Source organism: Neisseria perflava (assembly GCF_024170405.1).
Taxonomy (GTDB): Bacteria; Pseudomonadota; Gammaproteobacteria; order Burkholderiales; family Neisseriaceae; genus Neisseria; species Neisseria perflava_B.
Genome location: NZ_JALJYC010000016.1, coordinates 1 through 56,962, shown reverse-complemented (window position 1 = coordinate 56,962; position 56,962 = coordinate 1). Strand labels below are relative to the sequence as shown.

Annotated in this window: 58 protein-coding genes and 1 tRNA gene (1 of these 59 cut by a window edge); 26 read left to right on the top strand and 33 right to left on the bottom strand. The window is 54.5% G+C overall.

Annotated features, from left to right (window positions below; genetic code table 11):
- The 4 genes from J2T37_RS07240 to J2T37_RS07225 all read right to left on the bottom strand — a co-directional run.
- Nucleotides 1–251: the 5' portion of an MlaC/ttg2D family ABC transporter substrate-binding protein gene (locus tag J2T37_RS07240; RefSeq protein ID WP_253354935.1), read on the bottom strand. The gene continues 343 nt to the left of window position 1, outside the view; the window shows 251 of its 594 coding nt (coding positions 1–251); the start codon lies at nt 249–251; the stop codon falls past the left edge of the window.
- A 56-nt stretch (nt 252–307) separates the two neighbouring features.
- Entirely contained in the window at nt 308–808 is a 501-nt protein-coding gene (gene mlaD / locus J2T37_RS07235) for an outer membrane lipid asymmetry maintenance protein MlaD (RefSeq protein WP_253354934.1), read from the bottom strand.
- 113 nt (nt 809–921) lie between these two features.
- Complete coding sequence (mlaE, locus tag J2T37_RS07230) at nt 922–1,698, bottom strand: lipid asymmetry maintenance ABC transporter permease subunit MlaE (RefSeq protein WP_253354933.1); 777 nt, start codon at nt 1,696–1,698, stop codon at nt 922–924.
- Nucleotides 1,699–1,848: 150 nt separating this feature from the next.
- The gene (locus J2T37_RS07225) at nt 1,849–2,649 is read right to left on the bottom strand and encodes an ABC transporter ATP-binding protein (protein WP_253354932.1); all 801 of its coding nucleotides are present in this window, start codon (nt 2,647–2,649) and stop codon (nt 1,849–1,851) included.
- A gap of 421 nt (nt 2,650–3,070) precedes the next feature.
- Between J2T37_RS07225 and rpmE the strand changes: the two genes are divergently transcribed.
- The 5 genes from rpmE (at nt 3,071) to J2T37_RS11520 (ending at nt 8,168) form a co-directional block, all read left to right on the top strand.
- Nucleotides 3,071–3,286, top strand: a complete 216-nt coding sequence (gene rpmE, locus J2T37_RS07220) for a 50S ribosomal protein L31 (protein WP_253354931.1) — start codon at nt 3,071–3,073, stop codon at nt 3,284–3,286.
- A 140-nt stretch (nt 3,287–3,426) separates the two neighbouring features.
- Nucleotides 3,427–5,079, top strand: coding sequence for a glycosyltransferase family 39 protein (locus J2T37_RS07215; RefSeq protein ID WP_253354930.1), 1,653 nt, complete (start codon nt 3,427–3,429; stop codon nt 5,077–5,079).
- A 183-nt stretch (nt 5,080–5,262) separates the two neighbouring features.
- Nucleotides 5,263–7,149, top strand: a complete 1,887-nt coding sequence (mnmG, locus tag J2T37_RS07210) for a tRNA uridine-5-carboxymethylaminomethyl(34) synthesis enzyme MnmG (RefSeq protein ID WP_253354929.1) — start codon at nt 5,263–5,265, stop codon at nt 7,147–7,149.
- An 82-nt stretch (nt 7,150–7,231) separates the two neighbouring features.
- The gene (locus J2T37_RS07205; protein ID WP_253354928.1) at nt 7,232–7,999 is read left to right on the top strand and encodes a DpnI domain-containing protein; all 768 of its coding nucleotides are present in this window, start codon (nt 7,232–7,234) and stop codon (nt 7,997–7,999) included.
- A gap of 37 nt (nt 8,000–8,036) precedes the next feature.
- Nucleotides 8,037–8,168, top strand: coding sequence for a hypothetical protein (locus J2T37_RS11520; RefSeq protein ID WP_301286365.1), 132 nt, complete (start codon nt 8,037–8,039; stop codon nt 8,166–8,168).
- A gap of 94 nt (nt 8,169–8,262) precedes the next feature.
- Here the strand turns inward: J2T37_RS11520 and J2T37_RS07200 are convergent, their stop codons facing one another.
- On the bottom strand, nt 8,263–9,651 hold the full coding sequence (locus J2T37_RS07200) for an MDR family MFS transporter (protein ID WP_253354927.1): 1,389 nt from the start codon (nt 9,649–9,651) through the stop codon (nt 8,263–8,265).
- A 395-nt stretch (nt 9,652–10,046) separates the two neighbouring features.
- On the opposite strand from J2T37_RS07200, the gene J2T37_RS07195 reads away from it, so the two are divergent.
- From J2T37_RS07195 to J2T37_RS07175, 5 genes are all read left to right on the top strand, one after another.
- Nucleotides 10,047–10,586: a hypothetical protein gene (locus J2T37_RS07195; protein ID WP_253354926.1), complete on the top strand. Its 540-nt coding sequence runs from the start codon at nt 10,047–10,049 to the stop codon at nt 10,584–10,586.
- Between the two features lie 121 nt (nt 10,587–10,707).
- Complete coding sequence (gene rsmG / locus J2T37_RS07190; RefSeq protein WP_253354925.1) at nt 10,708–11,331, top strand: 16S rRNA (guanine(527)-N(7))-methyltransferase RsmG; 624 nt, start codon at nt 10,708–10,710, stop codon at nt 11,329–11,331.
- 167 nt (nt 11,332–11,498) lie between these two features.
- Entirely contained in the window at nt 11,499–12,272 is a 774-nt protein-coding gene (locus J2T37_RS07185) for a ParA family protein (protein WP_253354923.1), read from the top strand.
- Between the two features lie 137 nt (nt 12,273–12,409).
- Nucleotides 12,410–13,270, top strand: a complete 861-nt coding sequence (gene hchA / locus J2T37_RS07180; protein WP_253354921.1) for a glyoxalase III HchA — start codon at nt 12,410–12,412, stop codon at nt 13,268–13,270.
- Between the two features lie 248 nt (nt 13,271–13,518).
- Entirely contained in the window at nt 13,519–13,821 is a 303-nt protein-coding gene (locus J2T37_RS07175; RefSeq protein ID WP_253354908.1) for a DUF1330 domain-containing protein, read from the top strand.
- Between the two features lie 84 nt (nt 13,822–13,905).
- On the opposite strand, the gene J2T37_RS07170 is transcribed toward J2T37_RS07175, so the two are convergent.
- The 21 genes from J2T37_RS07170 to J2T37_RS07070 all read right to left on the bottom strand — a co-directional run bounded on the left by J2T37_RS07170 (nt 13,906) and on the right by J2T37_RS07070 (nt 34,940).
- Nucleotides 13,906–15,006: an ABC transporter substrate-binding protein gene (locus tag J2T37_RS07170; protein ID WP_253354906.1), complete on the bottom strand. Its 1,101-nt coding sequence runs from the start codon at nt 15,004–15,006 to the stop codon at nt 13,906–13,908.
- A gap of 200 nt (nt 15,007–15,206) precedes the next feature.
- Nucleotides 15,207–15,797: a ribonuclease HII gene (gene rnhB / locus J2T37_RS07165; RefSeq protein ID WP_253354904.1), complete on the bottom strand. Its 591-nt coding sequence runs from the start codon at nt 15,795–15,797 to the stop codon at nt 15,207–15,209.
- Between the two features lie 311 nt (nt 15,798–16,108).
- Nucleotides 16,109–17,263 (bottom strand): lipid-A-disaccharide synthase, encoded by a 1,155-nt coding sequence (gene lpxB / locus J2T37_RS07160; protein WP_253354902.1) that lies wholly within the window; start codon nt 17,261–17,263, stop codon nt 16,109–16,111.
- A gap of 133 nt (nt 17,264–17,396) precedes the next feature.
- Nucleotides 17,397–18,173, bottom strand: coding sequence for an acyl-ACP--UDP-N-acetylglucosamine O-acyltransferase (gene lpxA, locus J2T37_RS07155; RefSeq protein WP_253354900.1), 777 nt, complete (start codon nt 18,171–18,173; stop codon nt 17,397–17,399).
- A gap of 129 nt (nt 18,174–18,302) precedes the next feature.
- Complete coding sequence (fabZ, locus tag J2T37_RS07150; RefSeq protein ID WP_253354898.1) at nt 18,303–18,761, bottom strand: 3-hydroxyacyl-ACP dehydratase FabZ; 459 nt, start codon at nt 18,759–18,761, stop codon at nt 18,303–18,305.
- A gap of 123 nt (nt 18,762–18,884) precedes the next feature.
- Nucleotides 18,885–19,928, bottom strand: a complete 1,044-nt coding sequence (gene lpxD, locus J2T37_RS07145; RefSeq protein ID WP_253354896.1) for a UDP-3-O-(3-hydroxymyristoyl)glucosamine N-acyltransferase — start codon at nt 19,926–19,928, stop codon at nt 18,885–18,887.
- Nucleotides 19,929–20,029: 101 nt separating this feature from the next.
- Nucleotides 20,030–20,536, bottom strand: coding sequence for an OmpH family outer membrane protein (locus tag J2T37_RS07140; protein WP_253354947.1), 507 nt, complete (start codon nt 20,534–20,536; stop codon nt 20,030–20,032).
- Between the two features lie 105 nt (nt 20,537–20,641).
- Entirely contained in the window at nt 20,642–23,035 is a 2,394-nt protein-coding gene (gene bamA, locus J2T37_RS07135; protein ID WP_253354894.1) for an outer membrane protein assembly factor BamA, read from the bottom strand.
- Between the two features lie 3 nt (nt 23,036–23,038).
- Nucleotides 23,039–24,379, bottom strand: coding sequence for an RIP metalloprotease RseP (gene rseP, locus J2T37_RS07130; RefSeq protein WP_253354892.1), 1,341 nt, complete (start codon nt 24,377–24,379; stop codon nt 23,039–23,041).
- Between the two features lie 79 nt (nt 24,380–24,458).
- Entirely contained in the window at nt 24,459–25,694 is a 1,236-nt protein-coding gene (locus tag J2T37_RS07125; RefSeq protein ID WP_253354890.1) for a tetratricopeptide repeat protein, read from the bottom strand.
- A gap of 68 nt (nt 25,695–25,762) precedes the next feature.
- Nucleotides 25,763–26,950 (bottom strand): hypothetical protein, encoded by a 1,188-nt coding sequence (locus tag J2T37_RS07120; RefSeq protein ID WP_253354888.1) that lies wholly within the window; start codon nt 26,948–26,950, stop codon nt 25,763–25,765.
- Nucleotides 26,951–26,989: 39 nt separating this feature from the next.
- Entirely contained in the window at nt 26,990–28,174 is a 1,185-nt protein-coding gene (gene ispC / locus J2T37_RS07115; protein WP_253354886.1) for a 1-deoxy-D-xylulose-5-phosphate reductoisomerase, read from the bottom strand.
- A gap of 158 nt (nt 28,175–28,332) precedes the next feature.
- Nucleotides 28,333–29,130 carry a phosphatidate cytidylyltransferase gene (locus tag J2T37_RS07110; RefSeq protein WP_253354884.1) on the bottom strand — a complete coding sequence of 266 codons (798 nt, stop codon included), beginning with the start codon at nt 29,128–29,130 and terminating at the stop codon, nt 28,333–28,335.
- Nucleotides 29,131–29,133: 3 nt separating this feature from the next.
- Nucleotides 29,134–29,880, bottom strand: coding sequence for a polyprenyl diphosphate synthase (uppS, locus tag J2T37_RS07105; protein WP_253354883.1), 747 nt, complete (start codon nt 29,878–29,880; stop codon nt 29,134–29,136).
- 121 nt (nt 29,881–30,001) lie between these two features.
- Nucleotides 30,002–30,559 carry a ribosome recycling factor gene (frr, locus tag J2T37_RS07100; RefSeq protein ID WP_253354881.1) on the bottom strand — a complete coding sequence of 186 codons (558 nt, stop codon included), beginning with the start codon at nt 30,557–30,559 and terminating at the stop codon, nt 30,002–30,004.
- A 228-nt stretch (nt 30,560–30,787) separates the two neighbouring features.
- Nucleotides 30,788–31,084, bottom strand: coding sequence for a nucleotidyltransferase family protein (locus J2T37_RS07095; protein ID WP_253354879.1), 297 nt, complete (start codon nt 31,082–31,084; stop codon nt 30,788–30,790).
- Nucleotides 31,084–31,515 carry an HI0074 family nucleotidyltransferase substrate-binding subunit gene (locus J2T37_RS07090; RefSeq protein WP_253354877.1) on the bottom strand — a complete coding sequence of 144 codons (432 nt, stop codon included), beginning with the start codon at nt 31,513–31,515 and terminating at the stop codon, nt 31,084–31,086. Before J2T37_RS07090 ends, J2T37_RS07095 begins: the two co-directional genes overlap by 1 nt.
- A 94-nt stretch (nt 31,516–31,609) precedes the next feature.
- A complete protein-coding gene (gene pyrH, locus J2T37_RS07085; RefSeq protein ID WP_253354875.1) occupies nt 31,610–32,329 on the bottom strand; it encodes a UMP kinase in 720 nt (239 codons plus the stop codon).
- Nucleotides 32,330–32,612: 283 nt separating this feature from the next.
- Nucleotides 32,613–33,467 carry a translation elongation factor Ts gene (tsf, locus tag J2T37_RS07080; RefSeq protein WP_253354874.1) on the bottom strand — a complete coding sequence of 285 codons (855 nt, stop codon included), beginning with the start codon at nt 33,465–33,467 and terminating at the stop codon, nt 32,613–32,615.
- Between the two features lie 292 nt (nt 33,468–33,759).
- A complete protein-coding gene (rpsB, locus tag J2T37_RS07075) occupies nt 33,760–34,488 on the bottom strand; it encodes a 30S ribosomal protein S2 (RefSeq protein WP_253354873.1) in 729 nt (242 codons plus the stop codon).
- 245 nt (nt 34,489–34,733) lie between these two features.
- Nucleotides 34,734–34,940 carry a hypothetical protein gene (locus J2T37_RS07070; RefSeq protein WP_253354872.1) on the bottom strand — a complete coding sequence of 69 codons (207 nt, stop codon included), beginning with the start codon at nt 34,938–34,940 and terminating at the stop codon, nt 34,734–34,736.
- Between the two features lie 64 nt (nt 34,941–35,004).
- Here J2T37_RS07070 and J2T37_RS07065 point away from each other — a divergent pair, with 64 nt between their 5' ends.
- The 5 genes from J2T37_RS07065 (at nt 35,005) to J2T37_RS07045 (ending at nt 39,173) form a co-directional block, all read left to right on the top strand.
- Nucleotides 35,005–35,601: a 5-formyltetrahydrofolate cyclo-ligase gene (locus tag J2T37_RS07065; RefSeq protein ID WP_253354871.1), complete on the top strand. Its 597-nt coding sequence runs from the start codon at nt 35,005–35,007 to the stop codon at nt 35,599–35,601.
- 69 nt (nt 35,602–35,670) lie between these two features.
- Nucleotides 35,671–36,090, top strand: a complete 420-nt coding sequence (locus tag J2T37_RS07060; RefSeq protein ID WP_253354870.1) for a methylated-DNA--[protein]-cysteine S-methyltransferase — start codon at nt 35,671–35,673, stop codon at nt 36,088–36,090.
- Between the two features lie 134 nt (nt 36,091–36,224).
- A complete protein-coding gene (locus J2T37_RS07055) occupies nt 36,225–36,461 on the top strand; it encodes a TM2 domain-containing protein (protein ID WP_253354869.1) in 237 nt (78 codons plus the stop codon).
- 392 nt (nt 36,462–36,853) lie between these two features.
- Nucleotides 36,854–38,356, top strand: coding sequence for a malate:quinone oxidoreductase (locus J2T37_RS07050; RefSeq protein WP_301286364.1), 1,503 nt, complete (start codon nt 36,854–36,856; stop codon nt 38,354–38,356).
- Nucleotides 38,357–38,588: 232 nt separating this feature from the next.
- A complete protein-coding gene (locus tag J2T37_RS07045; RefSeq protein WP_253354865.1) occupies nt 38,589–39,173 on the top strand; it encodes a Spy/CpxP family protein refolding chaperone in 585 nt (194 codons plus the stop codon).
- Between the two features lie 341 nt (nt 39,174–39,514).
- Here J2T37_RS07045 and J2T37_RS07040 read toward each other — a convergent pair whose 3' ends face one another.
- On the bottom strand, nt 39,515–40,369 hold the full coding sequence (locus J2T37_RS07040; protein ID WP_253354863.1) for a Rossmann-like and DUF2520 domain-containing protein: 855 nt from the start codon (nt 40,367–40,369) through the stop codon (nt 39,515–39,517).
- Between the two features lie 83 nt (nt 40,370–40,452).
- On the opposite strand from J2T37_RS07040, the gene minC reads away from it, so the two are divergent.
- From minC to J2T37_RS07010, 6 genes are all read left to right on the top strand, one after another.
- The gene (gene minC, locus J2T37_RS07035; protein ID WP_253354862.1) at nt 40,453–41,163 is read left to right on the top strand and encodes a septum site-determining protein MinC; all 711 of its coding nucleotides are present in this window, start codon (nt 40,453–40,455) and stop codon (nt 41,161–41,163) included.
- A gap of 34 nt (nt 41,164–41,197) precedes the next feature.
- Entirely contained in the window at nt 41,198–42,013 is an 816-nt protein-coding gene (minD, locus tag J2T37_RS07030) for a septum site-determining protein MinD (protein ID WP_253354860.1), read from the top strand.
- A gap of 3 nt (nt 42,014–42,016) precedes the next feature.
- Nucleotides 42,017–42,286 (top strand): cell division topological specificity factor MinE, encoded by a 270-nt coding sequence (gene minE, locus J2T37_RS07025; RefSeq protein WP_253354859.1) that lies wholly within the window; start codon nt 42,017–42,019, stop codon nt 42,284–42,286.
- A gap of 4 nt (nt 42,287–42,290) precedes the next feature.
- Nucleotides 42,291–43,229: a hydrogen peroxide-inducible genes activator gene (locus tag J2T37_RS07020; RefSeq protein WP_253354857.1), complete on the top strand. Its 939-nt coding sequence runs from the start codon at nt 42,291–42,293 to the stop codon at nt 43,227–43,229.
- 118 nt (nt 43,230–43,347) lie between these two features.
- The gene (locus tag J2T37_RS07015; RefSeq protein ID WP_253354855.1) at nt 43,348–43,812 is read left to right on the top strand and encodes a DUF2127 domain-containing protein; all 465 of its coding nucleotides are present in this window, start codon (nt 43,348–43,350) and stop codon (nt 43,810–43,812) included.
- Nucleotides 43,813–44,108: 296 nt separating this feature from the next.
- Nucleotides 44,109–45,428 (top strand): Tat pathway signal protein, encoded by a 1,320-nt coding sequence (locus J2T37_RS07010; RefSeq protein ID WP_253354854.1) that lies wholly within the window; start codon nt 44,109–44,111, stop codon nt 45,426–45,428.
- Nucleotides 45,429–45,534: 106 nt separating this feature from the next.
- Here J2T37_RS07010 and J2T37_RS07005 read toward each other — a convergent pair whose 3' ends face one another.
- The gene (locus tag J2T37_RS07005) at nt 45,535–46,950 is read right to left on the bottom strand and encodes an alanine/glycine:cation symporter family protein (RefSeq protein WP_253354853.1); all 1,416 of its coding nucleotides are present in this window, start codon (nt 46,948–46,950) and stop codon (nt 45,535–45,537) included.
- Nucleotides 46,951–47,281: 331 nt separating this feature from the next.
- On the opposite strand from J2T37_RS07005, the gene J2T37_RS07000 reads away from it, so the two are divergent.
- From J2T37_RS07000 to J2T37_RS06990, 3 genes are all read left to right on the top strand, one after another.
- Nucleotides 47,282–48,241: a glycosyltransferase family 2 protein gene (locus J2T37_RS07000; RefSeq protein ID WP_253354851.1), complete on the top strand. Its 960-nt coding sequence runs from the start codon at nt 47,282–47,284 to the stop codon at nt 48,239–48,241.
- 102 nt (nt 48,242–48,343) lie between these two features.
- The gene (gene glf / locus J2T37_RS06995; RefSeq protein ID WP_253354849.1) at nt 48,344–49,498 is read left to right on the top strand and encodes a UDP-galactopyranose mutase; all 1,155 of its coding nucleotides are present in this window, start codon (nt 48,344–48,346) and stop codon (nt 49,496–49,498) included.
- 16 nt (nt 49,499–49,514) lie between these two features.
- The gene (locus J2T37_RS06990; RefSeq protein ID WP_253354847.1) at nt 49,515–50,276 is read left to right on the top strand and encodes a DUF4422 domain-containing protein; all 762 of its coding nucleotides are present in this window, start codon (nt 49,515–49,517) and stop codon (nt 50,274–50,276) included.
- 96 nt (nt 50,277–50,372) lie between these two features.
- On the opposite strand, the gene lysS is transcribed toward J2T37_RS06990, so the two are convergent.
- A complete protein-coding gene (gene lysS, locus J2T37_RS06985) occupies nt 50,373–51,884 on the bottom strand; it encodes a lysine--tRNA ligase (RefSeq protein ID WP_253354846.1) in 1,512 nt (503 codons plus the stop codon).
- A 173-nt stretch (nt 51,885–52,057) separates the two neighbouring features.
- Nucleotides 52,058–52,133 (bottom strand) — tRNA-Lys (locus J2T37_RS06980).
- 165 nt (nt 52,134–52,298) lie between these two features.
- Between J2T37_RS06980 and J2T37_RS06975 the strand changes: the two genes are divergently transcribed.
- Nucleotides 52,299–52,565, top strand: coding sequence for a hypothetical protein (locus J2T37_RS06975; RefSeq protein ID WP_253354845.1), 267 nt, complete (start codon nt 52,299–52,301; stop codon nt 52,563–52,565).
- Between the two features lie 78 nt (nt 52,566–52,643).
- Here J2T37_RS06975 and J2T37_RS06970 read toward each other — a convergent pair whose 3' ends face one another.
- Both J2T37_RS06970 and J2T37_RS06965 read right to left on the bottom strand, forming a co-directional pair.
- Nucleotides 52,644–53,636, bottom strand: coding sequence for a TerC family protein (locus J2T37_RS06970; protein ID WP_253354844.1), 993 nt, complete (start codon nt 53,634–53,636; stop codon nt 52,644–52,646).
- A 127-nt stretch (nt 53,637–53,763) separates the two neighbouring features.
- Complete coding sequence (locus J2T37_RS06965; RefSeq protein ID WP_253354843.1) at nt 53,764–54,213, bottom strand: CopD family copper resistance protein; 450 nt, start codon at nt 54,211–54,213, stop codon at nt 53,764–53,766.
- A 181-nt stretch (nt 54,214–54,394) separates the two neighbouring features.
- Between J2T37_RS06965 and J2T37_RS06960 the strand changes: the two genes are divergently transcribed.
- A complete protein-coding gene (locus J2T37_RS06960) occupies nt 54,395–54,601 on the top strand; it encodes a glycine zipper 2TM domain-containing protein (RefSeq protein ID WP_253354842.1) in 207 nt (68 codons plus the stop codon).
- Nucleotides 54,602–54,789: 188 nt separating this feature from the next.
- Here the strand turns inward: J2T37_RS06960 and J2T37_RS06955 are convergent, their stop codons facing one another.
- Nucleotides 54,790–56,082: an FAD-binding domain-containing protein gene (locus J2T37_RS06955; RefSeq protein ID WP_253354841.1), complete on the bottom strand. Its 1,293-nt coding sequence runs from the start codon at nt 56,080–56,082 to the stop codon at nt 54,790–54,792.
- Nucleotides 56,083–56,962: the final 880 nt, after the last annotated feature.

The following is a 56,962-nucleotide window of genomic DNA, read 5'->3' as shown; positions in this document are numbered from 1 at the left end:
TTCTGCGCGGCATTGGCGTTGCGCCACGGGCTGCCCACGGCCAGCGCGGTCATGCGTTCAAAATCAAAATACGGCAGGGCGTAAGCTTCTGCTTTGCGGCGGGCGCTATCTTCACTGCCCTGTTTCAGAATAGACAAGACTTGGGTGGCGTTTTGACGGATTTGGTTCACTGCGTCGGCGGGCGCAGCCACTGCCAGACTGATGCTCAACAAGCCGATACTCAGGGCGCTGAAGAAGGCGGATTTTTTCATATTCGGTTTTCCTTATTTATGTGGTAGGTAAGTGGTGTGTTTGAGATTATCGGAATTTATTCGGCGGTTTCAGCCTTGCTGCCGCCATCGCCTGAGGCGTTTTTCTCGGCAAAGCTGGTCATAAATTTACCGATTAAGTTTTCCAATACCATCGCCGAGCTGGTGATGGAAATCGTGTCGCCATTGGCCAGATTATCCGTATCACCGCCTTGCTGCAGGCCGATGTATTGTTCGCCCAGCAAGCCGGAAGTCAGGATTTGCGCGGAAACATCGCTGCTGAACTGGTATTGTTTATCCAAATTCAGGCTGACTTTGGCCTGATAGCTTTTCGGATCGAGCGTAATCGAACCGACTCGGCCGACCAACACCCCCGCCGATTTTACCGGCGCACCGGCTTTCAGACCGCCGATGTCGCTGAAATCAGCATAAACGGTGTAGGTATTGCCGTTACTGCCGACAGCCGAACCACCCGCCACACGGAAGGCGAGAAAACCAATCGCCACCGCGCCCAGCAACACAAACAAACCTACCCAAAATTCTAAAACATTTTTTTTCATCGGATTTTCCAGAGAGTGAGCCGCCGCGTTTGGAATAAATAAAAAGAAACGCGGCAGCGTAAAGTATCGGGGATTGCCCCAAGTATTTCTTATGAGCGGATTTTTCAGACGGCCTAACCGGTAAACATCCAAGCCGTCAGCACAAAGTCAATCGCCAAAATCGTCAGCGCGGAGGACACCACCGTGCGCGTGCTAGCGCGTAAAATGCCTTCCGAAGTCGGCACGCAGTGGAAACCCTGATGTACCGCAATCAGCGTTACCGCCACGCCGAAAGCGGCGGATTTAATCAAACCGTTGGCCACATCGTAGCTCCAAGTAATATTGCTCTGCATCTGCGTCCAGTAGGTGCCGTTGTCCAGCCCCAGCCACTGCACGCCGACCAGATAGCCGCCGAACACACCCGCCACGTTGAAAATCGAAGCCAGCAGCGGCATGGAAAACACGCCCGCCCAAAAGCGCGGCGCGACCACGCGGGCGACGGGATCAACCGCCATCACGTTCATCGCCTCGAGCTGCTCGGTGGTTTTCATCAGGCCGATTTCGCTGGTCATCGCGCCGCCCGCGCTGGAAGCGAACAAAATCGCCGCCAGCACCGGGCCGAGTTCCCGCAACAGAGAAGCCGCCACCATAAAGCCGAGTGCGGATTCCGCTTTAAACTTAACCAGTTGCGTATAGCCCTGCAAACCCAGCACCATGCCGACAAACAGGCCGGATACGGCGATAATCAACACCGACATCACGCCGGAAAAATACACCTGACGGATACTCAGGCGCGGGCGGGTAAACGCGGTCGCGGATTTTGCCAAAATTTGCAGCAAAAACAGCGTCACGCTGCCGAGCGAGCGGATAAAAGCGAGCGTTTTCGCGCCCGTAGCTTGGATAAAATTCATATCGTATTTTTCAGACGGCCTCATATGCCGCATAGGGCGGGTTGCAAACCCGCCAAGTTTCTATTCAAGTTCATTATATTGATGATGACGGGTTAATACCCGCCCTACAACTTTTTCAGACGGCCTGTATGCCGTCTGAAAACCGTTTGCCTAGCCCAACAAATCCTGTTGCAGCGTGGTTTGCGCCGGATAGCGGAAAGCCACCGGCCCGTCGGCTTCGCCGCCGACAAACTGTTTCACCCACGGCGAATCCAGTTCGCGCATTTCTGCCGGACTGCCGGAAAACAGAATTTCGCCGTGCGCCAAAAAAATCACCTGATCGACGATTTGCAGCGATTTTTCAATATCGTGCGTGATCATCAGGCTGGTGGAACGCAGGGCTTTGTTGACGCGCTTAATCAAAGTGGCAATCACGCCCAGCGAAATCGGGTCGAGACCGGTAAACGGCTCGTCGTACAACATCAATTCAGGGTCAAGCGCGATGGTACGCGCCAGCGCCACGCGCCGCGCCATGCCGCCGGACAATTCGGCCGGCATCAAATGCTCCACGCCGCGCAACCCGACGGCATTGAGTTTCAACAGCACCAAATCGCGAATCACCGCTTCGGGCAAGGCCGTCAGCTCGCGCATGGGAAAGGCGATGTTGTCGTACACCGACAAATCGGTAAACAGCGCCCCCTGCTGGAACAATACCCCCATGCGGCGGCGGTGTTCGTAAAGCTCAGCATTAGAAAACGCCGCCAAATCGCGCCCTTCCACCAATACCTGCCCGCTTTGCGGCTTGATTTGGCCGGTAATCAGGCGCATGAGCGTGGTTTTGCCGCTGCCCGAACCGCCCATGATGGCCGCAAAATCCCCTTGCTTCACGCAAAAATTGATGTTTTTCAGAATGACGCGCTCGCCGTAAGCAAACTGCACGTCTTTCATTTCGATAAAAGGGGTCGGGTTCATGGGAAACAAATTACGTTCAATGATGTATTTTAATTTCAGCATTTTAACGGCTTGCCTGATTTTGGGCAATTTTCAGACGGCATAGGCGGGCAATATTGTGTTAAAACGCGTGAATCGCAAATGCTGCCTATCTATCCCAAGGTGTACCAAACGGACAACAACCTACATCATCCGCCCCGCCAAGGCCGTCTGAAATCTGCAAACAGAATCCAGCCGCATAGCCATGCGGCGTGTCATTTTGCAACATCCCTCAGCCGCCCATCCGCCCACATCCAAGCAAAACCGTAACGCAAACACTATTGTAAAACTACCCTCCACACCCAATATCCGCTTGACGAAACGGGAAAAAATCGCAATAATTCCCCGCTTGTCTTGAAGTATAGGCAAAACCCCTATACCCGCTTAATCGAAAGGAAATCACATGAAACAAGGTATCCACCCTAACTACCACGACATTACCGTTACCTGCTCTTGCGGCAACAAATTCGTGACCAAATCTGCGATGGAAAAAGACAGCTTCAGCATCGAGGTTTGCTCTCAATGCCACCCGTTCTACACCGGTACCCAAAAAATCGTAGATACCACCGGCCGTGTGGACAAATTTACCCAAAAATTCGGCAACCTGTTCAAACGCTAATCCCGTTTGGCAGCAGCCAAGAAAAGACCGCTTCGGCGGTCTTTTTTGCGTTTTCAGACGGCCTTTTCCGGCCAGCCGATTCCTGCCGTGTTGAGAATTTGTTACACTAACGGCTGACTTTCATTTTTCAAGCGCCGTCCATGCTGACCTATACCCCGCCCGAATCCCGCCCGATTGCCAAAACCCACGAACAGCCGTGGCTGCTTCTGCTGATGGCGTTTGCCTGGCTGTGGCCGGGCGTGTTTTCCCATGACTTGTGGAACCCGGCCGAGCCCGCGCTGTTTGCCGCCGTGGATGCCCTGAGAAACGGCGCTTCGCCGTGGGTGGCCAATGTATTGGGACAGCCTGATTTTCATATCTCACCGGTCTATCTGTGGGTAGCGGCGGCCTTGCAAAACCTGCTGTCGCCGTGGATTACCGACGCTTATTCCGCCACCCGCTGCGCCAGCGTCTTGTTTACCGTTATCGGTTTGACCAACTGCGGCTTTGCCGGTTTCAACTTTTTAGGCCGGCACCACGGCCGCAGCGTGGTCTTAATCCTTATCGGTTGTATCGGCCTGCTGCCGATGACGCATTTTTTAAACACGCTGTCGGTAGATTTCGCCGCACTCGGCCTGCTGCTGAACGGTTTTTCCCTGATACACCGCCGCGTGATTTTTGCTTCCCTGCTGCTGGGCTTGGGCTGGGCGCTGCTGTCGCTGTCGTCCGGCTTCGCTCTGCCGCTGGTTTTGATGGCGCTGGCGCTGCTCTTGCCGCTGCACCCGCAATGGCGTTTCAAACGCTATTACATCGGTCTCTTGGCGGCCTTTATCTTGGCCGTGCCGCTGATGTCGGTGTATCCGCTGGCCTTGTATCATCTGCAACCGGCAGATTTTTCCCTGTGGCTGAACCGCTACGCGCTGGGCGCATTCGGCGGCCTCTATCATTTTCAGACGGCCTTCCATCTGCCCTATTACCTGAAAAACCTGCTCTGGTTCGCCCTCCCCGCCTGGCCGCTGGCTGTTTGGACGCTTACCCGGACGCCGCTTCATTCGCAACGCTGGAGCGTGTTGGCGGTGGCATGGATTGTCGTGGTACTGGCGCTGCTGGCCGTTACCCCACGCACCTTCCAAGACTATCTGGTGTGGCTGCTGCCGCCGATGGCCTTGCTCGGTGCGGCGCAGCTTGACGGTTTGCGCCGTGGTGCGGCTGCATTTATCAACTGGTTCGGCATCATGACTTTCGGCCTGTGCGCCGCGTTTTTGTGGGTCGGTTTTTACGCCATGAACTACGGCTGGCCGGCTAAATTGGCCGAACGCGCCCACTATTTCAGCCCGTATTACGTTCCCGAAACCGACATCATGCCGATGATTGTCGCCATTTTGTTCACCCCGCTGTGGCTGTGGGCGATTACGCGCAAAAACATCAAAGGCCGCCAAGCCGTGACCAACTGGGCGGCGGGGGTAACGCTGGTTTGGGCGCTCATGATGACGCTGTTTTTACCGTGGCTGGACGCCGCCAAAAGCTACGCCCCCGTGGTGCGCCAAATGGAAGCCGCGCTGCCGCCCGAATTGGCGCAACAGCTGACCGACGGCACGGCCTGTATCAGTATCGCTTCCGCCGACCGCCGCGCAATGTTGGCATGGACGGAATACAGCCGTCTGAAACTGCATACCGACGACACCGCCTGCCGCTACCGCCTGACCGAACAATCCAAAACCAGCGCCGCGCCGCCGGGCTGGATTACCCTCTGGCAAGGCGCGCGCCCGCGTAATAAAGTGGAAGGCTTTGCGCTGTTGCAACAAGCAGACTGATACGGCAAAGGCCGTCTGAAAATATCTTTTTTCAGACGGCCTTCTCTCTATCTCAGACTGCGGTTTTACCGCTGTGCCAAAACAGCGTACAATCCCACCCCAATTTTCAAATAATTGTTTTCAGACAGCCTTTCATGCAGCAAAGGCCGTCTGAAAACCGCTCAAAAAAAAGCTGAAACACACATGATCTACCCCAAAACCTATGATGTTATCGTTGTCGGCGGCGGCCACGCCGGTACGGAAGCGGCGCTGGCGGCGGCGCGTATGGGCGCGCAGACGCTGCTGCTCACCCACAATATCGAAACCCTAGGCCAAATGTCGTGCAACCCCTCCATCGGCGGCATCGGCAAAGGCCATCTCGTACGCGAAGTGGATGCGCTCGGCGGCGCAATGGCGCTGGCGACCGATATGTCGGGCATCCAGTTCCGCCGCTTAAACGCCAGCAAAGGCGCGGCGGTAAGGGCGACGCGGGCGCAGGCCGATCGTTTGCTGTATAAGGCCGCCATCCGCGAAATGCTGGAAAATCAGGAAAATTTGGAACTCTTCCAGCAGGCGGTGGAAGACGTGACCCTTGAGGGCGAGCGCATCAGCGGCGTGATGACCGCGATGGGCGTGGAGTTTAAAGCGCGTTCGGTGGTGCTCACCGCCGGTACGTTTCTGGCGGGTAAAATCCACATCGGTTTGGAAAACTACGAAGGCGGACGCGCGGGCGACCCAGCCGCCAAAGGCTTGTCAGGCCGTCTGAAAGAATTGAACCTGCCCGTATCGCGCCTGAAAACCGGCACGCCGCCGCGTATCGACGGGCGCAGCATTGATTTTTCCGTATTGGAAGAGCAGCCCGGCGACACGCCCGTGCCCGTGATGTCGGTGCGCGGCCATGCGGATATGCACCCGCGCCAAGTATCCTGCTGGATTACCCACACCAATCTGCACACCCACGACATCATCCGCAGCGGTTTCGACCGCAGCCCGATGTTTACCGGCAAAATCGAAGGCGTCGGCCCGCGTTACTGCCCGTCGATTGAAGACAAAATCAACCGCTTCGCCGACAAAGACAGCCACCAGATTTTCCTCGAGCCCGAAGGCCTGACCACCCACGAATACTACCCCAACGGCATCTCCACCAGCCTGCCGTTCGACATCCAAATCGCCCTCGTGCGCTCGATGAAAGGCTTGGAAAACGCCCACATTCTGCGCCCCGGCTACGCCATCGAATACGACTATTTCGATCCGCGCAACCTCAAAGCCAGTTTGGAAACCAAAACCATTCAGGGCTTGTTTTTCGCGGGGCAGATTAACGGCACCACCGGCTACGAAGAAGCCGCCGCGCAAGGCTTACTGGCAGGCGCGAACGCCGTGCAGTACGTGCGCGGACAAGACCCGCTGCTGCTGCGCCGCGAGCAGGCTTATTTGGGCGTACTCGTTGACGATTTGATTACCAAAGGCGTGAACGAGCCCTACCGCATGTTCACCAGCCGCGCCGAATACCGTTTGCAACTCAGAGAAGACAACGCCGACATGCGCCTGACCGAAGACGGCTACAAAATCGGCCTGGTTTCAGACGGCCAATGGCGCGCATTCAACGAAAAACGCGAAAACATCGAGCGCGAAATCCAACGTCTGAAAAGCACTTGGTACACACCGACCAAACTCGCCGAAAGCGAACAAATGCGCGTATTCGGCCAAAGACTCAGCCGCGAAGCCAACCTGCACGACTTACTGCGCCGCCCCAACATTGACTACGCCGCGCTGATGACCCTGCCCGAGGCGCAGCCTGAAACAGCCTTGAATGCCGATGTGACCGAGCAAGTGGAAATCCAAGTCAAATACCAAGGCTACATCGACCGCCAGCAGGACGAAATCAACAACCGCCGCGACATCGAAACGCTAAACCTGCCCGCCGATATTGATTACAGCAAAGTCAAAGGCCTGTCGGCCGAAGTGCAGCAGAAACTCAACCAACACCGCCCCGAAACCGTCGGCCAAGCCAGCCGCATTTCCGGCGTCACCCCCGCCGCCATCGCCCTGCTGATGGTGCACTTGAAACGCGGGTTTAAAGACGCCAGATAAAGTTTTTCAGACGGCCTTGAGAAAGAGGCCGTCTGAAAATGCGTGGATACCCACGATACCGATACGGATATGTTAGACAACCATGATGTTAAATTTTGATTCGACGTCAGTAAGCCGTTACCACAACGCTCGGCAAACCATTCGCGAATTAACCGAAAACTGGTTGGGTGCAAACGGCTACTGTCCGAATTGCGGCTGTGCGCCCATAACCAAATTTGAAAACAACCGGCCGGTTGCCGATTTTTTCTGTCATGCATGCGGCGAACAATTTGAATTAAAAAGCAAAGCAGGTTTGTCCAACGGCAAAAAAGTACCCGATGGCGCTTACCACACTATGATTACCCGCATACAGGCCGATGACAGCCCCAATTTCTTCTTTTTAGCCTATAAAAAAGCCGATTATTCAGTTCAGCAGCTGATTCTCGTGCCTAAGCACTTTATCACCACGGGCATGATTATTCCGCGCAAGCAGGCATTACAAGGCCGTCCCAATTATCTGATGTGCGATATGGACATCAGCAGCCTGCCGCAAAGTGGACGGATTTATCTGATTCATCAGGCGCAAATCGTTGACCCTGAAACCGTTTGCCGCCAATGGCAGGCCAACCTCTTTTTACGCCAGCAAAACGTAGAAAAGAAGGGATGGCTGCTGGCGATTATGCGCTGTATCGACACTTTACCCGATTCATTTCATCTGGCTCAGCTCTATGAATTTGAAGCACAGTTAAAACGGAAATTCCCGGAAAACAACCATATCAAAGACAAAATCCGGCAGCAGTTGCAAATTTTACGCGACCAAAACATCATTGAGTTTACCGCCTGCGGACAATACCGGAAAATCACAGGCTGACTGCGGCATACACATTTTTAAACGAAAGGAAACTTCCATGACCGAACAAGACTTCGATTTAGACAACCTCGATACCCTGTTAGACGATTTTGACGGCGTGACCGTCGAAGGCGGCGTGGACGCCGAACAGCAAGATGACAACTGCGTCGGCGGCGCGTGTAAGATTTAATCTGTCCAAGCGCTGATATAGATTCAGATATTCAGACGGCCTGTTATCCCAGTGATAACAGGCCGTCTGAATGTTTCGGCATGGCAAGCCGGCGTTAGGTTTTTTTCTGCCCCAGTGCCGTCCACACGCTCAATGCGCCGATAACGGCCAATACCGCCAGCAACCAAAAAGCATGGCTGCTGCCGGTCATGGTGGCGGCGGCCAAATCGTCGGGGCGGGCGTTTTGCGCGGCGGCAACGATACCGGCGCATACGGAAGTGCCGACGGCGCCGCTCAACTGCTGCAAGGTATTGACGACGGCGTTACCGTCGGCGGATTGTTCTTTGGGCAGCTGCGACAGGCCGTAGGTCATGCTGTTGCCGACGCCGAAACCCTGCCCTAACGTAAACACCACATAAAAGCCCATAAACAGCGCGGTGGTCAGCTGGTGGGAATAGCTGCCGAATAAGAATGTTGAAATAATCAGCAATACTGCGCCGGTCAGAATCGGTTTTTTTGCGCCCAAGCGGTCGAACATCTGTCCGCTGACGGGCGCAATCGCCGCGCCGACCAAACAGCCGGGTAAAAGCAGCATACCGGCAATGGTGGTGCTGCTGTGCGACACCAGCTGCGCGTAGCTCGGAATCAGGTAGCCCAGCGACAACACGTTAAACTGGGTAATCAGGATAAACACCAGCGCGCAGACAAAGGCTTTGTTGCGGAACACCTGCAAATTGACCAGCGGCGTAGCCGAACGCAGCGATTTGACGGCAAAAGCGGCCAGGGCAACGGCGGCAACGGCAAACAGCCCCAATACATTCACGCTCAACCAGCCGTAAGACGAGCTTTGCTCGGTGGCGAAAATGAAGGCGGTAAAGCCGACAGCCACCAAAAGATAGGCGGGCGAGTCAAACGGCTCGTTTTCTTTCTCGCCAATCGGCGTAATGGCAGTCGCGCCCAAGCCCAAGGCAATCAGCAGCAGCGGCAGCAACACGATAAAAATCATACGCCAACCGTAGGCTTCGACCACAAAGCCGCCCAGCACCGGGCCGACCGCCGGCGCCATGGCGCAAATCAGCGAGGCAATGCCCATCATCAGGCCGATTTTACTGCGCGGCGCCTGTGCCAAAATAATGTTGAACATCAGCGGCAGAGCAATCCCCGTACCCGCGCCCTGCAACAGGCGGCCGAGCAGCAACATGCCGAAACCGGGCGCAAACACGCACACCAGCGTGCCGCCGATAAACAGCGCGGCGGCGGTGAGAAACAAAGGCTTGGCCGCAACGCGCTTTTTCAAAAACGACGACAGCGGAATCACCAGCGACAAGATCAAAAGATAACCCGTGGTCAGCCATTGCACGGTAGAAGTGCCCACGCCCAATTCTTTCATCAGCGTGGGGAAAGTCACGTTCATCGCGGTTTCGCTGACCACGCCGGAAAACGACATCAGTGCGGCGGCCGCCACCGCGCACAGCAGGCGGGTGCTGATTGTTTCTTCGTTCATCACATCATTCCTGTAAAGCATTGAGCCCTTATTCTAACCCAAAGGCCGTCTGAACCGTTTGCGCAACATCGGGTTACAGCGTTTTTCAGACGGCCTCCGACAAAACCATACAAAACCATTATGCCGACGCGTATATAATTTGTATCCGCCGCGCAACACCGCGCCTCCGATTCGTCCAAACGCCACGCCCATACCGTTCAGCAGCCACCAATCGGCAAAACGCCTTGACAGACAGGCTATTTCTGCCAAATTCATGCCCTTTCCCGCCATGACCGATGACTTTTTTTAAGAAAGCGCCGATAAAATTTGCATAACGCTGCAAAAAGCTAACCCGGAAAGCAGGTACATTATTGCCCGTAGCAACACCACCTGCTTATCTTATAAGGACGATAAAAATGTTTACCACTTCAATCAAATCCGCCATCGGTTTAGGTCTGGCCGGTATTACTGCTGCCACCAGCCTGAGCGGTTGCATGATTTCAGACAACCCCGCCGTTAACACCATCGCCACCGTTGCCGCCGTCGGCACCGTGGCCAGCCTGATTTACAGCGTCAGCGACGGCTACTACTACAACTATTCAGACGGCCACTACAACCGCATGCCGCGCGGCTACCGTCCGGACAGCGGCGTCGATATTATGCGCGTCAACGACATCGGCAGCTACCGCCAACAATATCCGCACGGCCCGGGTCGCATGAACCAAGGCGGTATGCAGCAAGGCCAACGCCCGCAACAGCCGGGTCAACAAGGCCAGCAGCGCCCGCAAATGCAACAAGGCCAAATGAACGGCCAACGCCCGCAAATGCAGCCGGGTCAACAACGTCCGCAGCAAATGCAGCAACAGCAACGCCCCAACAACCAACAGCGTCCGCAACAACAGCAACGCCGCATGCCGGACAACAACGGCAACAACCCGTTTGAGCGCAACAATTAATTGCGTTAATCAAAGCCTATGCCGTCTGAAACCCGTTTTCAGACGGCATTTTGTTATCCGCAGTTTTCAGACGGCCTGATTTTCCGTTACCATAACGCCATTCAATCCTTTGGTAAGCCCCATGAACCACGCGCAACAACTGCAAAACGGCATTGCCGCCATGAATTTGGCCGTCAGCCCCGAACAACAGGCCAAACTCTTAGCCTATGTCGAACTCCTGAAAAAATGGAACAAAACCTACAACCTCACCGCCCTGCGCGATGAAATCCTGATGATCAGCCACCACCTGCTCGACAGCCTTACCCTGCTGCCCTATATCGGCAGCGCGCAAACCATGCTGGATGTCGGCTCCGGCGGCGGACAGCCCGGCATACCCGCCGCCATCTGCCGCCCCGACGTAGAAATTACCCTTTTGGATGCCAACACCAAAAAAACCTCGTTTCTGCAACAGGCCGTTATCGAATTGGAATTGAAAAACGTGCGCGTCGTCAGCGGCCGCGTGGAAGCGGTCAAAGATTTTCAAGCCGACCTGATTACCAGCCGCGCCTTTGCCGAACTCGCTGATTTTGTAAACTGGACGGCGCATTTGCTGCAAGACAACGGCCGCTGGGCAGCGATGAAAGGCGTGTATCCGCACGACGAAATCGCCCGCCTGCCCGATTTTGTGCAGGTGGATAAGGTGGAAGAGCTGCATGCGCCGCAGTTGGAAGGCGAGCGGCATATGGTGCTGATGAGTAAGAAATAATGCCGACGGTTGAATGCCTGCCATTGTTGGGTTTGCAATCCAACCTACGTCTGCTGCAAAATAACCGCCGCCTGGTTTTCAGACGGCCTCCCGCCCTCTTCCTACCCATCTCAAACAAATAACGGTACAATCCAAGCCATACTGACTATTTTCCTACCGGCAAAACCATGAGCGCACATATCCTCGCCGTCGCCAACCAGAAAGGCGGCGTCGGCAAAACCACCACCACCGTCAACCTCGCCGCCTCCCTCGCCGCGCGCGGCCAGCGGGTTTTGGTCATCGACCTCGACCCGCAGGGCAACGCCACCACCGGCAGCGGTATCGACAAGGCCAGTTTGGAAGACGGCGTGTATCAGGTGGTATTGGGCGACGTGGACATCCAATCCGCCGTTATCCGCAGCGACAGCGGCGGTTATGACGTGCTCGGCGCCAACCGTGCGCTGGCGGGCGCAGAAATTGAATTGGTGCAGGAAATCGCCCGCGAAATCCGTTTGAAAAACGCCTTGCTGGTAGTGGCCGACGATTACGATTTCGTACTCATCGACTGCCCGCCCTCGCTGACCCTGCTCACGCTCAACGGCCTCGTAGCCGCCAACGGCGTGATTGTGCCGATGTTGTGCGAATATTACGCGCTGGAAGGCATTTCCGATTTGATTGCCACTGTGCGCAAAATCCGTCAGGCCATCAATCCGCAGCTCGATATTACCGGCATTGTGCGCACCATGTACGACAGCCGCAGCCGCTTGGTGGTGGAAGTGAGCGACCAGCTCTACCAACACTTCGGCAAGCTGATGTTTGAAACCGTGATTCCGCGCAACGTGCGCCTCGCCGAAGCCCCCAGCCACGGCCTGCCCGCGCTGGCCTACGACCCGTCGGCCAAGGGCACGCAGGCTTATCTGGATTTGGCCGACGAATTGCTGGCGAGGTTGGGTAAAGCCTGATTCTTCCCCCCATTTTTACGGCAAAACACACAGGCCGTCTGAAAAAACCGCGTATCCTTACACGGCTTTTCAGACGGTCTTTTGCCGTTGCGCTATAATTCCCTATATATTTTATCAACAATAACGAAAGCACCGTCATGAGCGAATTAAGCAAACAACCCGTCCCCGACCGCGCCGAATACAACGCGTTTTTCCCGTCCGAATATTCATTGAGCGTGTACACCGCGCCGAAAACCGATTTTGACGGCGTGAAATTCAGCCAGCCCTACACCGGCGGCAAATACAAAATCCTGATGATTGCCACCGACGAGCGCTATCTGCAAATGCAAAACGGCAAGCTCTTTTCCACCGGCAACCACCCCGTAGAAACCCTGCTGCCCATGCTGCATATCCACGAAGCCGGTTTTGCCATCGACGTCGCCACCCTTTCGGGCAATCCGGCCAAGCTGGAAATATGGGCAATGCCGTCTGAAGACGAAGCCGTGCAAAATATTTTCCAAACCTACCTGCCGCAGCTGCAAAAACCGCTGAAGCTGGCCGATGTCTTGCCGCAGGTTTTGGCGGAAGATTCGCCGTATTTGGGCGTGTTTATCCCCGGCGGACACGGCGCGTTCAACGCCATTCCCGAAAGCCGCGAAGTGGCGCAAATCCTGCGCTGGGCGGTAAGCAACGACCGCTTTATCATCACCCTCTGCCACGGCCCGGCGGCGCTGGCGGCCTGTGCGCAAGACGGCGAGTTTCCGTTTAAAGGGTACGAATTATGCGTGTTCCCCGATTCCTTAGACGAAGGCGCCAACATCGCCATCGGCTACATGCCCGGCCGCCTGCCGTGGCTGGCTGCCGAGCGTTTGCAGGAATTGGGCATGACTGTGCTCAACCAAGACATCACCGGTAAAGTGCACCGCGACCGCCAACTCTTGACCGGCGACAGCCCGCTGGCCGCCAACGCATTGGGCATTTTGGCGGCGGATACGCTGCTGGCTGCGGCTAAAGCGTAAGTGCCCGAGGGTTCAGGCCGTCTGAAACCCGGATTTTCAGACGGCCTTGCCGTTTGCCCCGAAAAAACTAACGCACGCCGACGGTTTAATCCCCTAGGGTGGGCACCTGTTGCCCACGCAGTTACAATGTTCAATCAATAATCAACCATATCGCGATATGACATCGCGTGGGCAACAAGTGCCCACCCTGAGCGATACATATTTTTCAGACGGCCTCGCCGTTTTTTCAATTCAACAAGGAGTTCCCTATGGCTGCTTATGCCGTTTTTATCCGTGACAAAATGCTCGACCAAGCCGAATACGACCGCTACATCCGCGAAGCCTCGCCTTCCGTGGCGCAATATCACGGCGAAATCATCGTCTTCAACGGCTTGGCCGAAACCATCGAAGGCGGACACACCGACGGCTCGGTCATCATCAAATTCCCCGACATGGCCGCCGCCCGCGCTTGGTACAACAGCCCTGAATATTCCGCCTACAAATCCATCCGCATCAACGCCACCGAAGGCCGCGCCGTGTTGCTGGACGGATTTGAAATGCCCAAGGCTTAATAAAACGCAACCCGCGTAAAGAAGCAAAAAAGGCCGTCTGAAAGCAGAAATCTGTTTTCAGACGGCCTTTTTTCTCACTGCCGATCAGCGCAAGGCTTTGACCGGGGTAAAGCCCAATACGCCAGCAGAGGATTCGCCCTGCACATCGCCGACATACAAACCCACTTCGGCGCGGAAGCGTTCAACGGCGGCGCAGTCGGCCATAAAGCGTTCAAACGCTTTCAGATTGGCATTCGGGTATTGCCAGATGTGTTTGTAACCGGCAGGCGGCGCGACATCGGTACGCACCGACCACATATACCACACGTTTTCCTGCGTGTCTTTATCCAGCAGCCAGCTCAGATACAGCTTGGCGGCGGCAGGGTGTTTGGCGTCTTTTAAAATCGCCGCACGCTGCGCCCAAGCGACAAAGCCGTCTTTTTCAGGCAACACAAAGCGCGATTTGGCCGAAGCGTCAGGTTTTAGCATACCGTCGGTGCTGAAAGTGGCGGCATATTTGCCTGACTCCACTTCATCGGCCGGGGCTTGTGTGCCGCGCACAAAATGCGGCTGCTGTTGCATAAATTTGCCCAACCACTGCCAGCCATGGCGGTCGATGGTCTGCTTGTACCAGAACAATACCGCGTCATCGTCGTTCGGATAGGTGGAAATAATTTTGCCCTTCAAAGCCGGATTAAGATAATCATCGGCCTCACGCGGCGCTTTTATGCCGCCCAAGGAGCTTTGGTTGGATACATTGCTGAATGCGTCCACAAACACGCCTGTCCACGCGCCGTCTTTGTCTTTGAAATCTCGATAGACCTTATCCCAACCCAGCGGTTTGTAGTTCAGCAGTGCGCCTTCGGCTTTCCAGCGCGGGAAGTCTTGCAAGGTTTGCAGTTGTACCACGTCTGCCGTCACATTTTTATTCGCCAACTGCCAATCAATACGCGCATCATGCACCTTGCTGTAGTCCACCACTGCATCCAGCGTGATACCGGGAAAACGCTTCTCAAACGCAGCCTTAATGCCGTTTTGCTGCTCCGGCGTATCGCCGCCGGCATACACCACCAGCTTACCGCCTTCCTGCAATGCGGCCTGATAAAGCTGCTCCATGCTCTGTTTTTCCAAACCGACCGCCTGCACCTGCGCCGTTGCGGTTAACGCAGCCAGTCCGACCGCCATCAGTACATTTTTCGCTTTCATTGTTTATCCTCTTGGAAGCAGACAGTCGGGATAACTGCCTTGATGAAGCGTATTTTACTGATTACACAAAAAAGAACAATTCTTATTTTTAAAACAAACCATCAACAAAGAAGAAACAATCAAATCAATTTTCAACGCAAAAAGGCCGTCTGAAAAACATAAACACTCTGCTTTTCAGACGGCCTTTTGCATGTCTCCGCTTATTCAAACAAGCGCCCCTGCGCCAACAAATTTTTCACCGGCGCAAAGTCTTTGCGGTGTTCCGGCAACACGCCGTATTGCTGCAAGGCGGCGAGGTGTTGCGGCGTGCCGTAGCCTTTGTGTTTGTCGAAACCGTATTGCGGATAACGCGCCGCCAGCGCATACATTTCGGCGTCGCGGGCGGTTTTCGCCAATACGGACGCGGCGGAAATGGCCATGATTTTGCTGTCGCCTTTGACCACTGCTTCGGCCTCCACGCCCAAATCCGGCGGCACGCGGTTGCCGTCTATCCACACTTTGTGCGGCGTAACCGCCAAGCCTTTGACCGCCCGCGCCATCGCCCGCATGGTGGCGTGCAGGATATTGTATTCTTGGATTTCGGCGGGGTCGGCACTGGCCACGCTCCACGCCACGGCCTGCGCTTTAATCATCGCCGCCAGCGTATCACGCTTTTTTTCGCTGAGTTTTTTCGAGTCGGTCAGGCCGGGCAAATCGTAATCGGCGGGCAGAATCACGGCGGCGGCAAACACGCTGCCAACCAGCGGCCCGCGTCCGGCTTCATCGACACCGGCAGAAAGGAATACAGTCATGGTAAAGCAATCGGTAGGTTGGGTTGCAAACCCAACGCAATGTTTAATCTAAGGAAAACGTTGGGGCTTCCTACCCAACCGGCTTGTTTTGGCCGTCTGAAAAACATCCCGCATGAGGGAAAACGCGTGCGTGCGTTCCGCACATACTCTACACACTGAAATATGCAGGTTAGGATGAAAGCCCGACAACTATCCGCTACGGCACATGCCGTCTGAATCCCAGCGCTGTCGGGTTACGCCGCAAAAAGCGCGGCTAACCCAACCTACGCATTGCCCACGTTTTAGCTTCGCAGAAACTCACAAGCTCGTTTTCAGACGGCCTCTGCCTCGGCCAACACTGCCTGCGCCGCCAGTCCCGACGTGTCTTTTTTCAACATCAAATGCAGGGCGCGGAAATCCTGTTTCAGCGCGGCAACTTTATCGGGGTGGTCGTACCAGTCGGCAACGGTGGCGGCGAGCAGCTCGGGCGTGGCTTCTTCTTGCAGTAGCTCGGGCACGGCGGATTTGTCCAGCAGGATATTGGGCAGGCCGACGTGTTGTACCTTCACTTTGCGTTTCAGATACCAATAGGTCAGCGCGGAAACCTTATAGCTGATGACCATCGGCCGTTTGCACAGCGCCACTTCCAGCGTGGCCGTGCCGCTCGTGACCAACACCACATCGGCGGCGGTGCAGACGGTATCGGCCTGTTTGCGCACCACGGTCAGCGGCAGCGTGGCAAATTCGGGTTGCGCCAAAATCTCGCGGATACGCGCGGCGGTGGCTTCGGTGGCGGCAGGCAATAAAAATTGCGCCTGCGGGTAGCGTTTCAGCAGCAGCAAGGCCGTCTGAAAAAACACCGGCGCCATGCTCTCGACTTCGCGGATTTGGCTGCCGGGCAAAATGGCAAATACGGCGGAAGGCGGGTTTATCCCGAGCTTGGCGCGGGCGGCGGCTTGGTCGTCTTCCAGCGGCATGGTCTGCGCCATCGGGTGTCCGACAAACTCGGCCTTGCCGCCTGCGTCGATGTAAAGCTGCGGCTCCATCGGAAACAGGCACAATACGCGGTTGACTTGGTGCACAATGGTATTCACGCGCTCCAAGCGCCACGCCCATACCGACGGGCTGACGTAATGGATGGTGGGCATCCCGGCTTTTTTCAGTTTCTCCGCCACACCGAGGTTGAAATCGGGCGCGTCTATGCCGACAAACACATCGGGGCGTATTCGGATTAAATCGCGGATAATGCCTTTGCGGATTTTCAAAATTTCGGGCAGGCGGCGCACGACTTCGACAAAACCGCGCACGGCCAGTTTTTCCTGGTCGTACAGGCTCTCGAAACCTTCGGCTTTCATGCGCTCGCCGCCGATACCGATAAATCTCGCGTCGGGGCGGTGCGCTTTGATGGCGCGGATTAAATGTGCGCCAAGCAAATCGCCGGAGGCTTCGCCGACGCTGATGGCGATGGTAAGGGGTTTGTTATGCATAAACGAGTATCGACGTAGGGTGGGTTTTAACCCACCGTTTATCAATGATGAACATGGTGGGCTAAAACCCACCCTACATAGTTCAATGCCGTCTGAAACAAGGTTTTTTCAGACGGCATTATTACAACAATCATCAGCGGATAATGCCGCGTGTCGAGCGTTGGAAAAATTCGCCGAACAAGCCGACGGCGCTGTTTTCGTTTGCCAAATCAGCGATTTGCTGCTTGGCTTCTTCCAACGACAGGCCTTTGCGGTAGAGCAGCTTGTAGGCTTCCAATACGGCGCGTTGGGCGGCTTTGTCGAAACCGCGCCGCTTCATGCCCTCGAGGTTGATACCGACCGGGCCGGCGTGGTTGCCCTGCGCCATCACATACGGCGGCACGTCTTGCGCCACGGCGGAGCAGCCGCCGAGCATAGCGTGTGCGCCGACGACGACGAATTGGTGGATGGCCGACATGCCGCCGACAATCACGAAATCGTCCAATTCGACGTGTCCGGCCAGGGTCGCATTGTTGGCCAGAATGCAGCGGTTTTTGATTTGGCAGTCGTGGGCAACGTGGGCGTTAATCATCAGCAGGTTTTCATTGCCGACGCGAGTGACGCCGCCGCCCTGTACCGTGCCCCTATGGATGGTGACGTGTTCGCGGATTAAATTGCCGTTGCCGATAATGGTTTGCGTTGGCTCGCCTTTGTATTTCAGGTCTTGGTTGACCTCGCCGATACTGGCGAATTGGAAAATGCGGTTGGCTTGCCCGATTTCGGTGTGGCCGTTAATCACGACGTGCGGGCCGACTTCGGTGTCTGCGCCGATTTTGACATCGGGGCCGATAATGCTGTACGAGCCGACTTTGACGCCGGAATCCAGTTCGGCTTTGGGGTCGATGATGGCGGTCGGGTGGATATGGGTCATAAAACCTCCTTCTGCGGGGCAGGCCGTCTGAAAATAAAGGTGTGGTGTGGGTGTGTTCGCCGCATGACGGGCAAAATATCTGCCGCTATGGAGGCCGCCTGCTTTTCAGACGGCCTTGAGGTGGCTTGTTTATTCGGGCGCGACAATGCGTTTGGCGCACATAATCACGGCTTCGGCGGCAATTTGGCCTTCGACTTTGGCCACGGCGTGGAATTTGCCGATACCGCGTTTGAAGGTCAGCAGCTCGACTTCGTAGGTCAGCTGGTCGCCCGGAATCACTTGGCGTTTGAAGCGGGCATCGTCAATACCGGCGAAGAAGAAAAATTCGTTTTCTTCGCGGCCGCCGTTGCTCAAAATCGCCAGCGTGCCGCAAGCCTGCGCCATGCCTTCGATAATCAATACGCCCGGCATGGTCGGCAGACCGGGAAAGTGGCCTTGGAACTGCGGCTCGTTCATGCTGACGTTTTTAATCGCGGTCAGGGTTTTCATGGATTCAAACGCAACAATGCGGTCAATCAGCATAAACGGATAGCGGTGGGGAATGAGGTTGTGAATGTCTTTCGCTTCAATCGGTAATTTGAATTCCATGAGGTTTTTCCTTATCTTTCAATCTATTCTAATTTGGCATTAAACATTCAGACGGCCTTGATTCCTATATAGGTATAGGCCGTCTGAAAATGGTGGGGTGGACAGTAAAACCGGTTGGCCGGTTTATTCGCCGTCGCTGCCGCTTTTTACATCCAGCAGTTTTTCCAACTGCTTGATGCGTTTGTTCATTTCGCTCAAATGGCGCACGTGTACGGCATTGCGCGCCCATTCTTTGTGCGTCTGCATCGGATACAGGCTGGCGATGTGCTGGCCGCTTTCTTTAATGCTGTGGGTCACGCAGGTACCGCCGCCGATATTGGTTTTATCGGCGATTTCGATGTGGCCGACCGTGCCGACACCACCGCCCAAAATACAGTAGTTGCCGACGTTCACGCTGCCGGAAATGCCGGTCTGCGCGGCAATCACGGTGTGCGCACCGATTTGGCAGTTGTGGCCGATTTGTACCTGGTTGTCGATTTTGCTGCCGACACCGACCACGGTATCGCTCATCGCGCCGCGATCGACGTTGCTGTTGGAACCGATTTCCACATCGTCATGCAGGGTCACGCCGCCGGTTTGCGGAATTTTAAACCATGACGCACCGGCAAAGGCCAAGCCGAAACCGTCGGCGCCAATCACCGCGCCGCTGTGGATTTCCACGCGGTTGCCCAGCGTACAGCCGTAATAAACCGTTACATTGGGGTGCAGCACCACCTCGTCGCCCAATTTGCAGTCGTGTTCCACCACCGAATTGGCGAGAATGCGGCAGCCCTCGCCCAGCACGGTATTCGCGCCGATGTAGGCATTGGCGCCGATTTCGCAGCTGGCGGGGACAACCGCCGTCGCCTCAACCACTGCCGTCGGGTGTACGCCGCCTTGCGCTTTGACCACAGGGCTGAACAGGCGCGCGACTTTGGCGAAATACAGATACGGGTCTTTGGTCACAATCAGATTGCGGCCGGCAAATTCGTCGGCCACTTTGTCGGACACAATAATAGCGCCCGCGCCGCTGTCGTGTACTTCGGCCTTGTATTTGGGATTGGCTAAAAAACTGATGTGCTGCGCACCGGCTTTGGCCAGCGGCTGCACGGCGGTCACGGCGGTGTCTTCGCCGCGCCATTCGCCGCCGAGTTGGGCGGTAATTTGGGAAAGGGTATAAGAGGTCATGTGTACTTTCAGGCCGTCTGAAAACGAGCCTTGCGAGGTTCTGCGAAGTTCGCGTGGGGTGGGCAATGGTGGGTGAAACCCACCCTACATCGGTCATGCCTTTATTTAATGGCGTTCAAGGCTTTAATCACGCTGTCGGTAATGTCGTATTTGCTGTTGACGTAAATCACGTCCTGCAAAATCACATCGTAACCTTCGCGCTTGGCCAGCTCGATAATCACGCGGTTGGCGTTTTGCTGCAAGGCGGCAAATTCTTCGTTGCGGCGCAGGTTGTAATCTTCGGCCAACGATGCCTGATTGCGGCGGAAACGCTGCACCAGCTCGGCATATTGTTTGGCGGCGGCTTCACGCTCCGCGCCCTGCAATTTGCGGTCGGCCAGCTTTTTCTCCAAATCCGCGCCCTGCTGCTGCAATTTCTGCAATGCTTTTTGGCGGCTGCCGAATTCTTTTTCCAATGTGGCCTGAATGCCTTGCGCCTGTTTGGATTCGAGATACACGCGCTCGGTGTTGATAAAGCCGAGTTTCTGTACGGCTTCGGCAGCGGCGGCCTGCGCGGTCAGGCCGAAGCCGACCAGCAGCAGGGCGAGGCTGCGGACGATGGTTGTCATGTGTTTCATATGCATTCCTTTATGCGTACCCTTTAGGACAATGCCGTCTGAAAACACGCCGGATATTGGCAGCGTATGCTTCAGACGGCCTCAGCCGCAGGCAGATTAGAATGTCGTACCCAACTGGAATTGGAAGCGCTGGATTTCATCGCCTTCTTTTTTGTTAATCGGGTAGGCATAACTGAATTTCATCGGGCCCAACGGCGACAGCCAAGACACCGCCAAACCTGCCGAGTAACGCAGCTCTTCTTTAAAGGTCGATTTGTGGGTCGAACCTAAACCATAGACGTTTTGGGTCGCACCGGTGGAGTAATAGGTATCGTTGTCCGAATCAGTGTAGGTTTTGTCATCCCACACGCTGCCGGCGTCGGCAAACAGGCTCAAACGCACGGTACGCGCGTCTTTCACGCCCGGCATCGGGAACATCAATTCAGCCGATACGTTGGCTTTTTTGTTACCGCCGTAGCTGATTTTATCGCCGTATTCGTCATACACTTTCGGGCCGAGCGTGCCGCTCTCGTAACCGCGCACCGAACCTAAGCCGCCGCCGTAGAAGTTTTCAAAGAACGGCATGCTTTTGGTGCTGCCGTAGCTGTTGCCATAGCCCACTGCGCCGCCGACCATAAACGTAAAGTCTTTGGAAAGCGGGAAGAACCAGGTTTGGTTGTGGCTCACAGTGTAGTATTTCAAATCACTGCCCGGCAAGGCGATTTCGGCATTCACGCCGGTTTGGTAGCCGCGTGTCGGCCACAAGGCGTTATCGGTTTTGTTGCGCCCCCAGCCCAGCGTGCCTTTGTACAACATGCCCGACCATTTGCCGATTTCATCGCCGGTGTGTTCGGACATAAATTCGCGGTAGCGTTTCGGCGCACCGGTGTAGGTATTCACCGTCATATGTTCGACCGCCAAACCGAAATTCACACGGTCGTATTCGGTAATCGGCACACCCATGCGCAAGCCTGCGCCGACGGTTTGGGTTTTATACTGTTTCGAGCTGGAAGTTGCCTTACGCGGGTCGTATTTTTTACCGTAAATGTCGTAACCCAAGCTTACGCCGTCGGGGGTGAAATACGGGTCAGTAAACGACAGAGAGCCGTTGAGGGTGGTTTTACTGCGGGAAACACGTGCGGAAGCGGATTTGCCCGTACCAAACAGGTTGTCCTGCGCCACACCCATCGACACCACGATACCGGTATCCTGCACCCAACCGGCGCTCAAATCCAGCGAGCCGGTGGCACGCTCTTTCAGGGTCATGTTCAAATCGACTTGGTCTGGCGTACCGGCCACGGGTTTGGGGTCGAATTGGACATCATCGAAATAGCCCAGCAATTCGACACGCTCTTTGGAGCGTTGCAGTTTGGACGCGTCATACGGCGCGGCTTCCATTTGGCGCAGCTCGCGGCGCACGACTTCGTCGCGGGTTTTGTTGTTGCCGGAGATATGGATTTCGTTGACATAAACTTTGCGGCCTGCATCCACATCTAAAACAAAATCAACGGTTTTGGTTTCCAAATTCGGCACCGGGCGCACATTGATTTCGCTAAAAGCATAACCGGCCGTACCCATGCGTTTTTGCATGTTTTCCAGCGCGCTGACCATCAGCTCGCGGTCAAACCATTTGCCTTCTTTCATTTTCAGCAGTTTGTAGAGGTCTTCTTTCGGCACTTCACGGGTATCGCCTTCGATGGTGATTTTACCCCAGCGGAAGCGTTCACCCTCATCTACCGTAATTTTGATGGTTTGCTTGGTATCGTCGTCGTTGCTTTGGACATCGGTATTGGCGATACGGAAGCCGAAATAACCACGGTTTTGGTAGAACTCATTGATTTTTTGCAGGTCTTGCGAGAATTTCTGCTCGTTAAACTGATTGCTCTTCGTCAGCCAAGTCCACATACCGCCTTCGCTCAACGACATTTGTTTGCGCAAAGTGCGGTCGGAATAATGCTCATTGCCTTCAAATTCGATTTCTGTGATTTTGGTGGATTTGCCTTCGTCGATGGCAATGTCGATAGACACACGGTTACGTGCCAATTTGGTTACGGTCGGCGTGATTTTGACCGCTTTTTTGCCACGGCTGATATATTCGGCTTTCAAACCGGCCACCGCCTGATTCAAAACGGCCGGATTGAAATACTGCGACTGCGCCAAACCGAAAGATTCCAGGTTTTTCTTGATGGCGTCGTTTTGCAGCATTTTCGCGCCGGTAATGTTGAGCGTGGAAATAGTCGGACGCTCGATGACGGTCAGCAACACTTGGTTGCCCGTGGTTTCTACGCGCACGTCGTCAAAAAAACCGGTGGCATACAGATTACGGATAATCTCTTCGCTGCGGGCGTCGTTGAAATTGTCGCCCACCTTAACCGGCAGATAGCTGAACACGGTGGAAGGCTCGGTGCGTTGCAGGCCTTCCACGCGGATGTCCTGAATGATGAAGTCGGCCAAGGCCAAAGGCGACAGACCCAACATCATCAGGGCCGAAGCAATCTGTTTCAATTTCATAAATTATCCAAACAAACGGTTAATATCATTAAAAAAAGCCACCAGCATCAGCATCAGCATTACGGCCAAACCGAAACGCAGCCCGATTGCCTGCACGCGCTCGCTCAAAGGCTTGCCGCGTATCCACTCAGCGGCATAATACACCAAGTGACCGCCGTCTAAAACAGGTATGGGCAACAGATTGAGTATGCCCAAACTGATACTGATTAATGCCAAAAATTCCAAATAACTCTGCACGCCCAAAGCCGCCGATTTACCGGCGACATCGGCAATGGTTAAGGGGCCGGACACATGATTGAGCGAGGCATTGCCGCTGACCAACTTGCCGAGGAATTTCAGCGTGGTAGCGGAATAGCCAACGGTTCTGTCCCAACCCATTTTAAAGGCTTGGCCGATGGAAGGTTTATATTCGTAACGGACTTGCTTGTCCCACGCTTCATCGCGTCCGGCGGCAAGGCCGACTTTACCGGCCAAGGTGCCGTCTTCCTGCTCCACGCTGTCGGGGCGCAGGGACGTGGTCAGGATTTTGCCGCCGCGTTCGTATTCGACATTAATTTTTTTACCCGGGCTGTTGCGGAACAGGCTGACCCATTCGTCCCAATGGTTCAGCGGTTTGCCGTCGGCACGCAGCAGCTTGTCGCCTGCCTGCAAACCGGCTTGTGCGGCAGGACTGCCTTTTTGTACCAAACCGATACGGTTGGTGATTTTAAAAGGCCACAGGCCGATACTGCCGTTGTTTTGCGCAATTTTACCTGCTTCGGGCGTGCCCGCCGCGTCAATCACGCGCACGGCCTGCTGCCCCGAGGCCGTCTGAACGCCAACAGCCACCTTACCCGATTCGATATTCAATACCATTTCGGTTTGCGCGTCTGACCAATCGGAGATGTTAACGCCGTTTACAGTTTGAATGCGGTCGCCGGATTGGAAACCGGCTTTGGCGGCGATACTGGCCGGTTCGACCGTGCCGACATACGGGCGGATTTCGGTCACGCCGAAAGAGAAACTCAGGCCGTAGAGCAATACGGCCAAAATCAGGTTGGTCAGCGGGCCGGCGGCAACGATGGCAATGCGCTTGGCCGGGTGCTGCTTGTCAAAGGCGTAGGGCAAATCGGCTTCGGCCACATTGCCCTCGCGGGTATCCACCATTTTGACGTAGCCGCCCAAAGGAATCGGCGCTAAGCACCATTCGGTATCGCCCTTTTTGCGGCTGAAAAACGGCTTACCGAAACCGACGGAAAAGCGCACGACTTTCACGCCGCACCAACGCGCCACGGTATAGTGGCCGAATTCGTGCAGGCTGACGAGAATCAGAATGGCGACGATAAAGGCTAACAGGGTAATCAAAATAATCCTAAGTATGAAATGCGGTATCGGAGGCCGTCTGAACAGCGCCGTCTGTTTTCAGACGGCCTTGTCCATCGCTTTATTCGGGGTTGGGCTGCTTTTTCTTGCGGTTGAAAATCACGGTCGCGGTGGATTTGCCGCCACCGGGCAGGCTGACGGCGATTTGCATTTGCTCTTTCACTTCCATGCGCCACAAACCGCTGTCGATGTTGTCTTTATAGCTTTGCGGCAACTCGAAATGCTGACCGGCCTCAAAAGAATATTGACAGATTTCCCGGCCTTGCCCGTCATACAGGTACACGCCGTAAGGCTTGTCGGTATCGGGGATAAATTCGGCCAACTGCCACGAACCCAAAGGCTGCATTTTGCCGTTGATTTCATTGTAGCGCGGCAATTCAGACGGCCATTGCGTATCGGGTAAACCCAATACGCTGTCGTGGTGCAGCGCATACTTTTTAATCCGAGGCCATACATACCGCTCGAGAAAATACTGGTCGGCATGGGTCGGATGTAAATTACCGGCAGCGACAAACTGCTTAATCCAAGCGCGGATACCCGACAGCAGACCGTGGCGCACGCCCCACATACCGGCCATAATCAGATTGGTTTCGGTGTACCAGTCGCGCATGATGTGAAACGGCTTGTCCGAGGCCAGCCAAGCATTGACCAGCGTTTGCTCGCGCTCGTTCATCACCGAGTCGGCGTCGCGCAGCACCACGGCGTCAAAGTCCTCTTCCAAAGCCAGAAAACGCCAAAATGTCCCCGGATACTGCTGGGCTTCCGTACCCGTGACATCCACGCATTCCACACCCAAAGCCTGCAAACGGCTCAACAGCTGCTTGGGCACGCTTTTATCGTGATACACGCGCATTTCCCAGCCGGGATACAATTCCGGCAGGCGCTGCGCATTCAAAATCAAGGATTCGCAGTAGGCCGGATTCGCGCCGTACAGCGAAAAAGCGGCCAAACGGCGGGTAAATTGCCCTTGACAGGCGGCTTCATCGCGCAGGCGGACGGATTCCGCACCCCAATAGCAGGCTTCGTCATAGCGTTGCAAACGGCTCAAAATACTGGCCAAGTTACCGGCAATCCGCGCTTGGCGGTCATCTTGCAAGCCCGCCCGCAGCGCGCGTTCGAAATATTCGGCCGCCAGCGCTTCCTGCTTGGCTTCGGCCAATAAAACGCCGATATTGGACAACAAACGGGCGCGTTGCGCTAGCGGCACAGACTCTGCCAATCGGTCGGCCAAAGCAGGAATATCCTGCCACTGTTGCGCATTAATCGCGGCTTTTAAAGTTTCTAACGGGTTGCTCATGTTGTTTACCGTCCCGCCGCAGCGGGTATTGTGATAACGGCTTGCAGGCCGTCTGAAAAGCAGCGGCCTTATTCTGCCGCAGAATCCGTCTGCTCGATGACTTCCACGCGCCAGCGGCCACGCTCAATCTCGCGGGCATAGGCGCTCGGCAGTGAATACGGTTTGCCCTCGGCGAAGTCATAACGGCAGATGAGCGTATGTTCTTCATCATACAGGCATACGGTATAAGGCCGGTCGGTGTCAGGCCGGTATTCTTGCAACAGCCACGAACCGAGCGGCTGGATTCTGCCGCTTTCGGGGTTAACATAATGCCTCGGCAGTCCAGACGGCCATTGCGCACCGGGCAGGTCGTACACGCTGCTGTGGTGCAGACAGTCGTGCTTGATACGCGGCCACACGTAAAGCTGTAAAAATTCCTGATCGGCAAATTTCGGATCCAAATTGCCGTTGCGCAAAAAACGCTCTATCCACAGGCGGATACCCGCCAACAGCCCGTAGCGCGCGCCCCACAAACCGGCCAATATCAGATGGTTATGGCCGTACCAATCGCGTATGACATGAAAAGCCTTGCCCGAATCCAACCATTCGTTAACCAGATACTGCTCGCGCTCGTCAATCACGGAATCCGCGTCGCGGAAAATCACCGCGTCGCAATCCTCTTCCAAGGCCAAAAACCGCCAAAACGTGCCCGGATACGATAATGCGCCGACTTCGGCGGCATGGACACACTCCACCGACAATGCTTGCAAACGCGCCAACACATGCTGCGGCACGCTGTCATCGTGATAAACGCGCATGACCCAACCCGGGTAAAGCTGCGCCATTTTCTGCGCGTTTATCACCAGCGGCTCGCAATAGGCCGGATCGCTGCCATACAGGGAAAACACCACAAGACGCTTGGTCAGGCGGTTTTCGGTAAATTCCCGGTCGCGCAGCATAATAGCCTCTTCGCCGTATTTTTTGGCTTCGCCATAGCGTTTCAGACGGCCTAGGATCATGGCTAAATTGCTGCACACTTGGCGGCGCAGCGTTCCCTGCAAACTCGGCAACGCCCGCTCGTAACAGCGCACCGCTGCCTCCGGCTTTACCTGCTGCAACAGCCCCGCCATGCGAATCAGCAAACCGCGCTGCTGCGCGGCGCTGCCTGCGGCCAAAACCGCTTCAACCGTCGCGTCCAGCGCTTCCCAGCGTTTTGCCTGAATCACGTCGCGCAAGGGCTGCAACTGATATTCTTTAATGCCTCTGGAACGTGTCACGCCGATGGCCATTTCCGCCTCCTTGCCGCCTCTCTGCCGTTAAGCCAATGCTGCGATATACGCCTGCGCCTGCGCCCGCGTTGCGCCGTCTTGCGCCAGCAGGCTGTCGATGTCGCGCAGGCCGTCTGAAAAATTCTGCGCCAAGCAATGTGCCACCACTTTGGCGATGTCGGTAAACTTGATTTGGCCGTCTAAAAAAGCAGCCACGGCGATTTCGTTGGCGGCGTTTAATACGCACGGCGCGCTACCGCCCGCGCTCATGGCTTCGTAGGCCAGTTTCAGGCAGGGGAAACGGTTAAAATCAGGTTTTTCAAAGGTTAGCGCGGAGAGCGTGCCGAAATCCAAAGCGCCGACGCCGGAATGAATGCGCTCGGGCAGCCCCAAGCAATAGGCAATCGGCGTGCGCATATCGGGGTTGCCCAACTGCGCCAAAACCGAGCCGTCGCGGTAGCGCACCATACTATGAATGACCGATTGCGGATGAATCACCACTTCCAATTTTTCCGGCGGGCAGTTAAACAGCCAATGCGCTTCAATCAGCTCCAAGCCTTTGTTCATCATACTGGCCGAATCGACGGAAATTTTCTGCCCCATGCTCCAATTCGGGTGTTTCACCGCTTGGGCGGGGGTAATGCTGTCGAAAGTTGCCAAATCGGTGTGCAGGAAGGGCCCGCCGGACGCGGTCAGGATAATGGAGTCAATGCCGTGTTCGTTCAGACGGCCTGTGTAATCGCGCGGCAGGACTTGGAAAATGGCATTGTGCTCGCTGTCGATGGGCAAAACGGTCGCGCCGCCTGCTTTGGCCGTTTGCATAAACAGGGCGCCGGAGACCACCAGCGTTTCTTTGTTCGCCAGATAAATGGTTTTACCTGCTTTGGCCGCCGCCAGCGCCGAGGGCAGTCCGGCCGCGCCGACAATGGCGCACATCACGCCGGTCACTTCGCCTGCCGAAGCCACATCCATCAAGGCTTGTGCGCCGTATAACACTTCAGTGGCGCAGCCCGCCGCTTTCAGACGGCCTGCCAAATCTGCGGCATGCACGGCGTCGGCAACCACTGCGAATTTCGGTTGGAACGCTACGCATTGCGCCGCTAATTTTTCAATCTGGCGGTGTCCGGCCAGGGCGAAAAGGTCGAACTTATCGGAATGGCGGCCGACCACATCCAGCGTGCTCACGCCTATGCTGCCGGTGCTGCCTAAAATAGTTAAAACTTGTCGGGTCATGGTCTTTGTCTGGCAGGCCGACTGAAAACGCTTGGGTTTCAGACGGCCTTTGCTTCAGTTGGGTTAAAACCCAACATTTTGATTTCTTAATCGTTTTATAAAAATATACAGCTTGTGCAGGGCAAAAAATACTGCCTTGCCATCTCATGCTCTGCGCATTATCCCCACACCGAAACCACCGCCGCATACACGCTCAATACGGCAATCAGCGAATCGGTGCGGTCGAATACCCCGCCGTGGCCGGGCAGCAGATTGCTGCTGTCTTTAATCCCAGCGGCGCGTTTGAGCCAGCTTTCCAGCAAATCGCCGCACACGCTGACAACGGTCAGAATCAGGCCGACAATCATGGTGTTCAGCCAGCCGTTATCAAATGCCAGCCAGCCCATGCTGCGCACAATGCTCAAATAAACCAACACGCACACCGCGCCGCCAATCGCGCCTTCCCAGCTTTTGCCGGGGCTGATGGCGGGCGCAAGCTTGTGTTTGCCGAAAGCGCGGCCGGTGAAATAAGCGAAAATGTCCGCCACCCACACCAAGCCCATCACCGCCAGCAAGTAAACGGCGGAATAAGTGGTCGGGCGCAGCGTCACCAGCGCATACCAAAACGGCACCATCAGCAGCCAACCGGCGGCATAAGCCTGCCAGCCGCCTTTGAGCGCCCATTTTTTGTTCAACCACAACGGCATCACAATCAGCCAAAACGCCAATACCGCCAGCCAAATCCATTTGGGCAGCGCCCAACCGCCGGTATAGGCCGCCAGCATAAACAGCGCCGTTGCCGCCAAATAATGATTGATACGCGGCTTATCCATGCCGCTCATGCGGGCGTATTCCCACAGCGCCAAAAGCACAATCAGGCCGCTGAACGCCGCCCACAGCCACGACGGGGCGTAAAACAGCATACCCAACATCAGCGGCAGCAGCCACAGCGCCGTTAGAATCCGTTGTTTCAGCATGGTTTACCCCCTTTGCTGCTCGCTCGGCAGCTGCTCGGAAGTGCGGCCGAAACGACGCTCGCGCAGGCGGAACGAAGCCAGCGCATGGTTAAACGCATTGCGGTCGAAGTCCGGCCACAGCGTGTCGGTGAAATACAGCTCGGCATAGGCCATCTGCCACAGCAGGAAATTGCTGATACGGGTTTCGCCGCCGGTGCGGATAAACAAATCCGGCTCGGGTGCGCCGCCCAACATCAGATGGCGGTTTAAATCTTCTTCGCCGATTTCGCTGACGCCCTCGGCAATCAGCTTGTTGGCCGCCTGCAAAATATCCCAGCGGCCGCCGTAATCGGCGGCAATGCTCAGGGTCAGGCCGGTATTGGCGGCGGTCAGCGCCTCTGCTTCATCAATGCCGCGCAAAATTTCGGCATTAAAACGCTCGCGGCTGCCGATGACCTTCAAACGCATGTTGTTGTCGTGCAAACGCTTGACCTGCTTTTGCAGCGCCTGCAGAAACAGCCCCATCAGAAACGAGACTTCTTCTTGCGGACGGCGCCAGTTTTCCGTGGAAAAGGCAAACACGGTCAGGTATTCCACACCGGCGTCGGCGCAATAGCCCACCATGTTTTCCAAAGCGTCCAAGCCGCGCTTGTGCCCCATTACACGGGGCAGGAAACGCTTTTTCGCCCAGCGGCCGTTGCCGTCCATAATCACGGCGATATGGCGCGGCACATGGGTATGCGTCAAAATTGTCTGCGTACTGCTTTTCATTGCTGCCTCGGTGGGGACGGGCATACGCCCGTGGTTCGGAATACCGATACATATTCTGCGTACCGGCGGCGGGCAGGAACGCCCGCCCTACTTCAACCGCACTTCTGTTTTTCAAACGGCCTTAAATCGCCATCAAATCTTCTTCTTTGGCCGCCAGGGTTTTATCCACTTCGGCGATAAACTTGTCGGTCAGCTTTTGCACCGCTTCTTCGCCGCGACGCGCTTCGTCTTCAGACACTTCTTTGTCTTTGAGCAGGCGTTTGATGTGGTCGTTGGCATCGCGGCGCACGTTGCGGATGGACACGCGGCCTTCTTCGGCTTCGCTGCGCACCACTTTAATCAGGTCTTTGCGGCGCTCTTCGGTCAGCATAGGCATCGGCACACGAATCAAATCGCCGACGGAAGCCGGGTTCAAACCCAAATTGGAATCGCGGATGGCTTTCTCGATTTTCGCCGCCATATTGCTTTCAAACGGTTTTACGCCGATGGTACGCGCGTCCAGCAAGGTCACGCTGGCCACTTGGCTTACCGGCACGTCGCTGCCCCAGTATTCCACGTTGACCTGGTCGAGCAGACCGGTATGCGCACGGCCTGTGCGCACTTTAGCCAGATTTTCTTTCAACACTTCCAGCGAGCGCTGCATTTTGCTGTCGGCGGTTTTTTGGATGTCGTTAATCATATTGTGTTCTCAACTTTAAAATCAAACAGATAGGGTCAAACGCCGTCTGAACCTCGGATTCAGACGGCCTAAGGGATGGAATAACTCTGAATAGTACCGTTATTAAAGGATTCCGACAAGTTAAACGGTACGGACGGCATTGTTTTGACAACGGTATTTTATACGGATAGGGATACACAAAGGCCGTCTGAAAAATCATTTTTCAGACGGCCTGACATCCGTCATCCTTTACGGCTGCACCACTTCATACCGGTTGCGGACAATCTCTTTAAAATCGTCGCCCAAATCCGCCCATACCGACAAATCTACCCGATACGGCAAATCCGATTGCGCAAACGCCTCTTCCGCCAACGCCAAGCGGCGCAGCGGCAGCGGCGTTTCAGACACCACCACCAGATCCAAATCGGAAAAAGGCCGTGCACACCCCTTGACTCGCGAGCCGAACGCCCACACCGGCAAGCCGTCAAAATACTGCCGCAGAATCTGCCGCACCAATGCCAAATATTCCGGCTGCACATCCAACATCAAGCATTCCTTTTCTGCAAGCCCTGCAACAACAAACGGCTGCTGTCGAGAAACGCACCGATAGCGGCATACACTTCCAGCGCTTTGCTTTTATCGTAGGTATGCGACGTAATATTGCGCAGCTTACGGTAAAACAACCAGTCGTCCATGTTGTCAATCAAACTGCTTTGCAGACCCAAGCGCAGCAAATCACGAAAATCCGCACCCTGCACTTCATCAGGATTGACTGCCTCGGCAGCCAACTGTCGCCTGAGCATTTTCAAACCCAACTCGTAAACAAACTCAAATTTCTGAATTGCCCCCGCAATCAGCGTTTCGCGCACAATCTCTGCCTGACTACCCATCCACTGCTCATCCGCAAGCAACGCAGCCGTATCCGCCAAAGATTGGAAAGCATCCTCGAAAGCCGTCAAAATCAACCGTTCTGCCATCGCTTTTTCCCTCTGTTAACCGATTATTCTATTATAGCCGTAACAGTAAGGCCGTCTGAAAAGATTTTCAGACGGCCTTCTTTATGACGTTAAATCAGCAATGCACCAGCGTACCTTCGTTCTCACCCAAAATCACGTTTTTCAACGCGCCGTCTTTGGCGATGCCGAACACGACGATATTCAGCTTGCGTTCGCGGCACAGGGTAAAGGCGGTGGCGTCCATCACTTTCAGGTTTTTCTCGATGGCTTCATCGAAGGTAATGGTTTCGTAGCGGGTGGCCGACGGGTCTTTTTTCGGGTCGGCGGTGTACATGCCGTCCACATTGGTGGCTTTGAGCATGACATCGCAGTTCATTTCGGCACCGCGCAGGGCTGCGGCGGTGTCGGTGGTGAAGAAGGGGTTGCCGGTGCCGGCGGCGAAGATCACCACTTTGCCTTCTTCCATGTATTGGATGGCTTTCGGGCGGGCGTAGGTTTCGGCAATCTGCTGCATAGACAGGGCGGATTGGACGCGGGCTTTCACGCCCAAAGATTCAAAGGCATCTTTCAAGGCCAGCGCGTTCATCACGGTGGCCATCATGCCCATGTAGTCGGCGGTGGCGCGGTCCATGCTGCCGGCTTGGGCGGACACGCCTCGGAAGATGTTGCCGCCGCCGACCACAACGCCGACCTGTACGCCCAAATCGACGATTTCTTTAACCTGGCCGACAATCTGCATGATGGTGTCGCGGTTGATACCGAACGGGTCTTTGCCCATCAGGGCTTCGCCGGAGAGTTTCAATAATACGCGTTTGTATTTGACTTGCTGTGTCATGAGATACCTTGCTTTCTTTTGCGGTTGGGTTATGGGGCGGCCGTCTGAATGCTTCGTTGGCGCTATCTGGTAGCGCGGTGTTTCAGACGGCATTTTGTTTTATTTAATGGTGCGGTATGTGTTTGTTATTATTGTAACATCGGTTTGCGGTCAAACCGGAAGGTATTTGGTTTCAGACGGCCTTTATCAAGGTCTCGATTGTTTCAGGCCGTCTGAAAGATGTTCCCAAAAAAAGCACCCTGATTCAAGCGGCGAATCGGGTGCTTTTTTCTGCATAGGCAGATTACACTTTAGCAGCGGCGGCTACTTCGGCGGCGTAATCGACTACGGCTTTTTCGATACCATCGCCTACTTTATAACGCACGAAAGATACGACTTCGCAGTTGTTTTCTTTCAGGTATTGGGCAACGGTTTGATCCGGGTTCATCACAAACGGTTGGCCGTTCAAAGTAACTTCGGCCAGGTATTTTTTGATGCGGCCGTCAACCATTTTGGCGGCGATTTCAGCCGGTTTGCCGGAAGCGATGGCTTGCTCGGTGTAGATGTGGCGTTCTTTTTCCACCAGAGCCGGATTGACTTGGTCTTCGGATACGCATTGCGGTTTGGAAGCCACGATGTGCATGCCGACTTTGCGGGCTACGTCTTCGTCGCCTTTGAATTCGACCAATGCGCCTTCGGTAGCCAGAGAGCCGTGGATGTAGGCCACCAGTTTGTCGGCGGTTTCAATCACGTGGAAGCGGCGTACAGACATGTTTTCGCCCAATTTGGCGATGATGGCTTTGCGCTCGGCTTCAACCAGCTCGCTCAATTCTTCTACGGTAGCCGGTTTTTTCTCGGCGGCGGTTTTGGCCACGAAGTTGGCAAAACCTACGAAGCCTGCGTCTTTGGCCACGAAGTCGGTTTCGCAGTTGACTTCGACCAATGCGCCGGTGTTACCGTCGATGGCGAATGCCAACACGCCTTCGGCGGCTTGGCGGCCGGCCAGTTTGCTGGCTTTGTTGCCGGATTTGATGCGCAGGATTTCTTCGGCTTTTTCCATATTGCCTTCTGCTTCAACCAATGCTTTTTTGCATTCCATCATGCCCAAGCCGGTAGCGGCGCGCAGGTCGGCAACCATTTTTGCAGTAATATCTGCCATGTTAAACTCCTTGAATATTGGGAAGCATACGGCTTTGCGTATGCGGAAAATCTGTTGGGGCGGTCTTTCAGACGGCCTATATAAGGACTGCCGACAATCCATCACGCGGCAATATTTGTGCGTAAAATCGCGCCTGCCGCGTTGAAAATGCTCGCAAGGTGTTTAACCTTGCTGCGCTTTTCGCCTTGCATCCGCGATTTTACGCACAAATCTTGCTTCGCGGATGAACTGTCGGCAGTCCCTAAGCGTTTCAAAAAAAGGGGCAAACGCCCCTCTCTTTGTTTGCCTGAAATTACTCGGCTGCGGCTTCTTGGGCTGCGGCCACGGTTTCTTGCAGGGCTTGGTTTTTGCCTTCCAATACGGCGTCGGCGATGCCGCGGCAGTACAGGCGGATGGCTTTGGCGGAGTCATCGTTACCTGGGATAACGTATTTCACACCGTCGGGGCTGTTGTTGGTATCGACAACGGCGATAACCGGAATACCCAGTTTTTCGGCTTCGACCAGAGTACCTTTTTGGTAACCGGTGTCAATCACGAAAATCGCGTCCGGCAGGCCTTTCATGTTTTTGATACCGCCCAAAGAACGTTCCAGTTTTTCAACGTCGCGTTGCATTTCCAGAATTTCTTTTTTGCTGTAACCGCTCTCGGCTGCGTTTTCCAAAGCCGCAGTTTTGTCTTCCAAGCGTTTGATAGACTGTTTTACGGTTTTGTAGTTGGTCAGCATACCGCCCAACCAACGGTGGTCAACGTAAGGCATGCCGCAACGGGTGGCTTCCTCTTTGATGATTTCGCGTGCTTGGCGTTTGGTACCGACAAACAGGATGGTGCCTTTATTGGCGACCAGACGACGGACGGCTTCTTGCGCCTCTTGGAACATCGGCAGGGTTTTTTCCAAATTGACGATATGGATTTTGTTGCGCGCGCCGAAAATGTATTGTTCCATTTTCGGGTTCCAGAAACGGGTTTGGTGACCGAAGTGGACACCGGCTTCAATCATCTGACGCATGGTAATTTGAGACATCGTATTTCCTTAAATTTAAAAGGGTTAGTTGCACACAATCAATCGCATAGAACTTGGCAGGCCAAGCACCCTTTGGCGAAAGTGGGCATAGTTTGAACAATAAAAAGCGCTTTTGAAACCAAAAGCTGCGGAATTATATAAGATTCGGAAGCCGTTGGCAATTCGTCGCGCACCATCTTTTCGGTAAAAAACGCAAGCGATTCAAGCGGCAGCCCCGGCCGTCTGAAAAACATCAAGCCGGCACTTTAATCATTCTGCTTCTGAGGCGGCAAAGCCTGCTCTTGCGCTTTCAGACGGCGATTGCGGCGGCGGATATAGACCACCCATACCGTAAACAGCGTCGGCAGCACCACCCAAAACGCCAGATAAATCACTACCCGCGCCATCCCCGGCTGGGCGAGAGAAAACATCACGGCCACAAATAAATAGCCGATGGCGACAATGTGCCACATCAGGAAATTCCTCAACGAATGTTTTATAATCGGCGTATTCTACAACTGTCGGGAGAGACCTATTATGACCGCACAGAAAAAAAGCGAACTGCGCCGCCACCTGCGCCGCCTGCGCCGCGATCTGCCCGCCGCCGAACGCGCTGCTGCCACACGCGTCATCAACAACCAACTCAAGCGCCACATCAAGCGCGGCAAAAAAATCGGCGTCTATTGGGCCATCGGCACCGAGCTGGATGTCGGCACTTTTATTCAAACGGCCTTGCAGCGCGGCGCGCAACCCTACCTGCCGTATATCGAACGCAAAACCCGCCGCATGTGGTTCACACCCTACACCGGCGAAAAGGGGCAACAGGCCGAGCGCAAACGCAACGGCCTGAAAGTTTATATTCCGCAATTTGCCGGACGCAAAACCCGCGTGCACAACCTCGACTTGCTGCTGATCCCGCTGGTGGGCATAGACCGGCAGGGCTACCGTATCGGGCAGGCGGGCGGTTTTTACGACGCCACGCTGTCGGCCATGCAGCACCGCCGTCAAACGCGCACGCTGGGCGTGGGTTTCCACTGCCAGCTGGTCGAGGAAATTCCGCGCGAAGCGCACGACTTGCCGCTGAACGGATTTTTATCGGAACGCGGCACGCTGCGGTTTCGGCGCGAGCGCTAAAAATTTTCAGACGGCCTCATCATAACAAACCCTACCTTCCCCGCCTACTATGCCGCCCCGTTCGGCGGCATGACTCTGACCTTTGATGCCGACGGCAATCTGTTGTCGCTGCATTTGTCGGGCGAACCCGAATACGCGCCGTATCCGCTGCCGGACGTTTGGCGGGCGCAGTTGGACGGCTATTTTGCAGGCCGTCTGAAAACTTTTGCCGCACCGGTTTTCTTCAGCGGCACGCCGTATCAGCAGAAAATCTGGCGCGAAGTAGCGCAGATTCCGTTTGGGCAGATTTTGACCTATCAAGACATCGCCCGACTGAGCAGCAGCCACCCCCGCGCTGTCGGCGGCGCCTGCCGCTCCAACCCGTTGAGCCTGATTGTGCCGACCCACCGCGTGGTATCCAAACACGGTATAGGCGGCGTGCCGAATCAAAACAGTCGTGCGCTGGAAGTCAAACGCTGGCTGCTGCGACATGAAGGGGTAGAGATTTAATCAGGCCGTCTGAACCCAACATTAAATTCAGGTAAACCGTTTTCAGACGGCCTTGCAGCCGCCGCAAACAGACCCATTTAACGCTTAACGCGGCGCACCGCCGTTTGACTGTCATCCCAAACCAAAGGAATCCCATGCAACCCGTTTCTTACGCCGCCACCTACCCCCACACCTGCAACAAAGCCCTCTACGTCGCCACGGCCTTGCTGTTCGGCTCGTTCGGCGTACATAAATTCTGTGCCGGACGCGTATGGATGGGCATTTTCTATTTCCTGTTTTGCTGGACGGGCATTCCGGGCATCGTCGGCATTATCGAAGGCATTCTGGCCGCGTTCAAACCGACCGACTCGCTCGGCGCGATTGTGGTCTGATTCGTCAAAAAATCCGGCGGCAGGCAGTTTGTTTACAATTTAACAAATATCCTGCTACCTCCCCTGCACAGCCGATAAATAAAGGCCGTCTGAATATTTCAGACGGCCTTTTTTCTGTTATTCTTACAGCGACCTACACAAAATCTTTGCATTTCCCTAAAAAATCTACTAAATTCTTACAAAATGAAAAACCCGTGTCCGTCACGGCGGATATGGGTTGTCGATTGCCAACAATCCCGTCCACATTAAAATACAGTCGTTTCAATTTCGTTTGAGACAAGACAGCAAGCCGCAGACAGTACAAATAGTACGACAAGGCGCAGCAACGCTGTATCAAACTAAAGTGAAACGACTATACATTAACACGGAACCACATACACAAAGGCAAGCATATGCCTGTGTCCACCACAAGGAGCATAATCATGGCAAAAGCAACGGATGTCGTACTGGTTGGCGGAGGAGTGATGAGCGCCACATTGGGCGTTTTACTGCGCGAACTCGAACCCTCTTGGGAAATCACCATCGTCGAGCGTTTGAGCGACGTTGCGCTGGAATCCACCAACCCTTGGAACAACGCCGGCACAGGGCATTCGGCCTTGTGCGAGCTCAACTACGCCCCGCTGGGCGCCGACGGCACGGTCAATCCCGCCCGTGCGCTGGGCATTGCCGAGCAGTTCCAAATCAGCCGCCAATTTTGGGCGAGCTTGGTCGCCGAGGGAAAATTGGCCGACAATTCCTTTATCAACAGCGTTCCGCATATGTCGCTGGTAATGAATACCGGACATGCCGACTACCTGCAAAAACGCTTTGACGCGTTCAAACCGCAAAAATTGTTTGAACACATCGAATTTTCCAACGACCGCGCCCAAATCGCAGAATGGGCGCCGCTGACCATGAACGGCCGCGACGAAGGCCAAACCGTGGCCGCCACCTACTGCGCCGACGGCACCGACGTCGATTTCGGCAACCTGACCCGCCAGATGGTGAAATACCTCACCGACAACGGCGTGCAGGTCGTCACCAACCGCCATGTCGAAGACATTACCCGCGAAGCCGACGGCGCGTGGGCGGTCAAAACCAGCAGCACGCAAGACGGCAGCCAGCCGCTGACCTACCGCAGCCGTTTCGTTTTCTTGGGCGCGGGCGGCGGCGCACTGACGCTGCTGCAAAAATCCGGCATTCCCGAGGGCAAAGGCTACGGCGGTTTCCCCGTATCCGGCCTGTTTTTCCGCAACCACAACGATGAAACCGCCGCGCAGCACAACGCCAAAGTCTATGGTCAAGCCTCGGTCGGCGCACCGCCGATGTCCGTGCCGCACCTCGACACGCGCCATGTTGACGGCAAACGCTACCTGATGTTCGGCCCGTATGCCGGTTTCAAACCCAATTTCCTGAAACAAGGCTCGCTGATGGATTTGCCGATGTCCATCCACCGCGACAACCTCATGCCGATTTTGCGCGCCGGTTGGGACAATATGCCGCTGACCAAATACCTCTTGGGCGAGTTGCGCAAAACCAAAGAAGAGCGCATGACCTCGCTGCTGGAATATTATCCGCAGGCCAATCCCGACGATTGGGAGCTGATTACCGCCGGACAACGCGTGCAAGTGATTAAAAAAGACGACAAAAAAGGCGGCGTATTACAGTTCGGCACCGAAATCGTCACCCACGCCGACGGCTCGCTGGCCGCGCTGTTGGGCGCGTCTCCCGGCGCTTCCACCGCCGTACCGCTGATGATTAAGCTGATTCACCAATGCTTCCCCGACCACGCGCCCGCATGGGCAGGCCGTCTGAAAGAATTGGTACTCGGCTACGGCGTGACCCTAAACGACACGCCCGATTTGGCCGAAGAAATCCTCAGCCATACCGCCAAGGTGTTGGGCATTCATCATTAAGACATAAAGGCCGTCTAAAAACAGCGTACCGCATCAGCAGTACGCTGTTTTTTAATCCGAATTAACCCAACACCCCGTTTCAGACGGCCTTTTTAACCAAACCGCCCCATTCAAGCATTGTTCATAACGCATTTGCCGCCGTCATTTACCCCGCCGCAACACCCGTTAACCGCCGTCGGCGTATGATTCGCCCATCCCAAACCTTCTACCAAACACATTCAGGACAAAAAACATGCTGAAAAAATACCTCGCCTTTGCCGCCGCTTCCATGATTGGTCTGGCCGGTGTCGCCACCGCCGCCGAAACCGTTGCCCAAAGCAACGCCCAAGAAGCCCGCCAAATCCGCCTTGCGCCGAAAAAAGGCCAGTTGCCTCGCGACCTGCAAGACTTGAACCTGAGCAAAAAGCAACAAGCCAAAATCCAACAAATTTTGGATGCCAACCGCCCGCAACGTGCCGATAACGCGCAGCAAGTCCAGCGCCCCGACAACAAAGCGCCGAGCGAAGCGCAACGCGCCGAATTTGAACAACGCATGCAGGCGCAGCGTGCCGCCGAGCAGCAAATCATCAGCAGCAAACATTTCGACGAAGCCGCCGCCCGCCGCATGGTGGAAGAACGTCAGGCCGAGTTTGAGAAAAACGCCGCCGAACGCAAACAGCGCCGCGCCGATATGGAAGTGCGCCGTCTGAAAGAGCGCCACGATATTTTCCAAGTGTTGACCGCCAAACAGCAAAAACAATGGCTGGAAAACCAAGCCAAATACCAGCCCAAAGGCAAACCCGACGGCAAACGCCCGCAAGCCGCGCCGCAAAAATAAGCGGTTGAAAGTAAGATAAAAGGCCGTCTGAAAAACCGAAGATGATTTCGGGTTTTCAGACGGCCTTTTTATGGTGTAACGACTAGAAAATATATCCAACAACAGGTAGCTGAGCGCAGTCTAAGCCTTGCTAACTATAACAGTAAAATTAACCTAGGCTTCGACTGCGCTCAGCCACCTGTTATTGGTATGCATTGCAAAATTTATGAACGTATTTTCGGGATAAACCACCGTAGGGCGGAGTTTCCACCCTGCCCTACGAATCGCATTACTCAAATCACCTGTTTCAATCTTACATTTGAGAAAGCCATATCGGATACTTAACCTATACGGCAACGTCCTTACTTGTCCATTTTCTCCGCCTCATCCAACACCGCCGCTACCCGTTCCACCCCAGCCTTATCCAACCGCCCCGCCGCCAAGTCCAACGTCGCCCGCGCCCATTCAAGGTAATGCGCCTGCTCCTCCGCATCCATCGCCGCCAAATGCGCCGCCACCGTGGTTTCATCGCCGCGCACAATCGGGCCGGTCAGGGCTTGCAAAGGCGGCAGTTGCACTAAATTACCCACCGTCTGCCGCATGAGTCCGACCACCAGCCGCCGCGACAAGGTTTCGGGCAAAGCCAGCGGCGAGAGCAGGTTTTGCGCGTAATCCGCCAGCGTTACGCTGAAATTGGAGGCTGCCGACAGCGCGGCATGGTAACGCGCTTTCTGTTCAGACGGCAGGGCAAAGCTTTCCAAGCCCACATCCGCCGCCAGTTGTTGCAATAATGCCATAGCTTTCGGGCTGTCCGCTTCCAGCGCGCACAGGCTGCCGCGCAAATGGGCAACCGCATGGTTCACATCGGCAAAAGCAAATACCGGGTGCAAGCTGCCCGTCATGCCGCCGTGCTGCGCCACGGCATCCAACGCGGCGATGGTTTTCGCGCCGCTAAAATGCAACACCAGCGAGCCGTTTAAAGGGCGCTGCGCCAAACGCTCCACCGCCCCCTCGATGGCATTATCGGGTACGGCCAATAAGACGACATCCGCCGGCGGCAGCGTAGCAATATCTGCCAAAACCGTCGCGCCAAAAGCATTTTCATGCAAACTGCGGCTGGCAATGTGCGAAATCTGCCAATGCGGATGATTGCCCAGCAGCATGGCAAAGGTTTGCCCGACGCGCCCCGCGCCGATGACGTGGAAGATTTTTTTCATTTCAGACGGCCTAAACGGATTGAATAGCGTAGATTAACACGGTAAACTTACGTCATTAAATTTTTTTATGATTAAACCGTTTTATGAAACCCGCTTTCGACGTTAAGTCAGCCCGACTGGATGTGCTGGCTATCCGTCTGCATACTGCAGATTTGACCGAGTTGGAAGAGTCGCTGCGCCAGCGTACCAGCCAATATCAGGATTTGGACATCATGCCGTTTGTCTTGGACGTGCAGGATTTTGAACATCCCGAATCGCTGGATTTGGCGGCGGTAATTTCATTATGCGCCCGCTACGGTGTGCAGATTCTGGGTTTGCGCCACGAGAGCGAAACCTGGGCGGCGGCGGCGGCGCGTTATCATCTGGTGTTCAGCCGGGGCGACGCGCCGGGCGAATCCAAAGCGCAGCTCAAACCCTCGCAAGAGCCCGAGCCGGTTCAGGCGACCGTTATCAGCAGCCCTACCGTGTTAATCAGCACGCCGGTGCGCACCGGTCAGCAGGTGTATGCCGAAAACGGCGACCTGATTGTCACCGGCATCGTCAGCCAGGGCGCAGAACTGATTGCCGACGGCAACATCCATATTTATGCGCCCATGCGCGGGCGTGCGCTAGCAGGCGCCAAAGGCGACACCAACGCGCGGATTTTTATCCATTCCATGCAGGCAGAGCTGGTTTCCGTGGCCGGTATCTACCGCAATTTCGAGCAGGATCTTCCCGACCACCTGCATAAAAAACCGGTACAAGTTTCATTGCAGGATAACCGTCTGGTTATCAGCGCAATCGATGCCGAATAATCCTCCCCATATTCTGATTTGAAAAGGAAACACCGTGGCAAAAATCATTGTAGTCACCTCAGGTAAAGGCGGCGTGGGTAAAACCACCACCAGCGCCAGCATCGCAACCGGCCTGGCCCTGCGCGGCCACAAAACCGCCGTTATCGACTTCGACGTGGGCTTGCGCAACCTCGACTTGGTGATGGGCTGCGAACGCCGCGTGGTGTACGACCTGATTAACGTGATTCAGGGCGAAGCCACCCTCAACCAAGCGCTGATTAAAGACAAAAACTGCGACAACCTCTACATCCTGCCCGCTTCGCAAACCCGCGACAAAGACGCGCTGACCCGCGAAGGCGTGGAAAAAGTGATGAACGAATTGTCCGGCAAAAAAATGGGCTTCGAATACATCGTGTGCGACTCGCCCGCCGGTATCGAGCAGGGTGCGCTGATGGCGATGTATTTTGCCGACGAGGCGATTATTACCACCAATCCGGAAGTCTCCAGCGTGCGCGACTCCGACCGCATTTTGGGTATTTTGCAAAGCAAATCGCGCAAAGCCGAGCAAGGCGGCAGCGTGAAAGAACACCTGCTGATTACCCGCTACTCGCCCGAGCGCGTGGAAAAAGGCGAAATGCTGTCGGTACAAGACATCTGCGACATCCTGCGCATTCCGCTTATCGGCGTGATTCCCGAATCGCAAAACGTGTTGCAGGCTTCTAATGCGGGCGAACCGGTCATCCACCAGCAAGATGCCAATGCCGCCGAAGCTTATAAAGACGTGATTGCCCGTCTGTTGGGCGAGAACCGCGAAATGCGTTTCCTCGAGGCCGAGAAAAAAGGCTTCTTCAAACGCCTGTTCGGAGGATAAGCCATGTCATTAATCGATATGCTGTTCGGCCGCAAGCCGAAAACCGCCAGCATCGCGCGCGACCGCCTGCAAATCATCATCGCGCAGGAACGTGCCAACGAAAACGGCGAAGGCGCGCCCGACTACCTGCCGACGCTGCGCAAAGAGCTGCTGGAAGTCTTGTCCAAATACGTCAACGTATCCTTAGACGACATCCGCATTTCTCAAGAAAAACAAGACGGCATGGACGTGCTCGAATTGAACATTACCCTGCCGGAACAGAAAAAGGCCTAAGCCCATGACGCTGACCGAATTGCGTTATATTGTTGCCGTGGCGCAGGAACGTCATTTCGGACGTGCCGCGCGCCGCTGTTTTGTCAGCCAGCCCACCCTGTCCATCGCCATCAAAAAGCTGGAGGAAGAGCTGCAAGTGTCGCTGTTTGACCGCAGCAGCAACGACATCATCACCACCGAAGCGGGCGAACGCATCGTCGCGCAAGCCCGCCGCGTGCTGGAAGAAGCCGATTTAATCAAACATCTGGCCAGCGAGGAACAAAACGAACTCGAAGGCGCGTTCAAACTCGGCCTGATTTTTACCGTTGCCCCGTATCTTCTGCCCAAGCTGATTGTGTCGCTGCGCGAAACCGCACCGAAAATGCCGCTGATGCTCGACGAAAACTACACCCACATCCTGACCGAATCGCTCAAACGCGGCGATTTGGACGCGATTGTGGTCGCCGAGCCTTTCCAAGAGCCGGGCATTGTGACCGAACCCTTGTATGACGAGCCTTTCTTTGTGATTGTGCCCAAAGGCCATCCGTTTGAAGAGCTTGATTCGGTTACGCCGCACATGCTGGCCGAGGAGCAGGTATTACTACTGAGCGAAGGCAACTGTATGCGCGATCAGGTCTTGTCGAGCTGTTCCGAATTGGCGGCCAAGCAGAAAATCCAAGGGCTGACCAACACTTTGCAGGGCAGCTCCATCAACACCATCCGCCACATGGTTGCCAGCGGTTTGGCCATCAGCGTTATGTCGGCCACTGCGCTGACGGAAAACGACCATATGCTGTTCAGCATTATCCCGTTTGAAGCGCCCGCCCCGCAGCGCCGCGTGGTATTGGCCTACCGCCGCAACTTCGTGCGCCCCAAAGCCCTCACCGCCCTGCGCAGCGCCATCCTGCATTCCCACCTCAACGGCGTTACCTTTATCGAAAACGAATCCAGCGATAAAGCCTAAGCCGCATTAAGGTTGATTAGGCCGTCTGAAAATATATTAGTTTTCAGACGGCCTTTTTATCCTAGCGACTGGCGCGTCGCTTTTGTTACAATCCGGTTTTCTTTTTCTGTACCCGACCATGCCGAACCCTGCCCGCTACGCCGATGTTACCATTAAAGCCGTTGCCGTTTACGAATCCGCCAAAGGCGTGCTGGCGCTGCTGGTGGCGCTGGCAGTATGGCATTATCAGGGCGATTTGCCGCAACTGACCGCTTGGTTGACACACGATTGGCACCATCTCTTCGGCAGTTTTTTAAGCCAAAAAATCAACTGCCTGCCTGCTTTGGGGCAGGAAGCCGCGCACGATATTCCGCTGGTGATGGTGCTGCTGGCGGTTTATGCATTGCTGCGTTTCGGCGAGGGTTACGGCCTGTATTTCAGCCGCGCATGGGCGTATTGGTTGAGTTTGTTGAGCTACGGGCTGTTTGTCCCCTACGAATTTTATACGCTGTGTAAGGCGTTTAACGGGATACACCTGCTGGTTTTTGGGTTGAACCTGCTGATTATGTGGGTGGTGTACCGCAGCATGCGGGATAAATTCTAGCGGCATGACAAAAGGCCGTCTGAAACGGAATCAACCTTGGCGGTTTTTCTGTTTCAGACGGCCTTTTGCTTGTCCGACACCCCTTTTCGCCTCCCTCTCTGCACTCCCGCCGTTTTCCTGCTGGACAATGCTGGCGGGAAGTAGTTTAATAACTCTAAAGCGATAAAATTATCTGATTGCATAAGCGCTTATGCCGTTGACCTGAACAAATCTGCCTGCGGCAATGCCTAAAGAAGATAACAATACCTTGTTCCCTGCTGTTTCCCGTTTTCCGATACCTTTGCGAAAGGATAAGCATGACTACCCGCCGACAATTTCTGATGACCGCCGCCGGTGCCGCTGCCGCCGTAAGCTTGCCCGGCTGTATCGTCTATACCACAGGCTCGATTAACGACAGCCCGAACACCATCGAGCGCACCAAAGCCGTGACCCGCGTGTACGGCGACGGCATGCGCCTGAGCGCAGTGGCAGTTGAATACAAAAATCCGGTGTCTGCCGACGGCTTGGACAAAAAACAATACCGCGTAGCCGGACGCAACATTACCGATGTTTACGTCAGCCACACCATCGGCGGCGAAGCGGGCAAAACCGGCCGCATTGTGATGGTGGAACTCAACCCGTATGACGATGGTGCGCTGCTGGTCGTCAAACAAGGCCGCGATCCCAACGAGCCGCGCGGCGCAGGCGGCGGCCCAGGCAATGCGGGCGATTTAAAAAACTCGGCACCATCGTTGAAGGCTGCCGAGGCCAGCATTACGGTAAACGGCCAAACCCTGAAAACTGACGGCGCGGTCAATCTTGTTTACGACGAGTTCAAACAATTCGACTACTACGACCAATCCACTGGTAAAACCGTGCGCTACAACCTGTTTGCACCCAAACGCAGTCTCAGCGGCGAACGCTATCCGCTGGTTTTATTTATGCACGACGCGGGCGTGAGCGGCAAAACCACCCAAGCCGCGCTGTATCAGGGTAACGGAGCGATTTCCTTTGCCACGCCCGAAGCGCAGCAAAGCAACCCGTGTTTCGTGTTGGCACCCGAATACGACGAAATCATCGCCGACGATGCCAACCGCACCTCCGCCTATCTCGATGCCACCATCAACCTGATTAAGAAACTGGCGCAAGACTATCCGATTGACATGCTGCGCCTGTACACCACCGGTCAATCCGGCGGCGGCATGATGTCCATCGCGATGAACATCAAATACCCCGATTTCTTCGCTGCCTCCTATCTGGTGGCCTGCCAATGGGATGCCAACCTGCTGACGCTGGATATGGCGCGTGATAATTGGTGGATTACCGTCTCCGAAGACGACAGCAAAGCCTATCCGGGTCAAACTGCGATTGTGGACAGAATGGCCTCTTTCGGCGCTAAAACCGCCCGAGCCCAATGGAATGCGCAATGGTCGGCCAAAGAGTTTCAGACGGCCTTCGACAGCATAGACGCCAAACATGCCAACATCAATTTTGTCGCGTTCAGCAAAGGCTCGGTGTTTAAAAACGCAGCCGAAGCCAACGCCGGCGGCGCGTCCGGTCATACCGCCACTTGGCAGTACGCCTACAACATCGCACCGGTGCGCGACTGGCTGTTCCGCCACCGCAAATTGGGTTAAGCACGCCGGAATGTAGGGCGGGGGGAAAACTCCTCCGCCCAAAGCAAAGGCCGTCTGAAAAACAAAATATTTTTCAGACGGCCTTTCTGATTTCAATCCAAACGGATTACCAAATATCCGATTTGATTTTGCGTTTCAAACCCGGGTGTTCGGATAATTTAAATTCCGGCTCTTTGCCCATTCGCAGCTTGGCCGTATAGTCTTTCAATAGCAGGAACACCAAAGGCGACAGCAGCAAAATCGCAATCAGGTTGATCCACGCCATCGTACCCATCGCCATATCCGCCATGTCCCACACCAGCGGCACGCTCTGCACTGCGCCGAAATACACCATGCCCAATACCGCCATGCGGAATACCGACATAATCAGCCAGTTGCTCTTGATAAACTGCACGTTAGACTCGGCATAGGCATAGTTGCCGATGATGGTGGTAAAGGCAAACATAAACAGCACCACCGCCAGAAAATGCGCACCCCAGCTACCCACATGGCTGACAATCGCCGCCTGCGTCAGCTGCGCACCGCTCAAGCCCTCGTAAGAAATGTCTGACATCAACACGATAAACGCGGTGCACGAGCAGACAATCATGGTATCCACAAACACGCCCAACATCTGAATCATACCTTGCGACACCGGGTGTTTCACCTCAGCCGCTGCCGCCGCATTCGGCGCCGAACCCTGACCCGCCTCATTGGAATACAGGCCGCGTTTGATGCCCACCATCATGGTTTGCGAAATCAAGCCGCCGAGCAAGCCGCCGCCGGCCGCGTCAAAGCGGAAAGCCGTGCTGAAAATCAGCTCAAACACATGCGGCACCATGCTGATGTTGCTGGCCATGATATACAGCGCCATCAGCAGATACAAAACCGCCATCAGCGGCACCAGAATCTCCGCCCAACGCGCCACGCGGCGGATACCGCCGAAAATAATCGGCGCGGTCAGAATCACCAGCGCCACGCCGGTGGCATGTTCGTCCCAGCCCCAAGCCGTTTTCGCCGCCACCGCGATGGTGTTGGACTGCACCGCCTCATACACCAAACCGAAACAGAAAATCAGGCTGATGGCAAACAAAATGCCCAACCAGCGCTGACCCAAACCCTGCGTGATGTAATACGCAGGGCCGCCGCGAAAATGATGGCGGTCGTAATCGCGGATTTTAAACAACTGCGCCAGCGACGATTCGGCAAAAGCCGAACTCATGCCGATTAAGGCCGTCAGCCACATCCAAAACACCGCGCCCGGGCCGCCGATACTGATGGCAATTGCCACACCCGCAATATTGCCCACCCCGACGCGGCTGGCCAAACCGGTGACAAACGCCTGAAACGGCGTAATCCCGTGCGGATCATCGCCCTGTTTGCGGCCGCCGAGCATGGCTTTCACACTTTGCCCAAACAAGCGGATTTGCACAAAGCCGGTGGCCACGGTAAAGAAAATACCCGTACCCAAGAGTAGGAAAATCAACATATCCCACATCGGTCCGTTGATTGCATTCACCCAGGAATGTAGCGTTTCGGTCATAACTGCCTCTCTGCTGAATTTCAGACGGCCTTCACACCCGCCGCCCGAAGCTGGAAAATAAAGAACCGGATTCTAGCAGATTGTCAACATTCCGGGCAATGTTTATCTGAGGCGATTAATTTATTTCTCAAGGGGTTATTAAAAAATACTAATCATTCATCAGGCAAAAAGCCGGGGAATTTTTCTCCAAATATCCGTTCAAAAGGCCGTCTGAATCCTATCCGGCAGCATACTGCCGTTCAGACGGCCTCAGTTTTGCATAAAATTTTGCTTGACGGCCATGCCGCCATTTCTTTACGCTCATCACTTTAACTCTTACGATAATAGCGATATGAAACTTTGCGTCATCCTGCCGGTTTACAACGCCGAAGCCTATCTGCCCGCAGCCCTGCGTTCGCTGGTGGCGCAGACGTTTGCGGATTTTAAAATCATCGCCGTTAACGATTGCTCCAGCGATAAGAGCGGTCAGATTTTGGATATTTTCGCCGCCTGCGAGCTGCGTGCGGAAGTGGTGCATTTAGCGCAAAACACGGGCGAAAACAACGTCATGCACTACCTGCTCGACCGAGCGGCGCAAAGCGGCGCGGAATATACCGCCCTTATGCACCACGACGACGTGTGCCTGCCCGAGCGCTTCGCCAAGCAAATCGCTTTTCTCGACAGCCATCCCAACATCAACATCCTCGGCACGCGCGTGATGATTACCGACGCCGATGGCAACGACATCCGCGAATGCAACATTGCGCTGGAAGACAGCAAAATCAAAGCAAATATGGCCGCCGCCTCCGGTAACCTCATGCACCCGACCACCATGTGGCGCACGGATTTTTTCCGGCAGCACCACATCCGCTACGGCGAAACCATACCCGGCGATTTCGATATGTGGGCGGACTGCGCCATCCGTGGCGCTGCCTTTGCCAATCTGCCCGACGTGTTGCTGCGCTATCGCACCCACGATAAGCAGCAGTCCACCAAAAAAGACGAAATCAACGCCACCGTGCAAAAAGCGCTGGAACGCTATTTGCGCGTGGTCTTTCCGGCGCTGCCGACTGCTGATATTCAGGCTTTGGCGGCGCTCTGCCGCCCCAATGGTCAGGTTTCCTCCGCCCAAGCCGAGCGTGCCGAACGCGCGTTCAACAGCGTCAAGCACGATACCGCCCGCAGCATTTTGGGCGAAGACCGCAAGCAGATGATGGCCAATATCCAAGCCAAAATCGAGCGGCGCAAGAAACGCACCAGCAGCGCCACGGTAACATTAGTCAGAGGCAGAAAAACCATTATCGGCGTATGAGGCCGTCTGAAAATATTTTGGCGGCATAGCGCTGTTTTTTTACCGTGAAAACAAAGCCCTAATCCGCTATAATCACGTTATTTACCACAAGGGGACATCATCATGGACAAACCGTTTTTACTGGTCGGCGCGGGCTTTTCCAACGCCGTGATTGCGCGCGAGTTGGCGCAGCAGGGTTATCAAGTGACCGTCATCGACCAGCGCGCTCATGTTGCGGGTAACTGCCATTCTGAGCGCGACGCGGAGACCGGCGTGATGGTGCATGTGTACGGGCCGCATATTTTCCACACCAACAACGAGCGCGTGTGGGCGTATATTCAGCGTTTCGGCGAAATGATGCCCTTTGTCAACCGCGTGAAAACGGTGAGTGGCGGCGCGGTGTATTCGCTGCCGATTAATCTGCACACGATTAATCAGTTTTTCGGCAAAACACTTTCCCCGAAAGCCGCGAAAAAATTTATCGAGGAAGAACAGGCGGATTTGAGTATTCAAGACCCGCAAACCTTTGAAGAGCAGGCCATGCGCTTTGTGGGCAAGGATTTGTACAAGGCATTTTTCTACGGCTACACCAAAAAACAATGGGGCGTCGAGCCGCGCGAACTGCCCGCTTCAATTTTGAAACGCCTGCCGGTGCGCTTCAATTATGATGACAATTATTTCGCCCACAAATTCCAAGGCATGCCCAAAGAGGGCTACACCGCCATCGTATCGAATATTTTGAACCACGCAAACATTACGGTAAAACTCAATACGCCGTTTCAGACGGCCATGCAAGCGGATTACGCGCATATTTTCTGGTCGGCGCCGCTGGATGCCTATTTCGGCTTCGCGCTCGGACGCTTGGGCTACCGCACGCTGGATTTTGAAAAATTCACCGATGAAGGCGATTATCAGGGCAATGCGGTCATCAATTACGGCGATGAGGACGTGCCCTACACCCGAATTTCCGAACACAAACATTTCACGCCCTGGGAATCACACGACAAAACCCTGTGCTACAAAGAATACAGCCGCCTGTGCGGAGAAAATGATATTCCGTATTACCCCATCCGCTTGGTGCAAGATAAAGCCTTGCTGCAACAATACGTTGCCAAAGCGCAGGCCGAGCCGAACGTGACCTTCGTCGGCCGCCTCGGGACGTACCGCTATTTGGATATGGACGTGACCATCAAAGAGGCGCTGGAAGTGGCAGACGCGGCCATCGCCGCCTTGAAGTGCGGTGAAAAATTAAAAAGTTTTTATGTGGACATGAATTGATACGGGAACACCAACCATGCAACGCTTACAACCCGACCTGAATATTTTTGTGGTAACCCACAAAGTGTTTCGCTTTCCCAAAGCCATCGACGGCCAGATTTACACGCCCGTTCAAGTCGGCACCAAGCCGAATTTGGGCTATTTGCAGGAAAACCAGCTGGACAACATCGCCGCTAAAAACGCCAATTTCTGCGAGCTGACCGCGCTGTATTTTTTGTGGAAAAACGTGCGCTGTCCAAACGCCGGGTTGGTGCATTACCGCCGCTACCTGATGTCGCCTGCCCAGCCCGACCGCATTATCGGCCGCGACGAAATCGACACCCTGATGGCCGACAACGATTTGATTTTGCCGGAAAAACTGCATTTTTCCGTGCGCACCGTGCGTCAGCAATACGCCAAGTTCCATGAAATCGAAGATTGGGATTTAACCCACGCCATCATCGCCGAACGCCAGCCGGATTATTTGGCCGCCTTCGACGCTTTTTCAGACGGCAAAGAAATGCACCACGGCAATATGTTTATCGGCAAAAAAGCCGTGTTAGACGACTATTGCGCTTGGCTGTTTGACGTTTTATTCGAGCTGGAACGCCGCGCCGACATCGCCCACTATTCCGACTACAACAAGCGCGTGTTCGGCTTTCTCTCCGAGCGGCTGCTGAATGTCTGGCTCATCAAAAACGCCCACGTGCGCACCTGCGAAGTGCCGCTCTACAAGCATAAGGAAAACAGCAATACCTTTACTTTCCAGCGCGGCAAGAAAACGGTGTTTGCGGTTTAACCGTATCGGCTTGGTTTAACACACAAAAAGGCCGTCTGAAACGCCGATTACTGAGTGTAGTCGGAGTATTCAGACGGCCTTTTCTATAAGCTCGGATTATTCAGGGCGCATTTGCGGGAACAGAATCACATCACGGATGGTTTGCGCGTCGGTCAGCAACATCACCAAACGGTCGAGGCCGATACCGCTGCCGCCGGTCGGCGGCAGGCCGTATTCCATGGCGCGGATATAGTCGGCGTCGTAATGCATGGCTTCATCGTCGCCCGCGTCTTTTTGTGCCACTTGTGCTTTGAAGCGCGCGGCCTGGTCTTCGGGGTCGTTCAACTCGGAATAGCCGTTGGCCAATTCGCGGCCGACCACAAACAATTCAAAGCGGTCGGTCAGGCCGGGTTTGGTGTCGGAAGCGCGCGCCAAGGGCGACACTTCCACCGGATAGTCGATGATGAACGTTGGATTCCACAATTTGCCTTCGGCGCAACCTTCAAACAGCGCCAGTTGCAGGCTGCCGATACCCGGAGAAGGCGGAATGCTCTCGCCTAGGCGCACGATTTCTTTTTTCAGCCAGGCTTCGTCAAACAGCTGCTCATCGGTGTATTGCGGATTGTATTTGCGGATGGCGTCCAAAATGGTCAGGCGTTCAAACGGGCTTGCCAAATCCACTTCCTTGCCGTTGTAAGTAATCTTAGCGCTGCCGCACACGGTTTCGGCGCATTTGCGGATGACGCCTTCGGTCATCTGCATCATGCGCTCGTAGGTAGAATACGCCTCGTAAAATTCCATCATGGTAAATTCGGGATTGTGGCGGGTACTCATGCCCTCGTTGCGGAAGCTGCGGTTGATTTCAAACACGCGCTCCAAACCGCCGACAATCAGGCGTTTCAGATACAATTCGGGCGCAATGCGCAGATACAGCGGCATATCCAGCGCATTGTGGTGAGTCACAAACGGTTTGGCCGTAGCGCCGCCGGGAATCGGGTGCATCATCGGGGTTTCCACTTCCAGATAATGCTCGTCGGTCATGTAATTGCGCACGGTTTGGATGATTTTGCTGCGCTTGATAAAGGTGTCGCGCGAGTCGGGATTGACAATCAAATCCACATAACGCTGACGGTATTTGACCTCTTGGTCGGCCAAGCCTTTGTGTTTGTCCGGCAGCGGGCGCAATGATTTGGACAACAAGCGGATGTTGGATACGCGCACGGTCAGTTCGCCGTGGTTGGTTTTGAACAGCACCCCTTCCGCGCCGACGATGTCGCCCATATCCCAATGTTTGAAATCGTTGTGCGCTTCTTCGCCCACGCCCTGATTATTGATGTAGAGCTGGATTTGGCCGGTCACATCTTGCACGGTGGCGAAGCTGGCCTTGCCCATTGCGCGTTTGAGCATCATGCGGCCGGCAATTTTCACGGGAACGGCTTGCGGATCGAGCTCTTCTTTACTCAGGGCATCGTATTTGGCATGCAAATCGGCGGCAAAGCTGTCGCGCTGGAAATCGTTGGGGTAGGCAATGCCTTTTTCACGGATGGCGTGGAGTTTTTCGCGGCGCAGGGCGATGATTTGGTTTTCATCAAGCTGCGCTTCGTCTTGCGGATGGGTTTGTTCTGTCATGATGTTGTCCGTAGAAAAAAGCCGTGTTTTCAGACGGCCTTTGTTTACAATAAAATTTGGCTTTATTTTACGCGATGTCAGGCGATTTATCCACAGCGCGAAACGGACAAGGCCGTCTGAAAGCAAAGCGCCAATGCAAAAAACCTGCTTGTTGCCAAGCAGGTTTTTTTATCTGGTGGGTCGTGAGCGATTCGAACGCTCGACCAACGGATTAAAAGTCCGCTGCTCTACCAGCTGAGCTAACGACCCGATAAGCTGCGTATTATAGGGAGGCGGAATACGGCTGTCAAGCCTTGTTGTAAAAAAATTTACCGCCGCTTTTTTTCCTGCCGAAAGCGCCTGTTTTACAGCGGCGCTATGGTATGATTTTTCTATCGGACATCCGATAGCTTTTTCACCACGAAAGGACAACCCATGAAAAAATTACTGATTGCTGCTATGTTGGTGGCCGGCCTGGCCGCTTGTTCGCAAGAAGCCAAACAGGAAACCAAAGAAGCGGCTCAAGCCGTTGCTTCTGATGTACAACAAACCAAAGACGATGCTGCGTCTGCGGTAGGTGCGGCCGTTGACGCAGCAGCCAGCGCCACCGACGCGGCGGCTTCTGCGGCTAAAGGCGCCGCGGAAGATGCCGTTGCTGCGGCACGCGAAGCGGCGGCTAAAGCCAAAGAAGCGGCCAAATAAGCCGCTTGAATCCAAAGGCCGTCTGAAACTTCGGTTACGGAATATAACCGGAATTTCAGACGGCCTTTGTTTTACTGCTTACAGCTTGCCTTGCTGCTTATCCAGATGACGGCTATAAATCACCGAAGTCAGAATCGACGCACCCAGCGCACCGAACACCACCGACAGAGAAATCGAAATCGGGATGTGTATCCAGTGCATAATCAGCATTTTGATACCGATAAAGATCAACACAAACGATAGGCCGTATTTCAGGAACACGAAGCGGTCGGCGACATCGGCCAGCAGGAAATACATCGCGCGCAAGCCCAAAATAGCGAAGATGTTGGAGGTCAAAACGATAAACGGATCGGTGGTTACCGCAAACACGGCGGGAATGCTGTCCACCGCGAAAATCACGTCACTCAATTCAATCATCACCAACACCATCAACAACGGCGTGGCAACGCGCTTACCGTTTTCAAGGGTAAAGAATTTTTCTTTGTCCAGCTCTTTGCTGACATGAATATGCTTTTGCAGCCAGCCCAGCATTTTGTTTTTCGACAAATCCTCGTCTTCATCGTCATCGCTGCCGGATTTAATCATGTGCAGGCCGGTGTAAAGCAGGAACGCGCCGAAGAGATACAAAATCCATTCAAACTGCTGCACCAGCGCCGCGCCGATGAAAATCATCACCGCACGCAACACAATCGCGCCGAATACGCCGTAAAGCAACACGCGGTGCTGGTATTGCTGCGGCACTTTGAAATAGCCGAAAATCATCAGGAAGACAAAAATATTGTCCACCGCCAATGATTTTTCCAACACATAGCCGGTGAAAAATTCCAATACTTTTTCTTTAGCGACAACGGCACCGTAGGCCGGATTGGTCGCCAACTCAAAATACAGCCAACCGGCGAAGCCGCAGGAAACGGCCACCCAAATGCACGTCCACATCAGGGCTTCTTTCACGCTGACTTTATGCACGCCGTTTTTCTTCAGCGACAACATGTCGATGCCGATCATCACGAGCACGGCGATAAAAAACACGCCGTAAAACAGCGGCGTGCCGACGGAAGGATGTTCAACCATATATCTGTTTCCTCTTTATTATTTATGAAATTCAAAATATTTTCAGACGGCATTGTACCACAGCGGGACAAGGCCGTCTGAACATTCCTTATTGTTTTTCAATAAGATAATAATAAAATAACGATGTTTACCAAACCAGATAAAACATGGCTTTCGCCAAAAACACAATCAGCAGCATATGCACCAGCACCACCGCATGAATGTATTTCGACCAGCCCACCGTCAGCGTGTGCCGCGCCATTTTCACCACCGCAATGGCAAAATGCACCAGTACGCTAAACGCCAGCAAGACTTTTAAAAACAACATCGTACCGAAAGGCGAAGCAAACGGTTCGGCAAACACCGGCAGATAGCGTTCCCACACCATTACCCCGCCCGAAATAAACAGCGTAATCACCACCAGCGGCATCACCCGCACGGCACGGTATGACATCGCCCGCTCCACCTCGCGCCGCGCCTCGCGCGACACGCGGCCGGTATGCAATACCGACAACACCAGCATTTCAAAAAATACCCCGCCCACAAACGCAACCGCGCAATACAAATGCACAATGTGCGCCACCGCATAAAGATTCATTTTATCTTCCCTTACTCAGAACGCTGCGCCAAGTGTACCACCCTCTGCCGCATAAGTTCCAGCAGAACACCGCTTTTGCTTAGTTTAAACAGGATTTACCGGATGTAACCGCCGATTAAAAAACTATATGCGATACTGACTACCGGAATATACAGTAACCTTTTTTCAAGGAGAAAACATCATGAAATCCACTCTTGTAAAAACCCTGACTCTGCTGACTTTGGCCGCCTCCCTGAGCGCCTGCGCCGGTATGTCGCAATCGCAACGCAATACCGCCACCGGCGCCGTATTAGGTGGCGTAGCTGGTAACTTAATCGGCGGCGACACCGGCTCGACTTTGGGCGGCGCGGCCTTGGGCGGCGTTATCGGCAGCCAGGTTAACAAATAATCCGTTTGCTGTTAAAGAGCGGGAGGCCGTCTGAAAACACTTCAGACGGCCTCTTGGTTTTCCACATTGGAAAAGCATAGCGTTTCCGCTTGGCAACAAATAGACAAACCTGAACGCCATACCTACGATAGCGTTCAGGTTTTTGTTAACTTGGTTTGAATTTATCTGACTCAATCACGTTTTTCCCGTCAGCGCGGCGGCACCAATGGCGGCGGATAGCCGTGGGTATCGGCATCGCTGCCCGCCAGCCACGGCGTGTGGACAAAATCCTGAGGCAAGTGCGCCAACTCGGGCACATAGCGGCGGATAAACGTGGCGTCGGGATCAAGCTGCTGCGAACGGACGACCGGATTGGCCGTCTGAATTTGCGCTGCGGCCTGCTGCCAGTTGGCGCGGTTTAAGGCTTCATCGTTATCGGTCTGCTGTTCGGCAAACCACGCTGCGCCCGCCTGCCACGGTTGCGCCAGCGTCCGACACCAAAATTCCGCCACCAATGTGCGCAAGGTCGGGTGCAGCCAACCGCTGTCGCGCAGGCAGCGCATGGCGGCATCAATCAGCGGGAAACCGGTGCGCCCCTGCTGCCAACGCTGCACAAACCATGTATCGGCGGCAGGCAGATGTTCTGCGCCATCGGTCTGCGTATGAAACGCCCGTTGGCAGGCAAAATCGCGCCGAATCAAATTATCCAGCCATGCCTGCGCGCCCGCCGCATGCGCCCGCTGCGCCAACATCCGCGCCGACAGGCAACCGGCGCTTAAATAAACGCTCAACTGCGATGTGGCTTTGCGCGATGGAAAATCTTTAAGCAGCGGATAAACATTTAATTCGGCGGAAAACTTATCCCACTGCGCCCAAGCCACCGCCTCGCCGCCGAGCGGCACCGCCATGCTCTGCCCGTCGCCAGAAGACACCCAATCGGGCAGCGGCGGCAACAAACCGCTCCAGGCCGTCTGAACCGGCGCAAACGCCGCGTGTTCAGACGGCCTCCAGCCGTCAAACTGCGCCGCATAGCGTTGCAACCATGCCTGTCGGTAGGGCGCAAAAGTGCGGTAGGGCTGGCCGTATTCATCCGCAATTTCAGCCTTGGCAAACACGGTACGGTCGTTACAGCGGGCAAACGGAATGCCCATTGCGTCCAACTGCCGCCAAATGCGGTTGTCCGACAAAATTTCAGACGGCGTATAGCCTTCGTCCGCCCAAACGCTGGCAGCATGAATGTGTTGAACCAACGCTGGAATTTCCGTTTCGGCATGGCCCCGTATCAGATACAGCGGCACATTGTGCGCCACCAATGCGGGGGACAAGGCGGCGGCAGAACGGCGCATAAACACCGCCTGCCGCTGATTGGCAATTTCAGACGGCTGCGGACACACCACCACCCCGACCACCGGCAGCCCTTGCTGCACGGCAGCCTGCAATACGGTATTGTCGGCAAGGCGCAGATTGCGGCGAAACCAAACCAAAGTCGTCAATGGATTCATGGTAAAGGCCGTCTGAAAAAGTGAAGAAGAATAGGTTAAGTTCTATCAGAATTTAAATTCTATATCTTAAGTTTAAGAAAGATCCTATAAACCCTTTGGCAATAACTGCAAATATTCTTTTCTAATTAGTAAACATTTTTCTATATCCCTTTTTTCCACTTCTCTTTGGCTATATACATCGATACCCTGCGGACAGAACAGAATATTATTTCCTAAATTCCATGCGAAATATCCAAAAATAGCATTTGAATATCTCCTTTTCTCTTCATACAAGAAATTTCTCTCTAGTGATAATATTCCATTCATTTGCCAATAAAAAAACGGAGAATTCGGAGAATATCTTTTTCTCCAGTATATTGAATTCACGTCATTGTTTTCTTGATTCATTAATTTATTTTGTTCGATAAATCGATTATCTAATAAATTACCATTTAGAATCACTAGGAAATTCAATATACCCAATGAAACGTAGCACATTATCTAAAATTCTTGAACCTGGCATAACAGTTAAAATTACAGTAACTGAAAATAAAGTAATAGTTGGTGCTATCCATATTGTTAGCTTCTCTTTTAAATCTGCCGCGCTATTTTCTTTTACTACACTTCTTTATTGCACATACCCAACTCAAAACGTATAAAACGAGAAATGCTATAAACCAAACTATCCAAGTAAATAAATTCGCTCCATAATTTATGTAATTTTTCTTTACTAAATTATCTGGCCTATCAATAACAACTAATAATATTAAAGATACAACATAAACTATACTGAAATAATATAAAAAATTAGGGGCTGTACTAGATAACTAGATTTATTCAAAATCATTTAGAATAAATCCCATGAAAAAAAGTCGACTGAGCCCTTATAAGCAAAACAAGC

Coding starts and splice junctions, on each gene's coding strand:
- J2T37_RS06990 (WP_253354847.1), top strand. CDS start 49,515: ATGCAACGCTTACAACCCGACCTGAATATTTTTGTGGTAACCCACAAA.
- lpxD (WP_253354896.1), bottom strand. CDS start 19,928: ATGACCTCTTATACCCTTTCCCAAATTACCGCCCAACTCGGCGGCGAA.
- J2T37_RS07215 (WP_253354930.1), top strand. CDS start 3,427: ATGCTGACCTATACCCCGCCCGAATCCCGCCCGATTGCCAAAACCCAC.
- J2T37_RS07015 (WP_253354855.1), top strand. CDS start 43,348: ATGCCGAACCCTGCCCGCTACGCCGATGTTACCATTAAAGCCGTTGCC.
- mlaE (WP_253354933.1), bottom strand. CDS start 1,698: ATGAATTTTATCCAAGCTACGGGCGCGAAAACGCTCGCTTTTATCCGC.
- minC (WP_253354862.1), top strand. CDS start 40,453: ATGAAACCCGCTTTCGACGTTAAGTCAGCCCGACTGGATGTGCTGGCT.
- J2T37_RS07000 (WP_253354851.1), top strand. CDS start 47,282: ATGAAACTTTGCGTCATCCTGCCGGTTTACAACGCCGAAGCCTATCTG.
- J2T37_RS07010 (WP_253354854.1), top strand. CDS start 44,109: ATGACTACCCGCCGACAATTTCTGATGACCGCCGCCGGTGCCGCTGCC.
- J2T37_RS07005 (WP_253354853.1), bottom strand. CDS start 46,950: ATGACCGAAACGCTACATTCCTGGGTGAATGCAATCAACGGACCGATG.
- bamA (WP_253354894.1), bottom strand. CDS start 23,035: ATGAAATTGAAACAGATTGCTTCGGCCCTGATGATGTTGGGTCTGTCG.
- J2T37_RS06965 (WP_253354843.1), bottom strand. CDS start 54,213: ATGAATCTTTATGCGGTGGCGCACATTGTGCATTTGTATTGCGCGGTT.
- frr (WP_253354881.1), bottom strand. CDS start 30,559: ATGATTAACGACATCCAAAAAACCGCCGACAGCAAAATGCAGCGCTCG.
- J2T37_RS07185 (WP_253354923.1), top strand. CDS start 11,499: ATGAGCGCACATATCCTCGCCGTCGCCAACCAGAAAGGCGGCGTCGGC.
- glf (WP_253354849.1), top strand. CDS start 48,344: ATGGACAAACCGTTTTTACTGGTCGGCGCGGGCTTTTCCAACGCCGTG.
- J2T37_RS07090 (WP_253354877.1), bottom strand. CDS start 31,515: ATGGCAGAACGGTTGATTTTGACGGCTTTCGAGGATGCTTTCCAATCT.
- mnmG (WP_253354929.1), top strand. CDS start 5,263: ATGATCTACCCCAAAACCTATGATGTTATCGTTGTCGGCGGCGGCCAC.
- J2T37_RS07175 (WP_253354908.1), top strand. CDS start 13,519: ATGGCTGCTTATGCCGTTTTTATCCGTGACAAAATGCTCGACCAAGCC.
- J2T37_RS06970 (WP_253354844.1), bottom strand. CDS start 53,636: ATGGTTGAACATCCTTCCGTCGGCACGCCGCTGTTTTACGGCGTGTTT.
- J2T37_RS07140 (WP_253354947.1), bottom strand. CDS start 20,536: ATGACAACCATCGTCCGCAGCCTCGCCCTGCTGCTGGTCGGCTTCGGC.
- J2T37_RS07065 (WP_253354871.1), top strand. CDS start 35,005: ATGACCGCACAGAAAAAAAGCGAACTGCGCCGCCACCTGCGCCGCCTG.
- lpxA (WP_253354900.1), bottom strand. CDS start 18,173: ATGACCCATATCCACCCGACCGCCATCATCGACCCCAAAGCCGAACTG.
- J2T37_RS07225 (WP_253354932.1), bottom strand. CDS start 2,649: ATGAACCCGACCCCTTTTATCGAAATGAAAGACGTGCAGTTTGCTTAC.
- J2T37_RS11520 (WP_301286365.1), top strand. CDS start 8,037: ATGACCGAACAAGACTTCGATTTAGACAACCTCGATACCCTGTTAGAC.
- pyrH (WP_253354875.1), bottom strand. CDS start 32,329: ATGACACAGCAAGTCAAATACAAACGCGTATTATTGAAACTCTCCGGC.
- J2T37_RS07070 (WP_253354872.1), bottom strand. CDS start 34,940: ATGTGGCACATTGTCGCCATCGGCTATTTATTTGTGGCCGTGATGTTT.
- J2T37_RS06975 (WP_253354845.1), top strand. CDS start 52,299: ATGAAAAAATTACTGATTGCTGCTATGTTGGTGGCCGGCCTGGCCGCT.
- hchA (WP_253354921.1), top strand. CDS start 12,410: ATGAGCGAATTAAGCAAACAACCCGTCCCCGACCGCGCCGAATACAAC.
- rpsB (WP_253354873.1), bottom strand. CDS start 34,488: ATGTCTCAAATTACCATGCGTCAGATGATTGAAGCCGGTGTCCACTTC.
- rnhB (WP_253354904.1), bottom strand. CDS start 15,797: ATGACTGTATTCCTTTCTGCCGGTGTCGATGAAGCCGGACGCGGGCCG.
- J2T37_RS07170 (WP_253354906.1), bottom strand. CDS start 15,006: ATGAAAGCGAAAAATGTACTGATGGCGGTCGGACTGGCTGCGTTAACC.
- J2T37_RS07110 (WP_253354884.1), bottom strand. CDS start 29,130: ATGCTGAAACAACGGATTCTAACGGCGCTGTGGCTGCTGCCGCTGATG.
- J2T37_RS07055 (WP_253354869.1), top strand. CDS start 36,225: ATGCAACCCGTTTCTTACGCCGCCACCTACCCCCACACCTGCAACAAA.
- ispC (WP_253354886.1), bottom strand. CDS start 28,174: ATGACCCGACAAGTTTTAACTATTTTAGGCAGCACCGGCAGCATAGGC.
- J2T37_RS07195 (WP_253354926.1), top strand. CDS start 10,047: ATGTTTACCACTTCAATCAAATCCGCCATCGGTTTAGGTCTGGCCGGT.
- J2T37_RS07200 (WP_253354927.1), bottom strand. CDS start 9,651: ATGAACGAAGAAACAATCAGCACCCGCCTGCTGTGCGCGGTGGCGGCC.
- J2T37_RS06955 (WP_253354841.1), bottom strand. CDS start 56,082: ATGAATCCATTGACGACTTTGGTTTGGTTTCGCCGCAATCTGCGCCTT.
- rpmE (WP_253354931.1), top strand. CDS start 3,071: ATGAAACAAGGTATCCACCCTAACTACCACGACATTACCGTTACCTGC.
- J2T37_RS07060 (WP_253354870.1), top strand. CDS start 35,671: ATGACTCTGACCTTTGATGCCGACGGCAATCTGTTGTCGCTGCATTTG.
- J2T37_RS07095 (WP_253354879.1), bottom strand. CDS start 31,084: ATGTTGGATGTGCAGCCGGAATATTTGGCATTGGTGCGGCAGATTCTG.
- minE (WP_253354859.1), top strand. CDS start 42,017: ATGTCATTAATCGATATGCTGTTCGGCCGCAAGCCGAAAACCGCCAGC.
- J2T37_RS07040 (WP_253354863.1), bottom strand. CDS start 40,369: ATGAAAAAAATCTTCCACGTCATCGGCGCGGGGCGCGTCGGGCAAACC.
- lysS (WP_253354846.1), bottom strand. CDS start 51,884: ATGACAGAACAAACCCATCCGCAAGACGAAGCGCAGCTTGATGAAAAC.
- uppS (WP_253354883.1), bottom strand. CDS start 29,880: ATGAAAAGCAGTACGCAGACAATTTTGACGCATACCCATGTGCCGCGC.
- J2T37_RS07020 (WP_253354857.1), top strand. CDS start 42,291: ATGACGCTGACCGAATTGCGTTATATTGTTGCCGTGGCGCAGGAACGT.
- mlaD (WP_253354934.1), bottom strand. CDS start 808: ATGAAAAAAAATGTTTTAGAATTTTGGGTAGGTTTGTTTGTGTTGCTG.
- J2T37_RS07125 (WP_253354890.1), bottom strand. CDS start 25,694: ATGAGCAACCCGTTAGAAACTTTAAAAGCCGCGATTAATGCGCAACAG.
- J2T37_RS07050 (WP_301286364.1), top strand. CDS start 36,854: ATGCCTGTGTCCACCACAAGGAGCATAATCATGGCAAAAGCAACGGAT.
- J2T37_RS06960 (WP_253354842.1), top strand. CDS start 54,395: ATGAAATCCACTCTTGTAAAAACCCTGACTCTGCTGACTTTGGCCGCC.
- fabZ (WP_253354898.1), bottom strand. CDS start 18,761: ATGGAATTCAAATTACCGATTGAAGCGAAAGACATTCACAACCTCATT.
- tsf (WP_253354874.1), bottom strand. CDS start 33,467: ATGGCAGATATTACTGCAAAAATGGTTGCCGACCTGCGCGCCGCTACC.
- J2T37_RS07205 (WP_253354928.1), top strand. CDS start 7,232: ATGATGTTAAATTTTGATTCGACGTCAGTAAGCCGTTACCACAACGCT.
- J2T37_RS07045 (WP_253354865.1), top strand. CDS start 38,589: ATGCTGAAAAAATACCTCGCCTTTGCCGCCGCTTCCATGATTGGTCTG.
- rsmG (WP_253354925.1), top strand. CDS start 10,708: ATGAACCACGCGCAACAACTGCAAAACGGCATTGCCGCCATGAATTTG.
- lpxB (WP_253354902.1), bottom strand. CDS start 17,263: ATGCATAACAAACCCCTTACCATCGCCATCAGCGTCGGCGAAGCCTCC.